This window comes from Pedobacter humicola, assembly GCF_056490705.1.
On sequence record NZ_JBWJIG010000011.1, the window covers coordinates 1 to 57438 of the forward strand.

Annotated in this window: 56 protein-coding genes, 4 tRNA genes and 1 riboswitch (1 of these 61 only partly in view); of the genes, 31 read left to right on the top strand and 29 right to left on the bottom strand. The window is 40.9% G+C overall.

Translation table 11 applies throughout. From position 1 onward, the window contains the following. Positions 1-26: 26 nt before the first annotated feature. The 8 genes from AC04Q1_RS16875 to murQ form a co-directional block, all read right to left on the bottom strand. Positions 27-440 carry a tail fiber domain-containing protein gene (locus AC04Q1_RS16875; RefSeq protein ID WP_478365751.1) on the bottom strand — a complete coding sequence of 138 codons (414 nt, stop codon included), beginning with the start codon at positions 438-440 and terminating at the stop codon, positions 27-29. Between the two features lie 77 nt (positions 441-517). Beyond that, a complete protein-coding gene (locus AC04Q1_RS16880) occupies positions 518-820 on the bottom strand; it encodes a hypothetical protein (protein WP_478365752.1) in 303 nt (100 codons plus the stop codon). A 45-nt stretch (positions 821-865) separates the two neighbouring features. Continuing rightward, positions 866-2257 carry a pyridoxal phosphate-dependent decarboxylase family protein gene (locus AC04Q1_RS16885; protein WP_478365753.1) on the bottom strand — a complete coding sequence of 464 codons (1392 nt, stop codon included), beginning with the start codon at positions 2255-2257 and terminating at the stop codon, positions 866-868. A gap of 150 nt (positions 2258-2407) precedes the next feature. Next, positions 2408-3361, bottom strand: a complete 954-nt coding sequence (gene metF, locus AC04Q1_RS16890) for a methylenetetrahydrofolate reductase [NAD(P)H] (RefSeq protein ID WP_478365754.1) — start codon at positions 3359-3361, stop codon at positions 2408-2410. Positions 3362-3434: 73 nt separating this feature from the next. Further along, positions 3435-7139, bottom strand: coding sequence for a methionine synthase (metH, locus tag AC04Q1_RS16895; RefSeq protein WP_478365755.1), 3705 nt, complete (start codon positions 7137-7139; stop codon positions 3435-3437). A 138-nt stretch (positions 7140-7277) separates the two neighbouring features. Beyond that, a riboswitch (SAM riboswitch) is annotated at positions 7278-7383 on the bottom strand. 113 nt (positions 7384-7496) lie between these two features. Beyond that, positions 7497-8252, bottom strand: coding sequence for a Bax inhibitor-1/YccA family protein (locus AC04Q1_RS16900; protein WP_478365756.1), 756 nt, complete (start codon positions 8250-8252; stop codon positions 7497-7499). A 38-nt stretch (positions 8253-8290) separates the two neighbouring features. Then, positions 8291-8857, bottom strand: a complete 567-nt coding sequence (locus tag AC04Q1_RS16905) for a hypothetical protein (protein WP_316843194.1) — start codon at positions 8855-8857, stop codon at positions 8291-8293. A gap of 86 nt (positions 8858-8943) precedes the next feature. After that, the gene (gene murQ, locus AC04Q1_RS16910; protein WP_478365757.1) at positions 8944-9747 is read right to left on the bottom strand and encodes an N-acetylmuramic acid 6-phosphate etherase; all 804 of its coding nucleotides are present in this window, start codon (positions 9745-9747) and stop codon (positions 8944-8946) included. A gap of 190 nt (positions 9748-9937) precedes the next feature. Here murQ and AC04Q1_RS16915 point away from each other — a divergent pair, with 190 nt between their 5' ends. The 4 genes from AC04Q1_RS16915 (at position 9938) to AC04Q1_RS16930 (ending at position 14273) form a co-directional block, all read left to right on the top strand. Continuing rightward, entirely contained in the window at positions 9938-11545 is a 1608-nt protein-coding gene (locus AC04Q1_RS16915; protein WP_478365758.1) for a S41 family peptidase, read from the top strand. Between the two features lie 150 nt (positions 11546-11695). Next, positions 11696-12829 (top strand): histidine decarboxylase, encoded by a 1134-nt coding sequence (locus AC04Q1_RS16920; RefSeq protein ID WP_478365759.1) that lies wholly within the window; start codon positions 11696-11698, stop codon positions 12827-12829. A gap of 70 nt (positions 12830-12899) precedes the next feature. After that, entirely contained in the window at positions 12900-13496 is a 597-nt protein-coding gene (locus tag AC04Q1_RS16925; protein ID WP_478365760.1) for a short chain dehydrogenase, read from the top strand. A gap of 270 nt (positions 13497-13766) precedes the next feature. Further along, positions 13767-14273, top strand: coding sequence for a GNAT family N-acetyltransferase (locus tag AC04Q1_RS16930; RefSeq protein WP_478365761.1), 507 nt, complete (start codon positions 13767-13769; stop codon positions 14271-14273). Positions 14274-14378: 105 nt separating this feature from the next. Here AC04Q1_RS16930 and AC04Q1_RS16935 read toward each other — a convergent pair whose 3' ends face one another. The 4 genes from AC04Q1_RS16935 to era all read right to left on the bottom strand — a co-directional run bounded on the left by AC04Q1_RS16935 (position 14379) and on the right by era (position 18014). Further along, complete coding sequence (locus tag AC04Q1_RS16935; protein ID WP_478365762.1) at positions 14379-14888, bottom strand: GNAT family N-acetyltransferase; 510 nt, start codon at positions 14886-14888, stop codon at positions 14379-14381. Positions 14889-15137: 249 nt separating this feature from the next. Next, positions 15138-16439: a ribosome biogenesis GTPase Der gene (gene der, locus AC04Q1_RS16940; RefSeq protein ID WP_478365763.1), complete on the bottom strand. Its 1302-nt coding sequence runs from the start codon at positions 16437-16439 to the stop codon at positions 15138-15140. Positions 16440-16594: 155 nt separating this feature from the next. Beyond that, a complete protein-coding gene (locus AC04Q1_RS16945; RefSeq protein ID WP_478365764.1) occupies positions 16595-17101 on the bottom strand; it encodes a TlpA family protein disulfide reductase in 507 nt (168 codons plus the stop codon). 16 nt (positions 17102-17117) lie between these two features. Next, positions 17118-18014 (bottom strand): GTPase Era, encoded by an 897-nt coding sequence (era, locus tag AC04Q1_RS16950; RefSeq protein WP_478365765.1) that lies wholly within the window; start codon positions 18012-18014, stop codon positions 17118-17120. 190 nt (positions 18015-18204) lie between these two features. On the opposite strand from era, the gene AC04Q1_RS16955 reads away from it, so the two are divergent. The 6 genes from AC04Q1_RS16955 to AC04Q1_RS16980 all read left to right on the top strand — a co-directional run bounded on the left by AC04Q1_RS16955 (position 18205) and on the right by AC04Q1_RS16980 (position 21529). Continuing rightward, positions 18205-18280, top strand: a tRNA-Met gene (locus AC04Q1_RS16955). Between the two features lie 69 nt (positions 18281-18349). Then, positions 18350-18421, top strand: a tRNA-Glu gene (locus AC04Q1_RS16960). A gap of 291 nt (positions 18422-18712) precedes the next feature. Continuing rightward, positions 18713-19273, top strand: a complete 561-nt coding sequence (locus AC04Q1_RS16965; RefSeq protein ID WP_478365766.1) for a hypothetical protein — start codon at positions 18713-18715, stop codon at positions 19271-19273. Between the two features lie 1039 nt (positions 19274-20312). Continuing rightward, positions 20313-20388 (top strand) — tRNA-Met (locus tag AC04Q1_RS16970). 30 nt (positions 20389-20418) lie between these two features. Beyond that, positions 20419-20490, top strand: a tRNA-Glu gene (locus tag AC04Q1_RS16975). A gap of 196 nt (positions 20491-20686) precedes the next feature. After that, positions 20687-21529 carry a hypothetical protein gene (locus tag AC04Q1_RS16980; RefSeq protein ID WP_478365767.1) on the top strand — a complete coding sequence of 281 codons (843 nt, stop codon included), beginning with the start codon at positions 20687-20689 and terminating at the stop codon, positions 21527-21529. 56 nt (positions 21530-21585) lie between these two features. Here the strand turns inward: AC04Q1_RS16980 and AC04Q1_RS16985 are convergent, their stop codons facing one another. Next, a complete protein-coding gene (locus AC04Q1_RS16985; RefSeq protein ID WP_478365768.1) occupies positions 21586-21966 on the bottom strand; it encodes a winged helix-turn-helix transcriptional regulator in 381 nt (126 codons plus the stop codon). Positions 21967-22078: 112 nt separating this feature from the next. Between AC04Q1_RS16985 and AC04Q1_RS16990 the strand changes: the two genes are divergently transcribed. Continuing rightward, the gene (locus AC04Q1_RS16990) at positions 22079-22681 is read left to right on the top strand and encodes an FMN-dependent NADH-azoreductase (protein WP_478365769.1); all 603 of its coding nucleotides are present in this window, start codon (positions 22079-22081) and stop codon (positions 22679-22681) included. A gap of 102 nt (positions 22682-22783) precedes the next feature. Here AC04Q1_RS16990 and AC04Q1_RS16995 read toward each other — a convergent pair whose 3' ends face one another. After that, entirely contained in the window at positions 22784-23521 is a 738-nt protein-coding gene (locus AC04Q1_RS16995) for a hypothetical protein (RefSeq protein WP_478365770.1), read from the bottom strand. Between the two features lie 220 nt (positions 23522-23741). Between AC04Q1_RS16995 and AC04Q1_RS17000 the strand changes: the two genes are divergently transcribed. The 4 genes from AC04Q1_RS17000 to AC04Q1_RS17015 all read left to right on the top strand — a co-directional run bounded on the left by AC04Q1_RS17000 (position 23742) and on the right by AC04Q1_RS17015 (position 27338). After that, positions 23742-24500, top strand: coding sequence for an alpha/beta fold hydrolase (locus AC04Q1_RS17000; protein ID WP_478365771.1), 759 nt, complete (start codon positions 23742-23744; stop codon positions 24498-24500). Between the two features lie 77 nt (positions 24501-24577). Further along, the gene (locus AC04Q1_RS17005; RefSeq protein WP_478365772.1) at positions 24578-25495 is read left to right on the top strand and encodes a helix-turn-helix domain-containing protein; all 918 of its coding nucleotides are present in this window, start codon (positions 24578-24580) and stop codon (positions 25493-25495) included. A gap of 148 nt (positions 25496-25643) precedes the next feature. After that, on the top strand, positions 25644-26534 hold the full coding sequence (locus tag AC04Q1_RS17010) for a helix-turn-helix domain-containing protein (RefSeq protein WP_478365773.1): 891 nt from the start codon (positions 25644-25646) through the stop codon (positions 26532-26534). A gap of 51 nt (positions 26535-26585) precedes the next feature. Then, complete coding sequence (locus AC04Q1_RS17015) at positions 26586-27338, top strand: SDR family oxidoreductase (RefSeq protein ID WP_478365774.1); 753 nt, start codon at positions 26586-26588, stop codon at positions 27336-27338. Positions 27339-27420: 82 nt separating this feature from the next. Here the strand turns inward: AC04Q1_RS17015 and AC04Q1_RS17020 are convergent, their stop codons facing one another. From AC04Q1_RS17020 to AC04Q1_RS17050, 7 genes are all read right to left on the bottom strand, one after another. Beyond that, on the bottom strand, positions 27421-28002 hold the full coding sequence (locus AC04Q1_RS17020; RefSeq protein ID WP_478365775.1) for a YdeI/OmpD-associated family protein: 582 nt from the start codon (positions 28000-28002) through the stop codon (positions 27421-27423). 7 nt (positions 28003-28009) lie between these two features. Beyond that, a complete protein-coding gene (locus AC04Q1_RS17025) occupies positions 28010-28462 on the bottom strand; it encodes a DUF1569 domain-containing protein (protein WP_478365776.1) in 453 nt (150 codons plus the stop codon). 76 nt (positions 28463-28538) lie between these two features. Then, positions 28539-29231 carry a helix-turn-helix transcriptional regulator gene (locus AC04Q1_RS17030; RefSeq protein WP_478365777.1) on the bottom strand — a complete coding sequence of 231 codons (693 nt, stop codon included), beginning with the start codon at positions 29229-29231 and terminating at the stop codon, positions 28539-28541. Between the two features lie 159 nt (positions 29232-29390). Next, a complete protein-coding gene (locus AC04Q1_RS17035; RefSeq protein WP_478365778.1) occupies positions 29391-30476 on the bottom strand; it encodes a Gfo/Idh/MocA family protein in 1086 nt (361 codons plus the stop codon). Between the two features lie 8 nt (positions 30477-30484). Beyond that, a complete protein-coding gene (locus tag AC04Q1_RS17040; RefSeq protein WP_478365779.1) occupies positions 30485-31939 on the bottom strand; it encodes a Gfo/Idh/MocA family protein in 1455 nt (484 codons plus the stop codon). Positions 31940-31968: 29 nt separating this feature from the next. Further along, positions 31969-35427 carry a 3-keto-alpha-glucoside-1,2-lyase-like domain-containing protein gene (locus AC04Q1_RS17045; RefSeq protein ID WP_478365780.1) on the bottom strand — a complete coding sequence of 1153 codons (3459 nt, stop codon included), beginning with the start codon at positions 35425-35427 and terminating at the stop codon, positions 31969-31971. Between the two features lie 25 nt (positions 35428-35452). Next, on the bottom strand, positions 35453-36739 hold the full coding sequence (locus AC04Q1_RS17050) for a Gfo/Idh/MocA family oxidoreductase (protein WP_478365781.1): 1287 nt from the start codon (positions 36737-36739) through the stop codon (positions 35453-35455). Positions 36740-36984: 245 nt separating this feature from the next. On the opposite strand from AC04Q1_RS17050, the gene AC04Q1_RS17055 reads away from it, so the two are divergent. From AC04Q1_RS17055 to AC04Q1_RS17075, 5 genes are all read left to right on the top strand, one after another. Further along, the gene (locus tag AC04Q1_RS17055) at positions 36985-38238 is read left to right on the top strand and encodes an ROK family protein (RefSeq protein WP_478365782.1); all 1254 of its coding nucleotides are present in this window, start codon (positions 36985-36987) and stop codon (positions 38236-38238) included. A gap of 95 nt (positions 38239-38333) precedes the next feature. Beyond that, complete coding sequence (locus AC04Q1_RS17060) at positions 38334-39116, top strand: alpha/beta fold hydrolase (RefSeq protein ID WP_478365783.1); 783 nt, start codon at positions 38334-38336, stop codon at positions 39114-39116. Positions 39117-39181: 65 nt separating this feature from the next. Further along, positions 39182-39868 (top strand): GNAT family N-acetyltransferase, encoded by a 687-nt coding sequence (locus AC04Q1_RS17065; protein WP_478365784.1) that lies wholly within the window; start codon positions 39182-39184, stop codon positions 39866-39868. A gap of 84 nt (positions 39869-39952) precedes the next feature. Continuing rightward, positions 39953-40177, top strand: a complete 225-nt coding sequence (locus AC04Q1_RS17070) for a CDGSH iron-sulfur domain-containing protein (protein WP_010600649.1) — start codon at positions 39953-39955, stop codon at positions 40175-40177. Positions 40178-40327: 150 nt separating this feature from the next. After that, complete coding sequence (locus AC04Q1_RS17075) at positions 40328-40624, top strand: hypothetical protein (protein WP_478365785.1); 297 nt, start codon at positions 40328-40330, stop codon at positions 40622-40624. Here AC04Q1_RS17075 and AC04Q1_RS17080 read toward each other — a convergent pair. Together AC04Q1_RS17080 and AC04Q1_RS17085 are read right to left on the bottom strand one after the other, a co-directional pair. Further along, complete coding sequence (locus AC04Q1_RS17080) at positions 40621-41424, bottom strand: helix-turn-helix domain-containing protein (protein ID WP_478365786.1); 804 nt, start codon at positions 41422-41424, stop codon at positions 40621-40623. The genes AC04Q1_RS17075 and AC04Q1_RS17080 overlap by 4 nt on opposite strands. Before the next feature lie 111 nt (positions 41425-41535). Then, the gene (locus AC04Q1_RS17085) at positions 41536-42414 is read right to left on the bottom strand and encodes an oxidoreductase (RefSeq protein WP_478365787.1); all 879 of its coding nucleotides are present in this window, start codon (positions 42412-42414) and stop codon (positions 41536-41538) included. A gap of 149 nt (positions 42415-42563) precedes the next feature. On the opposite strand from AC04Q1_RS17085, the gene AC04Q1_RS17090 reads away from it, so the two are divergent. From AC04Q1_RS17090 to AC04Q1_RS17105, 4 genes are all read left to right on the top strand, one after another. After that, complete coding sequence (locus tag AC04Q1_RS17090) at positions 42564-42755, top strand: hypothetical protein (protein WP_478365788.1); 192 nt, start codon at positions 42564-42566, stop codon at positions 42753-42755. Between the two features lie 109 nt (positions 42756-42864). Further along, complete coding sequence (locus tag AC04Q1_RS17095) at positions 42865-43296, top strand: MarR family winged helix-turn-helix transcriptional regulator (RefSeq protein WP_478365789.1); 432 nt, start codon at positions 42865-42867, stop codon at positions 43294-43296. A gap of 6 nt (positions 43297-43302) precedes the next feature. After that, the gene (locus AC04Q1_RS17100) at positions 43303-44559 is read left to right on the top strand and encodes an MFS transporter (protein ID WP_478365790.1); all 1257 of its coding nucleotides are present in this window, start codon (positions 43303-43305) and stop codon (positions 44557-44559) included. An 18-nt stretch (positions 44560-44577) separates the two neighbouring features. After that, entirely contained in the window at positions 44578-45144 is a 567-nt protein-coding gene (locus AC04Q1_RS17105; protein ID WP_478365791.1) for an isochorismatase family protein, read from the top strand. A 95-nt stretch (positions 45145-45239) separates the two neighbouring features. On the opposite strand, the gene AC04Q1_RS17110 is transcribed toward AC04Q1_RS17105, so the two are convergent. Further along, a complete protein-coding gene (locus AC04Q1_RS17110) occupies positions 45240-46928 on the bottom strand; it encodes an arylsulfatase (RefSeq protein WP_478365792.1) in 1689 nt (562 codons plus the stop codon). Between the two features lie 109 nt (positions 46929-47037). Then, positions 47038-47412: a DoxX family protein gene (locus AC04Q1_RS17115; protein WP_478365793.1), complete on the bottom strand. Its 375-nt coding sequence runs from the start codon at positions 47410-47412 to the stop codon at positions 47038-47040. A 99-nt stretch (positions 47413-47511) separates the two neighbouring features. Here AC04Q1_RS17115 and AC04Q1_RS17120 point away from each other — a divergent pair, with 99 nt between their 5' ends. The 5 genes from AC04Q1_RS17120 (at position 47512) to AC04Q1_RS17140 (ending at position 52119) form a co-directional block, all read left to right on the top strand. Next, positions 47512-47904 (top strand): winged helix-turn-helix transcriptional regulator, encoded by a 393-nt coding sequence (locus tag AC04Q1_RS17120; RefSeq protein ID WP_478365794.1) that lies wholly within the window; start codon positions 47512-47514, stop codon positions 47902-47904. Positions 47905-48004: 100 nt separating this feature from the next. After that, positions 48005-48604 carry a hypothetical protein gene (locus AC04Q1_RS17125; protein WP_478365795.1) on the top strand — a complete coding sequence of 200 codons (600 nt, stop codon included), beginning with the start codon at positions 48005-48007 and terminating at the stop codon, positions 48602-48604. A gap of 532 nt (positions 48605-49136) precedes the next feature. Next, positions 49137-49439 (top strand): ArsR/SmtB family transcription factor, encoded by a 303-nt coding sequence (locus AC04Q1_RS17130; protein WP_478365796.1) that lies wholly within the window; start codon positions 49137-49139, stop codon positions 49437-49439. Positions 49440-49451: 12 nt separating this feature from the next. Beyond that, positions 49452-50552 (top strand): NADH:flavin oxidoreductase, encoded by a 1101-nt coding sequence (locus tag AC04Q1_RS17135; protein ID WP_478365797.1) that lies wholly within the window; start codon positions 49452-49454, stop codon positions 50550-50552. 676 nt (positions 50553-51228) lie between these two features. Then, positions 51229-52119: a pirin family protein gene (locus tag AC04Q1_RS17140; protein ID WP_478365798.1), complete on the top strand. Its 891-nt coding sequence runs from the start codon at positions 51229-51231 to the stop codon at positions 52117-52119. Here the strand turns inward: AC04Q1_RS17140 and AC04Q1_RS17145 are convergent. After that, on the bottom strand, positions 52116-53300 hold the full coding sequence (locus AC04Q1_RS17145; RefSeq protein ID WP_478365799.1) for a hypothetical protein: 1185 nt from the start codon (positions 53298-53300) through the stop codon (positions 52116-52118). The genes AC04Q1_RS17140 and AC04Q1_RS17145 overlap by 4 nt on opposite strands. Next, on the bottom strand, positions 53297-53935 hold the full coding sequence (locus AC04Q1_RS17150; RefSeq protein WP_478365800.1) for an RNA polymerase sigma factor: 639 nt from the start codon (positions 53933-53935) through the stop codon (positions 53297-53299). The genes AC04Q1_RS17145 and AC04Q1_RS17150 overlap by 4 nt, the downstream gene beginning before the upstream one ends. Before the next feature lie 173 nt (positions 53936-54108). On the opposite strand from AC04Q1_RS17150, the gene AC04Q1_RS17155 reads away from it, so the two are divergent. Beyond that, on the top strand, positions 54109-54984 hold the full coding sequence (locus AC04Q1_RS17155) for a hypothetical protein (RefSeq protein ID WP_478365801.1): 876 nt from the start codon (positions 54109-54111) through the stop codon (positions 54982-54984). 57 nt (positions 54985-55041) lie between these two features. On the opposite strand, the gene AC04Q1_RS17160 is transcribed toward AC04Q1_RS17155, so the two are convergent. Next, positions 55042-55440 (bottom strand): HIT family protein, encoded by a 399-nt coding sequence (locus AC04Q1_RS17160; protein WP_478365802.1) that lies wholly within the window; start codon positions 55438-55440, stop codon positions 55042-55044. A gap of 90 nt (positions 55441-55530) precedes the next feature. Next, positions 55531-56004, bottom strand: a complete 474-nt coding sequence (greA, locus tag AC04Q1_RS17165) for a transcription elongation factor GreA (RefSeq protein WP_029276724.1) — start codon at positions 56002-56004, stop codon at positions 55531-55533. Positions 56005-56344: 340 nt separating this feature from the next. Between greA and AC04Q1_RS17170 the strand changes: the two genes are divergently transcribed. Then, positions 56345-57438: the 5' portion of a M1 family metallopeptidase gene (locus AC04Q1_RS17170; RefSeq protein WP_478365803.1), read on the top strand. The gene runs 787 nt beyond the window's last position; only the first 1094 of its 1881 coding nucleotides appear in the window; it begins with the start codon at positions 56345-56347; its stop codon lies beyond the right edge, outside the window.

Here is a 57438-nt window from a genome sequence, read left to right on the forward strand (position 1 = left end):
GTCCCGATTTTCATCGGGACTCGTCATTATTTAGCATTCTGTGATTTTAACGTGTTCAACTCGCGCTGAAGTGCCTCAATCTGTTGTTGCTGTTCTTTTATACTGGCCACCAAAAGCGGAACTAAACTTTCGTAATCCACCTTGGTAATGGTCGCGTTTTTAAACGCATTTTTACCTGCCGGGTAAGCTTTTGACTGGACCGAAACGATCTCCGGAACCACAGCTTTGACATCAGCACCAACAAAGCCATATTGTTGCCTGGCTGGTAACTTCAGCTTTTCTGCCCAGGTTTTATCGTAATTAAAACTGACTGGCTGAAGTTTTCTAACCTGGATAAGGGCATTTTCTACTGGTTTAACATTGTCCTGCACAACTTCTTGCGCACTGATTTTTAACGATGCAGCGATGAACAACACTGCAAATGAAATTGCTCGTTTCATATATATATGATATTATAATTTTTAAAATTGAAATGGGTTCCGCGGTTTCGCACGGGAAATAAACATACAGAATTGGTTTATGCTGAAGGCGGCGGTGTTAAGACCTCAGGAAAGTAAGCCAATTGAAAAGAATGATCGGGAATAATGACTTTATTTGAAGTTTGAAGGGGAATATACATTTCGCCATGAAACATGATCTGCTGAACGGCATATTCAGTTTCTACTTTCTTTTCTTCCTTTTCTGTGGCGTCATCATTGGTTGATAAAACTTCAACATTATCGGCAGAATAGCTTAAATACGAAACCACATTGCTTACTTTTAACAGAAAAGTTAGTGCAATGCAGCTCATGAGCATGTATTTAAAGACAAAAAACTTCATTATTGCAAATATAAGTCCTATGCCTTAAAAACAATAAAATTAAGGTTAAAGTTCTGTAAGAATTTCGAGCATTGCGGCAGTGGCCAGCTCGATATCTGCCGCTGATGTCCGCCAATTTACAAAGGCAGCCCGGATTCCCTTTTTTCCATTATAAAATGTTGGTGTCATAAATACCTTTCCACCCGCATTTAACTTATTTAGAAATGTTGCGACTAGATTTTCATCGGTCAGTGAAAAACAAACGGTATTCAAACGCACAGGTGCCAGCAGTTCGAAGTTTGGATTTTCACTGATGAAATCGGCAAACTGTAAAGCCATCCCCACGTTGCCTTCAACAATTTCCTGATAACCTTGCTTCCCATAACTGGTTAAGGTAAACCAGGCTGGTAAAGCTTTCAGGCGGCGGGAGTTTTCCGGCAGGAAGTTTAAATAACTGAAATTCTCCATCGGATTGCCTAAATAAGCCGCATTAGCATTCTGAAAAGTTTCTACCTGTAACAACTGATGTTTTTCTTTTACAAAGAACACAGCGCTTTCGTAAGGTACATTTAACCACTTATGGCAATCGACCGTAATGCTATCCGCATGCTCCCAACCTTTAACTAAATGTTTGTATTTGGACGAACAAGCGGCAAAGCCTCCAAAAGCTGCATCAATATGCCACCAGAAATTATATTTCTGCTTTAATCTATTGATCGCCTCAAAATCATCAAAGTCGACGGTATTCACCGTTCCTGCACTTGATATTAAAATAAAAGGCTCGCCGTTTAAAGCTTGGATTTTCAGTTCCAGATCGGCACCATCCAGCGCCTCCCGATTACCTTCCATTACCTTTACCTGTATCACATTACCGCTACCTAAACCCAACATCGATAATGATTTAATCGCCGATGAATGTGGTGTAGCCGAGAATACTTTTATATTGCCCGACAATCCTTCCCGTGCAAAGTCTTTTCCCTGCTGTTTGCCAATCCACTGTCTGGCTACGGCCAAACAGGTAAAATTAGATAAGGTAGCTCCAGTTACAAAACCACCAAAAAAATCTTTAGGCAGGTTAAATAATGAAAGCAATAACTGAATGGTTTCCAGTTCGATTGTGGCAGAAATATCACCCCCACCTTTTGCGCTTTGTGTATTCTGATCGTAGATGGTCGACAACCAATCGCCTGCAATAGCAGCAGGTGTGGTGCCTCCCGTTACAAAACCCCAATACCTTGGTCCTGATGAGGCCACCATAATAGGCTCGAAACGCTGGTTAAATTGTTTTAAGGCTTCAACAGTGCCTAAGCCCTGTTCGTTTAAATCGACAACAAGCTCTACTTCACCCGAACTGGCTGTTGAGCGTTCATGAATGTGATTTAAATAATCTATTCCCTGCTGTTTAACCTGGGTAAGTATGGCATCAAGGTTTTGTTGGTCGATATTTAAATTATTCATAATAAACTTCAATTTGTCACCATACTGAATTCATTTCAGCATCTCTTTTGTTCGTCGAGATTTGTAATCTCGTCGCACTGTACCGTGGATTTAAAATCCACTAAAAATTAAATCAGCAGACGGGATTACAAATACCGACTAAACATTAATTTAAAATATAGCCTTTGCAATCTTCTTAGTCTGCTCGGGGCGGCCCATGGTATAAAAGTGTAGTACCGGAGCACCAAAATCGATCAGTTCTTTACATTGCTTGATCATGGCTTCTGTACCGATTTCTTTTGCCTCGTTATTGTTTTTGGCATGCGATAGGGCATCGGTCAACTCATCCGGTAAATCGATATGGAAAATCTTAGGCAGTACATTCAACTGCGACAAGGTACTGATCGGTTTCAAACCTGGTATAATCGGCACATTGATATCATTTTCCCGGCATTTCTTTACAAAATCGAAATACTTCTGGTTATCGAAAAACATCTGCGTAACAATAAATTCTGCACCTGCATCTACCTTCTTTTTCAAATATTTGAAGTCGGTACTCATGTTAGGTGCTTCGAAGTGTTTTTCAGGATAACCTGCCACACCGATACAGAAATCACTTTTAAAGGTTTCTACATCTTCATGCAGAAATTTACCTTCATTATGGTTTTTAATGTGTTCGATCAGATCTGTAGCATAACAGTGGCCGCCCGGGGTAGGAACAAAATTCCCATCTGCCTTACGGGCATCACCGCGCAAAGCGAGAACATTGTCTATACCTAAAAACTGTAAATCGATCAGGGCATTCTCGGTTTCCTCTTTGGTAAATCCACCACAAATCAGGTGCGGCACCGCATCTACTTTATATTTATGGATAATCGCTGCACAAATGGCAATGGTACCCGGGCGCTTGCGGTAAGACACCTTTTGCAGCAAACCATTCGCCTGTTCTTTATAAATATAATCTTCGCGTAGCGATGTTACATCGATAAACGGAGGATTAAACTCCAATAAGGGTTCTATCGCATCGTAAATCCATTGGATGCTCTGCCCTTTTACAGGTGGTAATAATTCAAAAGAGAATAAGGTTTTACCCTTTGCGTTTTTTATATGGTCTGTAATCTTCATAACCCTGATCCCGATTAATCGGGACGTTAAATTTTAATTTGTATATAATTCCCTCCCCTTTAGGGACCGGGGGTTAATAAGCTAAATTCGGACTTAACCACCGCTCCACTTCTTCAACCGGCATATTTTTTCTGATGGCGTAATCTTCAATCTGGTCTTTGGTAATTTTTCCTAAACCGAAATATTTCGAATCAGGGTGTGCGAAATAAAATCCACTAACCGCTGCCGTTGGGTACATGGCATAACTTTCGGTTAAATGCAATCCGATTTTATTCTCGGCATCCAGCAATTGGAATAAAGTACCTTTTTCGGTATGCTCCGGACAGGCAGGATAACCTGGTGCCGGACGGATCCCAGCATATTCTTCCTTAATCAGTTCCTGATTGCTCAGGTTTTCATCCTGCGCATAACCCCAGTATTCTTTACGCACGCGTTCGTGTAACCGTTCTGCAAAAGCTTCAGCCAAACGATCGGCCAAAGCTTTGGCCATAATACTGTTGTAATCGTCGTAATTAGACTCGAACTCATGCACCAGTTCATCAATCCCAATACCTGCAGTTACAGCAAAACCACCAAAATAATCCTGAATACCGCTTTCTTTTGGCGCAATAAAATCAGATAAGGCGTAATAAGGCTGTCCATCTACTTTTTCTGCCTGTTGGCGGAGGGTGTGTATAACAACGGAAGATGGTTGATGTAAGATGGATGATGGATCAGTTCCATTTTCCATTTTACCTTTTACATCCAAAACAATATCGTCTCCTACCGCATTTGCTGGCCAGAAACCGATTACAGCTCTCGCTGTTAACAGTTTTTCATCCAGGATACGTTTTAATAAGGTCTGTGCATCATCAAAAAGTTTCTTCGCTTCATCACCTACATTCTTATCATCGAAAATCTTCGGATAGCTACCGCGAAGTTCCCAGGTATGGAAAAATGGCGTCCAGTCGATATAAGGCACCAGTTCTTCTAAAGGATAATTATCGAAAACCTTTGTACCAGTAAATTCGGGAACAGGCAGATCGGGTTGAAAATCAATTTTAAACTTATTTTCACGTGCCTCTTCAAGCGTTTTAAAACGTTTATCTGATCGCTTATTTAAATGCGCTTCGCGAGCCTTATCATATTCAGCCCTGATGCCTGCCACATAATCGTCTTTTGTTTCAGGGTTCATCAAGGTACTGCAAACGGTCACACTTCGCGATGCATCCAACACGTGGATGGCAGGGCCAGAATAATTTGGTGCTACTTTTACTGCAGCATGGATCCTTGAGGTGGTTGCTCCACCGATAATTAATGGAATCGTAAAGCCTTCGCGTTCCATTTCTTTGGCAAAGTGGACCATTTCATCCAATGAAGGCGTAATCAACCCGCTTAAACCAATAATATCGGCATTTATTTCTTTGGCTTTTTTGATGATCTCCTGTGCCGGAACCATCACGCCCATATCTACAATTTCGAAGTTATTACAGGCCAATACCACACCCACTATATTTTTCCCAATATCATGCACATCACCTTTAACGGTGGCCATTAATACCCTTCCGGCAGATGAATTCTGATCCTGGTCAGGGTTGTCCAGTTTCTCCTGCTCAATAAACGGCAATAAATAGGCTACAGCTTTTTTCATTACCCTTGCCGATTTTACCACCTGGGGCAAGAACATTTTCCCGGCACCAAACAGATCCCCAACAATGTTCATTCCGTCCATCAGTGGACCTTCAATTACCTGGATCGGGCGGGCATATTTTTGCCGGGCTTCTTCCACATCATCATCCAGATATTCTACAATTCCCTTTACCAGCGAATGCGATAACCGCTCTTCAACAGTACCTTTCCGCCATTCTTCATCCTTAACAATCTCCTTACCTTTCGATTTTACGGTATCGGCATATTCGACCAGGCGCTCGGTTGCATCATCCCTGCGGTTTAACAATACATCTTCTACCCTTTCTAACAATTCGGGTGGAATTTCCTGATACACTTCCAACATCCCTGCATTTACGATCCCCATATCTAAACCCGCCTGAATAGCATGGTAAAGAAACGCGGAGTGCATTGCCTCACGAACGGTATTATTCCCCCTGAAAGAGAAAGAAATGTTAGAAACCCCTCCGCTCACTTTAGCATGAGGCAGGTTTTCTTTGATCCAACGGGTGGCATTTATAAAATCGACAGCATAATTGTTGTGCTCTTCCAATCCGGTTGCAACGGTTAAGATATTTGGATCGAAAATGATGTCCTCAGGTGGGAAACCGATTTCGTGAACCAGTATATCATAACTTCTTTTACAGATTTCCTTTCTACGTTCATAATTATCGGCCTGCCCCTGCTCATCAAAAGCCATCACCACTACGGCCGCGCCATATTGCATAATTTTACGGGCACTCTCGCGGAATTTATCTTCTCCTTCTTTTAAAGAGATGGAGTTTACGATTCCTTTTCCCTGCAAACATTTTAAGCCATTTTCAATAACCGACCATTTGGATGAATCGACCATGATAGGCAGCTTCGCAATATCAGGTTCAGAGGCAATGAGGTTCAAAAACTTGGTCATCGCGGCTTCCGAATCCAACATCCCTTCATCCATGTTCACATCGATTACCTGTGCACCGCCTTCAACCTGTTGTAAGGCAACGGCCAGTGCAGCTTCGTAATCGCCGCCTAAAATCAGTTTGGAGAATTTTGGAGATCCTGTAATATTGGTTCTTTCGCCAATGTTTACAAAAATACTCTCCGGGGTAATGGTAACAGGCTCTAATCCGCTTAAACGCATAAAAGGTTCAAGAACCGGTATTTTGCGCGGTTCCGCTTTTCGGGCATTTTTAGCTATACAACCAATGTGCTCAGGCGTAGTACCACAACATCCACCCACAATATTCACAAAGCCTGATGCAATAAAATCATCAACCAAATGTGCTGTTTCGTGCGGCTGTTCATCATAAGCACCGAACTCATTTGGTAAACCTGCATTTGGATAAGCTGATACATAACATCCTGCTTTTGCCGCCAGCTCTTCGATGTGCGGACGCATTTCTTTTGCTCCCAAGGCACAGTTAAAACCGATACTTAGCGGTTTTGCATGCATCACAGAATTCAAAAAAGCTTCGGCCGTTTGACCAGAAAGCGTTCTACCAGAAGCATCGGTAATCGTACCGGAAATCATGATCTCCAGTTTACGGCCAATTACCTCTTCATATTTTTTAATGGCCACAATAGCCACTTTTGCATTTAAGGTATCGAAAATGGTTTCGATCAATAACACATCCGAACCACCATCTACCAAACCACGTACCTGCTCATAGTAAGCGGCTTCGAGCTCATCGAAATACACCGCCCTGAAACCAGGGTCGTTTACATTTGGCGACATGGAAAGGGTACGGTTGGTTGGACCGATAGCACCAGCAACAAAACACTTGCGATCAGGGTTTGCAGCCATAAACTCGTTAACCGCCTCTTTTGCCACACGTGCCCCTTCGAAGCTCATTTCATATGAAAGGTCTTCCATCTGGTAATCGGCCATCGAAATGCGCTGGGTACTGAAAGTATTGGTTTCGATAATATCGGCACCAGACGCCAGGTACTCCAGGTGTATAGTTTTAATAATATCCGGACGTGTGATATTGAGCAAATCGTTATTGCCTTTTACATCACAGGGATGGTTTTTAAATCGCTCTCCCCTAAAATCGTCTTCGCTTAAAGTATATCGCTGAATCATGGTACCCATTGCACCATCAATCACCAAAATACGTTTTTCTAATTCTTCTCTTATGCTCATTCTTGTCGTTAGATATGAGAATTGAGATAGGCGATATGAGAATGATTAAGCATAACTTATGTCTTAAATCTCATGTCTATCCTCTCAAATCTCAAAAAAAGGCTTATCTAAAAAGTTGGTACGTGAATCGTAATCCTAAACTTATCTGGTCCCGAATGTATCCGGGATAGAATTTAGCACCTTGTACGGTTACAGGTTGCTAAGACTTCGTTGGGTCTAATCCCTCCGTCTTTCTTAATAAGCACACAAAAATGCAACAAAGCTACATCAATTCCAAAATTTATCGCTTTGCGCCCAAATAAAATTACAAAGGCCACGCAAAACTGCGCAGCCTTAAGAATATTGTTCTGTCCCTGACTACTTCCTGCTTCCGAAAATACGCAATAAGAAAAGGAAGATATTTAAGAAATCCAGGTATAAAGATAAAGCGGCAACAATAGCCATTTTCTTTGATTCGATCTGAAGAACCTGCTCTCCACTCGCTTCAATACCTTCACCGATTCGTTTAATTTTTTGCACATCATAAGCAGTTAACGCTGTAAATATTGCAATACCAATAAAAGCCATAAACAAACTGAACTGTTCGCTTTGAATAAACATATTAATAACCATGGCAATCACTAAACCAATTACCCCAACCATTAAAATTGGCCCAAACTTGCTGAGATCGATATTGGTGGTATAACCCATAAATGCCATTATACCGAATATGCCTGCAGCACCTGCAAAACAGCTTACTACCGATCCTGAAGTATAGGTTAATAATATAAAACTTAAGCTTACACCAGTCAATACCGAGTAAAGTACAAAAACCCCAATTAATGCAGGTAACGATAACCTGCTTAATCCAAAGCCCATTAACATCACCAGACCAAGCGGTGCAAACATGGCCACATAGCCAAAAACTGACATACTTACTTTGCCTGTTGTAGGATTAATATTTAAAAGATATTGCATTAACTCCGCGTTGGTTCCGAAAAGATATGCAGCTACTGTAGATAAACTCAATGCAACAAACATCCATAAGAAAACGTTTGCAAAGAATTTTTTAGAAACAGATTTTTCCTGTACAAAAACACTGTTGTCCTGATATTGATAATTTTGTTGTTCCATTTTAAATTTTGTGTATTTAACTATATAAAAATAACTATTTAGTTTAATCTTTTTGTCAGCAGTTCTTCAACTTTTTTATAGAACTGCAGGGGTTTTAATGTGCGCCATGGCAGGTTGTCAAAAGCACCGCCAAAGTTAATGTAATAGTCGATGTTATTATCCCTGAATTCGGCAATTACATGTTCCTGAAAGTTTACACCAACAATCCAGCCATCTTCTACTTCCTGAAACCACTCTTCATAATAACTGTCGTCAGAAGCATGGAAATTTAATACATTTTCACCAATCAGGATAAATTTATTGATGCCTTCATCCATCATCAGCTCTAAAATATCACGCTTCATTAACATAATGTCGTTGTTAATGGCATCGTTCCATTCGCCTATAAATTCGATAATGGCATAACTGCGGTCGTAATCGGCGTACAACACCTTCATGTAAAGGGTATTCGAACCAAATTCATCCCATTGCGGATGCAATAAAAAGTTATATATCTGCTTATCAAAATAAAGTTCCGAATATTCGGTATTGTAAAATGGCGAACGCTCATCTTCTGCCGAGATATAATCATCTCTCCACTGGTAATACGGCTCAATCTCGTGCATAGTTTTTAATTATTGAATAACTGAATTGTGAGTGGCTGAATGTTAAGGTTATTCTACATTCCCTGTTTCTCTCATTCTATCATTTCTCAGTGTCCTGCTTCTACGGCCTTCCGTACGCTTCCGTAGCGGGTTAGCAATTCGGCGGCTTTATCGTAACCGATATTCAGTTCATCGGCAACCATTTGTGTACCACGGTCTACCAGTTTATGGTTCGTTAACTGCATATCCACCATCTTGTTGCCCACTACACGCCCTAACTGTACCATTACGGTCGTACTCAACATGTTTAACACCAGTTTCTGCGCCGTGCCCGATTTCATCCGGGTAGAACCGGTCACAAATTCTGGCCCAACCACCACCTCAACCGGGAAATCCGATTCTGCAGCAATAGGCCCGCCGATATTGCATACAATACAGCCGGTTAAAATACCATGTTTACGGGCAGTGTTCAATCCACCGATTACATATGGGGTAGTGCCTGAAGCTGCGAGCCCCACTAAACAATCTTTTTCATTGATATTGAATTCCTGCAGATCTTTCCAGGCCTGCTCGGCATCATCTTCGGCAAACTCTACCGCTTTTCTGATGGCAGTATCGCCACCTGCGATAATACCCACAACCCAATCAAAAGGCACGCCATAAGTTGGCGGACATTCGGATGCATCTACTACCCCTAAACGGCCGCTGGTACCAGCACCTATATAAAAAAGACGGCCACCTTTTTTCATCCGCTCGGCAACCGCCGAAGTTAATTTTTCAATCTGAGGCAAAGATTTTTCCACTGCAAAAGCAACAGTTTTATCCTCATTATTAATGTCCTGCAGAACTTCTAAAACCGACATCTGCTCGATATGGTTGTAATTAGATTCTTGCTCGGTAACTCTGTTCATAAATTTAATTTTGATAAAATTCGGTAAATTCTTTCTAAAAACTACCCTAAAAATCCAAAAATATATGTCATAAATTTCAATCCTCCTCTTCTATGCGTTAATTAATGTTAAATATTATAAACAAAAGACACGAAAATGCAGTTAAAAAATATATCAACCCGCTTATTTTCATAAATTTGTACTAACGCTGATGAAAAAAAATACCCGCAATAACGTACTGATCGCTGTAAGCTATTCTGTAATTTTAATAGTGGGTATGTTTTTGGGCATAAAATTCATTAAAGATCAAGGCTTTGGTGTTAAAAAAAGTCCTCAGCTGGCCAGCAACAGCGATGAGAAACTAAATGAAATCCTCCATATCATCAACGGTAACTATGTTGATGACATCAATACCGATTCGCTTCAAAACTTACCCATCGATAGCGTTTTGCATCAGCTTGATCCACATAGCGTTTACCTGCCACCAACCGATGTGCAGGACATGACCGATAACCTGGAAGGAAACTTTGAAGGGGTAGGGATCGAATATTACATGCTTAACGATACCATGATGGTTACCGGCGTGGTTAAAGACGGGCCTGCTTATCAGGCGGGGATAAAACTGGGGGATAAGATCCTGAGTATCGACACTACGGTAGTGAGTGGAAGAAACTTACCAAAAGACCAGCTTGTTGGCCGCTTTAAAGGCCGGTCCGGAACAGGCGTGAGTGTAACCCTTTTACACCCGGGCATCACGCAGAGCAACCGCATTATGGTAACCCGCGGCAAAGTAAACATCAGCAGTATTGATGCGGCTTATATGATCAACAATGAAACGGGTTACGTGCGCATCAGTAAATTTGGGGCCAATACCGATAACGATTTCTCTGTGGCTGCAAATAACCTTAAAGCCAGGGGCATGAAAAAACTGATCCTCGATCTGCGCGATAACGGTGGTGGTTATTTTACCGCAGCTACAGGTCTGGCCGATCAGTTCCTGGCCGAAAATAAACTTATTGTATATACGCAAGGTAAACACGAACCGCGTACCGATTATTTTTCGACCGGAACAGGGGCCTTCCAAAATGGCAAACTGGCGATACTAATTAACGAAAATACAGCTTCTGCCAGTGAGATTGTAGCCGGGGCCATTCAGGATTTAGGTCGGGGCATTATCGTAGGCCGCCGCTCTTTCGGTAAAGGCCTGGTACAAGAGCAATTTGCCTTTGGCGATGGCTCGGCACTAAACTTGACCATTGCCAGGTATTACACCCCTTCGGGGCGCAGCATCCAAAAATCCTATAAAAAAGGCTATGATGCTTACAAACATGAGCTGGATGAACGCATGACCGATGGAGAGTTAACCGGCGACCGTACCTCTTTTCAGGATTCAATTGAAAAAACAGAAGGCGTAAATGTTCAGCCCATCAGAAAGATCAAACCTCTTGGTGGTATACAACCCGATGTTTTTGTAAAGTTAGACACCAATGGCTACAATAAATTTTACAGCAATCTGGTGAGCAAAAAAGTACTTTCTGATTATGTATTTAACGTTTTGACCAATAAATACAGTGCAAGTTTTGTAGAGCAGAATATTAACATCTTTACCATAAACGATAACGACTTTAAAGATTTTATCGGATTTCTTCAGCGCAAAAATGTGCCTATAGACCGTTTTCAGTTGTACAACTCGAAAACCATTATCCTAAACGATTTAAAAGCGCTGCTTTGCCGCTATTATTTGGGCGATGTGGGCTATTATAAAGCGGCGAATCAAAACGATAATGCGGTAAGGCAGGCGCTTCTTAATCTGCAGTAACCATATTTTATATTTCTTTAAGCATACAAATCGAATCTAAAAAGAATTATAATTCCAAAAAATACTTCAAATACAATATAATATTCTTAATTTAATATTAAATTTAATACTATATTTCGTTTAACTAATTTTGCCTGCAAATCATATATCATGGAAGCGAGCAAATTACAGGCAAAAGATCAACAGGTATTAAACGATCTATTGACAAAAGTTAAGAAACAGACCGATTTATTTTTAGGTTATCCGGTTTCTAAAGATTTCGACTATCAAGCCTTATCCGATTTCTTAAAATACCCGATGAATAATCTTGGGGATCCTTTTGTTGCTTCAACCTATGGTGTGGGATCGCGTGAGCTGGAAAAAGAGGTAGTTCAGTTTTTTGCCGAACTGTTTCGCGCACCTGCCGATAACTGGTGGGGTTATGTCACCAATGGTGGCTCTGAGGGAAATTTATATGGTTTATACCTGGCGCGCGAATTGCACCCAAAGGGAATGGTTTACTATTCTGAAGCTACCCATTACAGCGTGCAGAAGAACCTCCATTTACTCAACATGCCAAACATTGTGATCCGTACACAAGAAAATGGGGAGATCGATTATGAAGACCTGGAACATACCATCAGGATGAACCGCCACATGCCCGTAATCATTATGGCCAATATCGGCACCACCATGACGGAGGCCCGCGATGATGTAGCGAAAATTAAAACCATTTTAAAAAGTTTAGCCATACAACATTATTATATCCATGCCGATGCGGCACTTTCCGGCACTTATAGTGCATTGATCGAACCAAGACCTGCCTTCGATTTTGAAGACGGTGCTGATAGCATTGCCATTAGCGGGCATAAGTTTTTTGGCTCACCGATGCCATGCGGAGTGGTGGTTGCCAAAAAATCGAACCGCGACCGGATTGCCCGTTCTGTAGCCTATATCGGCAGTATGGATACCACCATTACCGGATCGCGGAATGGACACAGTCCACTGTTTTTATGGCACACCATTAAACGTTTGGGCATTGCAGGTTTAAAAAGCAGGGCATTGCACAGCTTGGCCACGGCAGCATACACGGAAGAAAAATTTAAAGAGATGGGTATCGCGGCATGGCGAAACCCCAATGCCATCACCGTAAACTTCCCTACCCCATCGATAGCAATTTGCAAAAAGTGGCAATTGGCAGCTGAACAGGGCAATTCGCATATCATTTGCATGCCAAATGTAAGCAGGGCACATATCGATCTTTTTATGGCTGAAATAAATACCGAAATGGTGTTGCAAGATTAACGAGAAACAAACTTTTGAACGACCTAAATGTTTAACACCTACACTAAATTTAGCTATAAAATCAATAGCCATGAAAATAATAATTGTAGGCGCAACAGGAACTTTGGGCAAAAAAGTAGCCGAGGCTTTTGCGCAAAAACATGAAGTCATCAGAGTAGGAAATACCAAAGGTGATGTTCGGGTGGATATTACCAACGAAGATTCCATCAAAGCGATGTTCGAACAGATTGGCCCCTTTGATGCCCTGATCAGTACCAGCGGAAAAGGTCCTTTTGCCCCGGTAAGTCAAATGACGGGCGAAGTATTTAAAAGCGGATTGCTGGATAAGTTACTGGGCCAGGTTAATCTCGTACTGATCGGTCAGCGTTATATTAACAAAGGCGGTTCATTTAGCTTAATCTCAGGCATACTGGCCGATCATCCGGTTGCTGCCGGCTCTGCACTGAGTGCCATAAACGGTGGATTAAACTCCTTTGTGATCGCAGCCGCGCCCGAGCTCGAAAATGGTGTCCGCTTAAATGTAGTGAGCCCAAACGTAGTAGAAGATTCGCCAGCATATTTCAATTCTTTCCCAGGCGAAATTCCGGTAACGATGGATAAAGTGGTTAAAGCTTTTGAGAAAAGTGTTTTAGGTATAGTTACCGGTCAGGTGATCAAGGTGTATTAGTATACATTACGATCTTCCCGCAAAAAGATGAACATTCAATTTTGTTCCTAATCACCCGCCATTCCATGCCGGCATGGCGGGGAAAACTTAGGGTTGGTTCGGATCCTCTTCGGACCTTCTTCGGATCCCAGACGGAGCTGTGACAATTGTACCCGAATAATGTCCGTTTCAAATCCGACTATTATTTAATGAAACCGTTAAGAAAAATTAAAGCTGTAACCTGCATGCCCTCCATAAAAACCATTAAATTAGCTTCCACAATTTGCCAGTATGATAGAAACCGAACGCCTCATTTTAAAGCCCCTCACACACGATCAACTTTTAAAATATATTAAGGATGATCATTCACTGGAGAAAGAATTCGGCCTTTTACCAACCAAGAAAAACATCTCGCCTTCTTTGCACGATGCTTTAGAGGAAACCATTTTACCCAACGTTTTTGATAAGGATAAAGATTACCTGTACCATACTTTATGGACGATCATCTCCAAACCCGACCAAAGAATGGTTGGCGATATCTGTTTTGTTGGCGAACCTGATCCAAGCGGCGAAATTGAAATTGGTTATGGCACCTACGAAGAATTTAGAGGCAAGGGTTTTATGACCGAGGCCGTTGGCAGATTAATCGAGTGGGCAAAGGAACAACCAAAAGTGAAATCGGTTTTCGCGGCGACCACAAAAGACAACGTGGCTTCTTATTCTATCCTAGAAAAAAACAACTTTATCCATATTGGGGAAGTGGATGATATGTTGAGCTGGAAGATTGAGCTGAAATAAGTTTACAAATGTGGATTAATTTTGCCACGGAGACACGGATGATCACGGAAAAATTTCTTAATAGACATTTTTTAACTAGGGTGCCAGAATATAAGCTTCAATATGCTACACCACGATCTCAAACAAACTTAAACTGATACCTTCATAATGTTTGGGTAAACCATCTGTTTTTTCCATGGTAACTACACCTACATAATCGAAGCCGCAGCCGGTATAATATTCGAGCAGTTTTTCATTGTCTGCCCAGGTATCCATTCTGATAAATCTGAGGTTATGCTTTGCGGCATGAACTTTGGCCCACTTAATAATTTCCTTAACAAAAGCATAGCCCCTAAATTCGGGATGGGTTACGATCCTATGGATGTAAATGGCATCATGATCACGGTCGCCCCAAATTAACTGATCATCATAGGTAACCGCAAATACACAGGCTACAACACCATCAACCAAAATTTTATACTGGCGGTTCTCGTCGATTTCGGTCTGCACCAACGCTCTGCTGAAGCCCTGCCAATGTTTATTAAATACCTTTTTCTGGTGGACAATAGCCATATTATAAAATTCGAAAATGGTACCGATATCGTTTGAAAGGCTATTTTGTACTTGAAGTTGCATACTGCAAAGGTAAGCGTAAATTTTTATCCTGTTAGGTTAGCTGGGATTTGTAACGTTAAGTCGGGATTTGCAATCCCTCTTTGGAGTTCAAACTTTTGTGGATTTCGAAGCCACAGCAAAATACGACGAGATTGCAAATCTCGACGAACACAATAAACAAAAAAAGGGCTGCCCTCGCTATGAATGCAGCCCTTTTTTAATTATTTTCAGTGTTGTAAGCCTTCCGCCTTTTAACCCTCAACTTTAAAACTATTTCTGTCTAAAATAAATCTGGATCGGTGCGCCAGAAAAATCGAAGTTTTCCCTCAGTTTATTCTCAATGAAACGTTTATACGGATCTTTAATGTACTGCGGCAAGTTGCAGAAAAAGGCAAACATTGGCGAAGTAGCATTAATCTGCGTGATATATTTTATCTTAATGTGTTTACCTTTTAATGCCGGTGGTGGGAATTTCTCGATCAACGGCAACATCACATCATTTAATTTAGATGTAGGAATTTTCTTACTACGGTTTTTATAAACCTCTAAGGCAGCTTCAATGGCTTTGAAGATACGTTGCTTGTTTAATACTGAAGTAAAAATGATTGGCACATCTGTAAAAGGGCGGATACGCTCGTGGATCTGCTCTTCGAAAGCTTTCATGGTTTGGGTATTCTTTTCGATCAGATCCCATTTATTCACCAAAATTACGATACCTTTTTTGTTCTTTTCGGCCAGGTGGAAGATATTGATATCCTGACTTTCGATCCCTTCAACAGCATCGATCATCAATACCACAACATCAGCCTCTTCTAAAGCTTTGATGGTACGCATTACCGAATAAAACTCTAAGTTTTCTTTAACCTTGGTTTTTTTACGTAATCCGGCGGTATCGATCAACATGAACTCATGACCGAACTGGTTATAATGGATTTTGATCGAATCGCGGGTGGTACCTGCATTTGCGGTAACAATATTACGTTCTTTACCGATCAATGCATTAACCAAAGAAGATTTACCCACATTCGGGCGACCTGCGATGGTAATTTTAGGCAATTGGTTTTCTTCTTCAGGAATGTCTTCGAAGTTTTTAACAACCTCATCCAACAACTCACCTGTTCCGGAACCCGTCATTGATGATAATGCATATACATCTCCTAATCCGAAGCCATAAAAAGTATGGATTTCGTTATATAGAGCGGTATTATCTACTTTATTTGCGCAAACATAAACGGGTTTGTTACTTCTGCGTAATACCTGGGCAATGTCATCATCCAGATCGGTGATGCCTGTAGTTACATCAACCATGAAGATCAATACACTGGCTTCTTCGATGGCGATCATTACCTGCTCGCGGATGGCTGCTTCGTAAACATCTTCCGAGTTGGCTACATAACCACCGGTATCAATTACGGTAAACTGTCTGTCGGTCCACTCACCCACGCCGTAATGCCTGTCGCGGGTTACGCCGCTTATATCATCAACAATGGCCTTACGGCTTTCTGTTAGTCTATTAAAAAGGGTGCTCTTGCCTACGTTTGGCCTGCCTACGATGGCTATAATGTTACTCATGGGTGTTCTATTGATAGTTAATGGCTTATAGTTAACGGTCGTGGTGTTTGGGCAAGCTGCTCAAACTATTTGGCTATCAGCCATTGACTATCAACTACTAACCGATTTATTTCGGGCTGCAAAGGTACGGTAATTTTTTGTAACCTTTATTAATATTAATTTTTATACTTATCTAAAAGTCCTTTTATCACCTCTTCGGTTAATTCGTTTCCTTGTAATAACGGGAAGCCTTCCCATCGCACGATTCCTTTCGGATCGATCAAAATCGCATGCGGAATGCCTTTAACCTGAAGCGAATCTTTTACGGTACCTTTGGTGTCTATCGCTTCGAAATAATTGATTTTTGGATTGTTAAAAGCTTCAACTTTTTCTGCGGTCTCGTCAGAAACGCCAATAATCACGATCTTATCAGCATATTTTTTCTGAATATCGTTCAATGTAGGAATATATGCCCTGCATGGCCCACACCAGGTTGCCCAAAAATCGATCAATACAAACTTCCCCTTGATATCGGGTTGTTTTGAAATCCATTTTTCGACCACCAGTTCTGGTGCTTTTTCATTCAGGATGGATTTTGCCCACAATTTTTTACCATTGTTTGATTCCTGGGCAAATGCTACAGTACCCATTAGCAGCAAGAGAAACGTTAAACTTCTTTTCATCTATTAAAAATCGAAATTAATTATCGTAACCAAAGCTTTTCAGGTAATTCTTTTTGCTTCTCCAATCAGGGATTACTTTTACGAACATTTCCAGGAAAACCTTACTGTCCAAAAATTTCTCGATTTCTAAACGGGCTTCGGTACCCACCTTCTTCAGCATACTACCCGCAGTACCAATTAAAATGTTCTTTTGCGAATCGCGTTCTACCACAATTTCTGCAGTAATCCGGATCATGGCACCTTTGCCATTTTTCATCTCTTCTTCCTTAAAACTCTTTACAATCACTTCGGTGCTGTAAGGGATTTCTTTCTGATAATTCAGGAAGATTTTTTCGCGGATGATCTCCGAAACAAAGAAACGCTCCGAGCGGTCTGTTAAATCTTCTTTGTCGTAATACGGTGGATGTTCAGGCAACATTTCGAGCATGCGCTCCAATAATCCGTCGACATTGTGTTTATGTAAAGCCGAAATTGCATAAATCGCAACCGGGTTCAACTTATCCTGCCAGTAAGCAATCTTCTCTTCAACCTTTTCCTGCTTTGCCTGGTCAATTTTATTAATGAGTACAATTGTTGGGATATTGCGGTTCAGTATTTTTTCCAGAACGTCTTCCTCATCATGCTCTTCATTGATGTCGGTTACGAACAAAAGTAGGTCGGCATCTGTCAAAGATCCGTTAACAAAGCTCATCATACTCTCTTGTAAACTGTATTTTGGCTTAATTATACCCGGTGTATCAGAGAAAACAATCTGATATTCTTCTTCATTTACGATTCCTAAAATGCGGTGTCTTGTGGTTTGTGCCTTAGGGGTGATAATGCTAAGTCGCTCGCCTACAAGCACATTCATGAGGGTGGATTTACCTACATTTGGTTTACCTATTATACTAACAAAACCTGCTTTATGCGCCATTAAAATATTTTTTAAAAAAAATTTGCAGCACAAAGAAACGAATTATATCTTTGCATTCCAATTCGGAAACAGAGTTAAGGATTTAATTCAAACAAAAAAACGAGTTGTATAGAGTGCGGGGTGGAGTCCCGAAACTTCGGGAGTACGCTCGTTGAGCTCATAACCCGAAGATTAAAATGACAACATAGAGTGCGGGGTGGAGCAGTTGGTAGCTCGTCGGGCTCATAACCCGAAGGTCGCACGTTCGAGTCGTGTCCCCGCTACCAATTCAGTTGGTAGTTCTCAGTTAGCAATTTAATTGCCTACTGAAGATTGAAAATTTGAAACTGAAAAATGGCCCGTTCGTCTAGGGGTGAGGACGCCAGATTTTCATTCTGGAAACAGGGGTTCGATTCCCCTACGGGCTACGAAAAGCCGCTTCTATCCGAAGCGGCTTTTTTTATGTTTGCTATTCGGCAAATCATCCTCCCACACCGGATTAATCCTTTCGATAAATGCATTAAAGCTTACGATTGCAATAAGCTACAGCAAGTAAAGACAGCGGCTAAGAGACGCCTGACTTTCATTCCGGATCACTCCAGAACTACGATTCCACTACAGTTTATAATTTATTTACAAAATTTACATTTTTATTTACAATCCAAACCACTCGACCTCAAAAACATCCAAGTAGATTCGCTGAATCAATTTGAAAGGATATGAAAAATAAAAAAGTTGTGATCTATGCCCTGATCTTACCGCTGGTTGTGGTGAGCGGACTTGTATTTGCTAATCGTGAAATTAAAAATGAAACTGAGCCATTCCCAAAGCCGTTATCTGCTGCTGAAAAAAAAGCCCGCATGGTGAGTGACAAGAAAAAATGGGAGGCTTCACCTGACGGCATAAGGTATAAAGAATGGGAGATTTCTCCTGAAGGCAAAAAAGTACGTGCCAGCCTTGGTAAAATAAGAAAATACATAGAGGCTTTTGCCAATATGGAGGCCGTGGTAACCTCTGTTACTTTTCGGCGCCCAAATGCAAAATCATCAGGACCAAAATGGCTTATAGTCAGGATTAATGGCGAAGAATATATGATGCAATTTATTCCTGTGGATTTTAAACAGTTGAGTAGCCTGAAAGTTAACGACAAAATCATCATAAGAAGCCGCAGTGCAGGGTATTCGCCTAATCATCCATATTTAATTCTATCGGGCGATTATATTGAACTAAATAACAAGATACTTTTTAAACGTGATTTTAGCAAAAGCAACCATTGCTGAGGATTAGCTTCAATAGGCCAGAATTTAATGTGCCAATTAACAGATCGTCTTGCATGTTACCCAAAGACATCCAATTGCCATGAAAGGTCTTAAACAAATGCAAGCCCTGGGTTAGAGCCCCGCTTTACTACAAACTAAAGCGGGATTTTTGTTCTTAAAACTTGTACTATCATCAAGGATAGTCAGGCCTTAATTTTAAATCACTGATAAATTCCCTACCTATTACGTTTTTGTAAAACAAAAAGCTGAAACGTGAGCTACCTAGTATAATTAACATCGGTATAAAAAAGCCAAACCATCCTACGTTGTAAGCAAAAAAGATTGATATAATAGCCGGTATTAAAAGACCGGGCCATGAATATTTATCAGGATAGATAAACTCGAAATCACCAGAAGTGTGGTTGTACAAAATCGAACCCGCTCTTATCTTATTTCTATATCTTTCCGAATATTCTGATCGCGGCAAAATGAAGCAAATTTCTAAAGGATCGTTCTTTATGATGTTATACTTCCGCTTTTTTAAAATGGAAATTATTTCTTCATGACCTCTTAATTCAGCTATTTTGCCGGTTAAGCGGTGCCTCGTTATCGATTCTTCATTAATATCCATAAAACCAATCATCTGTAGCTAACATTAAATATCGATAAATCTTTAGACAATTGAAATGGCTTAACAGAATAAGCAACGGGATTTATATACCGTTGAGAGAGCTACAAAGAGAAACCCGGCGCAAGCACTAACCTGTATATTGAAATTGAAACCAGCAAGCACCAAAAATAATTTTCATCCGCCGATCATAAGAAAAAAAGAAAATTTAATTAGCCAAACCCGCTGTACAAATATAGTACTAGAACACTACTTAAATTATATAACATACTCATTATCAAATCGAAATTTACCGACACAAGTTACCCATGGTTTTAGCGCTAAATGGATCATTAAAAATATTATTAAAAATTTCCTAAATGGTTTTGCAAACATCAAAATAAATGATACCTTTGCACTCCTTCAAACGAAGAATCTTTTGAAGATATAGAGTGCGGGGTGGAGCAGTTGGTAGCTCGTCGGGCTCATAACCCGAAGGTCGCACGTTCGAGTCGTGTCCCCGCTACCAAAAGAGTTGAAAGACACTCTAATATTTAATGGCCCGTTCGTCTAGGGGTGAGGACGCCAGATTTTCATTCTGGAAACAGGGGTTCGATTCCCCTACGGGCTACGAAAAGCCGCTTCTATCTGAAGCGGCTTTTTTTATGCATTTCATTCCGGAAATGGATGTCCGCACCAGTAGCTACCAGACCCGCCTAAAGTTTACAAAACCCCTATTTTATGAGAAGAGAATTAAAGAAATTTTTTTATTAAATTTATATATTAATCGCTCCGCCGTGACCTCATTAAACCGAACACCCGTTATTTTGTCAATCTTATTTTTTTGTGCAGGGAATAATATCGCCCATGCTCAGCTTTGGCGATATTTAAACGATAGTCCTGAAAAGCAGAAAGCGGCAGACAAAGCACTGAAAAAAGAAGCATCCGAGGTAATTACTAAAAAAATGGTAGCTTATGGCGAAACATTGTCATACGATATCATGACCCACACAATAAAAAGCTTTGATGGTGTAGCGGCTAAAATTGACCTGTGGGAAAAGCCATTTAACGGACACGTATTTCATATCGATCTCCCAAATGATCAATTAATTATCCGGGATTTTAGTGGTCTTGTAAGCGTGCATCACCTTAGCCATAATCTGTTGGAAATTATTTATAGTCCCCGTGGCGGCTCTGATGAGGGATATGATAATGTATTACTATTGGGCGTAGATAAAGGTAAATTCTGTATTGTTGCGGAAATGCAATCTGTTTATGAATTTGAAAGGTCGAAAGTATATGGGCTTTATCAGCTCCACCTAAAATTACAAGGCACTAATATTGGCAATTACCAAATGTTTGTAAAAGTACTCGACTTGCTGAGGTCAGAAAATAAAGGTGAAAAAAGCTATGATAAAAGCACCAATTTTGTTTTGAAGTTTGATAAAGCCCGGCGAATCTTTTACACCGATAAGCAAAAACTGGATGCTTATATTGAACTGGAGGGCGTTACACCCAAGAAACTACATGTAAGGGGTTATTATCCGATGATCAACCTTGGCGAGTATCAATATTGCTTCTTCAACAAGATATGGTATTCAGTTTGGAAAGATGTTACAACTGGTAAAGTTTGGATGTCTTCCTACTGCAAGAGGCCTATTTCAGCCTAAAATAGAAGCCCGTGGTACGATGAGTTAAAAGGAATTTTTGAATTTATTTCCGTTTCTCATTGGTACTGCTTCCGCATACTTTCTTTTACTTTTTCCCGATGCTGTTTACCCCAGGCACTAAGCTCGGCGAGTACATCTTTCAATGTTTCACTGTAATCAGTTGCTTCGTAAATAATGCTTACCGGAGTGGTGTGATATACCTGCCGTTTGATAAAATCATTTAACTCCAAATCTTTCAATTCTTTCGCTAATACTTTAGACGATATTCCAGCCACTTCATGTTGAAGTTCATTAAACCGTTTAGACGATTGTACAAGCGAAAGGATCAAAGCCAGCTTCCATTTTCCGTTCAGCACATACAGTGCATCAATTACGTTTCTAAGCGATCCTTCGCAGGCGAGTTTATCTGGTAATGACTGATTTTTAATGACTTTCATAACTACAAAGATAATCACTTACCCCAATGTAAGCGCTTACCTTTAGGTAACGCGTCACTTTTTATCAGCAGCTAACCCTAGTTTTGCCCTTAATCATTAATCAATAAATTTTATGAAACATATCCTTCATTTAAAATCAAGCATACAGGGTGCTATATCATACAGCATTAAATTGGGTGATGCTATTGTTGAAGAAATCCAGCACAAATATCCTTACAGTACGGTCGAAGAACTCAACCTGGTAGATGTTGACATCCCACACCTTAAACCTGAAGTATTGCGGACATTCTTTATTCCAAGCGATCAACTCACTGAAGCAGAAAAAGCGTCTATCAGCCTTTCAGATGCACTGGTTAAACAATTATTATCTGCAGATATCATTGTAATCGGTGCACCGCTGATTAATTTCACCATCCATTCATCATTAAAGGCATGGATTGATCACATTACCAGAGCAGGGATCACATTTGGCTATGGTGAAAATGGTCCTATTGGAATGGTTACCGGTAAAAAAGTTTATGTTGCCATGTCATCGGGCGGTATTTATTCTGAAGGACCAGGGAAAGCCAACGATTTTGTTGCCCCCTATTTAAAGGCATTTCTTGGATTTTTAGGGATGACCGACCTTACCGTATTCCGCGCCGAAGGGTTAAAAGTACCTGGCGTTAAAGATCAGGCTTTCGAAAGGGCTGTTGAAAGTATTACGATTGATTAAATATTTAGTTGAACAGGATAGTTTTATTCCTAAAGCAAAATTCCCTCAGATCGAATGCGCTGAGGGAATTTTATTAAAGCCAGCAGTGCAAACTGAATACGATTACTCTCCGCCTTTGGTAATCACAACACTGGCCACATTTTGCCAGTTCTGGATCACCTGATCGTAAAACGGTTCATCTGCAGAACCACCTTTCCAAATGGAATAAAGCTTTTTATTATCCTTTCCGATATAACTATGGGCGGCAAGCTCCAGAGACTTAGTTTTAATTCCTGTTAATACATTATTAAGGTTGAAGCTGAAAGTGGCTTTGTAATTATCTGCAACACCAATTACCAGATTGGTAACGGCAAGATTTGCTTCAAATGGATAAGAACTACCGACCTGTAAACTATCAACACCACCTGAAGTATTTGTAAACGTGCCTTTAAAATGGAAAGCAAACTCTGAGCGTGGAGACTTCCTGCAGAATAGTTTTACTTTCACATCCTGATATGAACCTGCGGGCAATTGAATCACTCCAGCTAAAGCATCAGAGCTAAAAATGTTCAGGTTTTTACCTACCATGATAGTGGTATCGAGCAGCCCCTGGCGTTGAGCAGCAAGCGAAATCTTTTCTACCCAAACCGTGGCATATGACCAATTGACAGCAACTGAGCTATCTGGTATTACACCTCTCTTCGTGGCAACACTATTACCGCTAGCTTTAGCAAAATAAGAGATCTTGCCGGAACCAGTTAGAGTTTCTTCAGTGGTGCTACTTTTTTTACAGGATATAATTGCTGATGCGATGAGCAATGCACCTAAACCATGTTTGGTACATAAAGAGATACGTTTCATTAAATATTATTGAGGGTTAAATGATTTGATTTAAAGATATAAAGAATTTTTAAATTCAAAATTGATCTTTCCATTTTGATGGGAAGGTTGAGCTAAAGGCCAATATTTCTTAATATGATCTTTCCACTTTTTGTTACAACAAAAGCAGATTTGGTTATGCCGGTCATTTTGTTCTTTCTCAAATTTGCCTCATCAAACAATTGATTTAAAAACAAATATCATGAGAAAGCTATTATTTATTTTAAGCCTTGCAATTTCTGCCCTTAGTTATGGCCAAACACATCAGCCACGAACTTTTCTGTTTGTTCCCGGTGCCTGGGATGGTGGCTGGGACTACGCAAAGGTAGATTCTATTTTAAACGCAAATGGCGATATCGTTTATCGCCCAACACTTACAGGCTTAGGCGAGAGGGTACATTTATCCAATGCAAACATCAACCTGAGCACCTACATCAACGACATTGCAAACGTGATCAGATTTGAAAACCTGCACAATATTATCCTCGTAGGGCACAGTTACGGTGGCATGGTTATTTCGGGTGTAGCAGAACAACTGCCCGATCGTATAAAACAGCTCGTGTATCTCGACGCGATGGTTCCCAACAATGGCGAAAGTGCCAAAGATCTTTGTGGCGAAATATGGGCTCCTATGACAAAAGACAAGATAAAAGACGGCTTGGTACTGTATCCATTTGGCGCAACAAAACTTTCCGCACCTACCGATGTGCCCCAATCTTTAAAAACATTTACTGAACCCTTAAAAATAAGTAACCCAGCAGTAAAAAAGATCCCTACAGTTTTTATTTCGATGACAAAGGATGGCAAAAGCAACCCTGGTACCGATAAAATGGGATTGCTTAGGGCAAAAGAAAGAAACTGGAAAGTTTATACCTTTGAAGGTGGGCATTATTCGATGCGCGAACAGCCTGCTAATCTGGTTAAAAAATTAGAAGAAATCTTACAGGATCAGCATAAATAGCAGAATAATAATATTAAAACAGATTACTGGTACAGCATTTATCGAAATCTGTTCCCGAATAATGATTAACTTAAGTTATGGAAAGCAAAATACTTCATAAGATAAAGACGATTAGCGAATATCATAAAGCGATGGGACTTCCAAAACCAGAACATCCATTGATCAGCGTAATCAATTATGATTCTATAAACTTGCCTTGCAAAGCTCAAATGAGTTTAATGTTCGATTTTTATTCTATCTCACTCGACCGGAATTTTAAAGGCAGGATGAAATATGGGCAACAGCAGGGAGACTTTGATGAAGGTGTTTTGTTTTTTATAGCCCCGGGACAGGTATTTGAAATTGATGTAGATAAAGGAAAAATGATCGATCGCTCAGGCTGGTTATTGCTTGTACATCCCGATTTCTTATGGGCTACATCCCTGGCAAAAACGATCAAACAATATGAGTACTTTAGCTATTCGGCTAATGAAGCTTTGTTTCTATCCGAGAAAGAGGAAACGGCCATTTTGAGCATAATGCAAAATATAGTGCAAGAGTATCAGGCAAATATTGATAAATTCAGTCAACCGGTAATTCTTGCCCAGCTTGAATTGTTATTTACTTATGCCGACAGGTTTTACCAGCGGCAATTCATCAGCCGAAAGATTGCCAATCATAGCATTTTGAACCGACTGGAAGATTTACTGAATACCTATTTCAAAAGCGAGGCTTTGGCAACAGATGGAATCCCCACGGTTCAGCAAATTGCTACATCATTAAATGTATCTCCGGGTTACTTAAGTGGAATGCTCAAAATATTAACAGGACAAAGTACACAACATTATATACACGACAAAGTGATTGAAAATGCCAAAGAAAAATTATCTACAACAAGTTTATCCATAAGCGAAATTGCATACGAATTAGGTTTCGATCATCCCCAATCATTTAGCAGGTTGTTTAAAACGAAAACTAATTTTTCTCCCTTAGCATTCAGGGCAAGTTTTAATTAAAAAGTCAAAACATCACTATCATCACAAAAGGCATCAATTTCAATCTGTTGATGCCTTTTGCATGCATTTCGACAGCTTATACCTATAATTGTACATAAAGTATAGGAATTTGAACATTAAGAAATTCCTTTCTTATTTTGTTTAAGCGATGCAAACACCCCACTCCAATCAACAGCTGCCCATTTATACCATAGAACCTGATGAAATAGCGGGCAATAAAAATTTTCGGGTCTATCATTTCGAGGGTACCTTACCGAGTCAATCTGAACTGCTCATTCCGCATCGGAAAGACCATTACCTGATTGTTTTGATCCGGCAGGCCGACAGCCGTCAGTGGATTGATATGACGCCATATATCTTAAAGAATAATACCATTTACTTTTCTGGTCCAAATCACATCATTGTAAAGGAAGGTTTTACGCAATTGTGGAGCACGGGTATTGCTTTTACTAAAGAATTTCTTTCTCTGCAGGAAAACGCTTCTTTAAGTAAACTACCTATCATTGAGAATCTGTACGATGGGCACGAATTGCTCCTAAACAAAGCTGATCTTAATTTTGCGGAAGACATACTTGTCAAAATCAATACCGAATATCAGCAGCCTGGCGAGTGGCAACAGCGTATGCTTACTGCCTATCTTACTGTGCTGCTTACCTATTTAAGCAGGCTATATACCGAGCAGTTTAAAGAAGCTGAGCATTCAATAGACAGGCTTTTGCTGAAAAATTTTCAGGCTAAAATTAACGAATGTTACCGCGAACTGCGCGAGGTAGGGGATTATGCTTCAATATTAAATATTTCTGCCGGACATTTAAGCGAAGTGGTAAAAATACAGAGCGGTAAACCAGCAATCAAACATATTCATGAACGGCTGGTATTGGAGGCGCAGCGTTTGCTTTTTCACACTCCTCAATATCTAAAGGAAATTGCTTTCGAACTTGGTTTTTCCGATACTTCTTATTTTAACCGGTTTTTTAAGCGCGAAACTGGTTTAACGCCCGCAGCGTATAGAGCCAGTATCCGCAAAATGTACCATTAATACCGTTGGATGTGTTCCGTCCAGATGATACAACCGCTATACTTTTGTACTATGAAAAATATAAATATGAAAACAGCACTGATTACCGGAGCAAATAAAAGCATTGGCTTTGAAACAGCCAGGCAATTATTACAGCAAGGGTATTATGTATTTCTGGGCTGCAGAGATATCACAAAAGGCGAGCAAGCTGTAAATCAATTAAAATCGGAAGGATTGAATGCGGTAGAACCAATAGAAATTGATGTAGACAACTCCAAATCAATTAAAGCCGCGGGAGCATGGCTCTCACAAAAAACAAAAGTGCTTGATGTATTGATCAATAATGCAGGCATCAGTGGCAACATGCCGCAAACAGCATTAGAAACAGACATTAACATATTCAGACAGGTATATGAAACCAACTTTTTTGGCGTAATTGAAGTCACACAAACCTTTATAGATTTATTGAGGCAATCGCCTGAGCCAAGAATTGTGAACGTAACTTCAGGTTTGGGCTCACTTGCCTTACATAACGATCCTACATGGAAATACTTTGGCGTAAAACCGGCGGCTTATGTTTCTTCGAAAGCCGCACTAAATGCCTACACCATTGTATTGGCCAATAACTTACAAGATACTTCGTTTAAGGTAAATGCGGTTGATCCAGGTTATACGGCAACAGATTTTAACCACCATTCGGGCCCCGGAACCATACCAGAAGCCGCAGCAAGAGTGGTAAAAGCCGCTACATTAGGGGCAGACGGGCCAACCGGACAATTCTTTAGTGACGATAATAATCCAGAGACAGGAATTAGTTTGTGGTAATTATTGTATGGGTTTAAGTGACCGTGATTTTAACAGTCGCTTAAACCTGTTTCTTTAAAATTGTCTACCTTGATGCAATTGATCAAAACTGTTTTGGCTTACGCTTTTGCCCAGCCAATAATGCGATTTCATCGATTCTTTTTTGTCTGGTTTCCGTTTTTTTGGCAAGAATGAGCCATTGCAATATGCTTTTTTGAACAGACTTGCTCAAGCTTAAGAAAAACGGCTTCGATCCGCGTTGTGCTTTAAATGCCGTCATTAAATCTTTGGGGATTTTAAATGCTTCCACCTCATCTAAAATGATCCAGGAGCCATTATCTTTTGCCTTTTCTATGCTGTCAAAACCGGCCTGGGTCATTAACCCTTCACTGATTAAACGCTCCACTTTTGCCTTGTTTATTTTCGACCATACACTTTTCGGTTTTCGTTTGCAGAAAAACTGCATAAATGTTTGATCATCTATCGGTCTTGCTGTACTATCAATCCAGCCAAAACAAAGGGCTTCATCAACCGCCTGACTCCATGAAATTGATGGCACATTGGATTTTATTTTATGGTAAACAAGCCAAACGGATTGTTTTGAGGCATGGTTTTCCATTAACCATTCCCTCCAATCCTTTTGGCTTGCCGGACAAAAAATTTCGATCTCTTTTTGTGTATTCATCTGAGGATCAGTTTCCGAACTGTCTTAAGTGATGATCAAAATGTTTCCATTGCATCAGCGCCCATTCTTCTGGCGTTAAGGGACCAAAAAATGCCTGTGGGTGCCTGGTACATTTGGCAGGGCCACCTGCCGAAAATGCTTTGATCTGCTGAATCACCTTTGCCTTTTCAATTTCAAAATCGGGGTTGCCTTTTATGATATAACTTTTATCGGTGGCGCTGTTTTTAGGAAAGGGCACTTCACTAAAAAATTTTGGCTTCAATAATTTACCAAACAGGCGGCCAACAAAACCCAATCTTTCGGGGTTGTGTAATCCCATGGCAGTTTCGAGCGAAGCATTGCAATGTGCAAGCATCTGGTTTACATTCATTTTGCCCCATTGTTTCTCTGCGTCAGGTGTAAGTTTTTCGATCCGGGCTATAATGGCAGTGGTAGCGGAAGGGTTGAATAGATTGTTCATGTTCATTAGTTTTTTCTTTTACCATGCAAAACTAATGCGGCCGAACGACAGCCCTATGTCAGGGGTATAAATGCCCTTAGTGGTTTTTATCAAAATATTCCTGAAGGGTCATTTTATGCGGACTGAATTTCTCTGTAAGCATTTCCAGTTTTTTAATCCGATCTAAACGGAAGAACCTAAATTCGTTCCGCAAACGGCACCAGGCCACGAGTAACCAGTTCTCCTGCGTACTCAAAAGTGCGAAAGGCTCAATTAAACGGTTGCTGGTTTGGTTGGCTTCGTTGATATAATCAATCTTTACTATATAGAAATTGGTGAGGGCAAACTGTAAATCCGAAAGGTTATTGCTGTTCCTTTCGTTGTTGAAATTTTGGGTAAAGCGGGTGCGTTCGGCCAAAAGATTCACATTATCTTTTACCTGATGTCCCAAAACAGCTTTGATTTTATCGATGGCTTCCAGATAATCTTTAATGAAGGAAGCATCCTTATTTTTCAGCACCAGCTGCTCGGCCAGGATCAAAGCATTAGCCTGGCTTTCGGTAAACATTACAGGAGGTATTTTATAACCTTCCATTAAGCGATAGCCTTTTCCCTCCTCTGTAAAAACAGGAACGCCTGCCTGTTCTAAGGCTTTAATGTCCCGATAAATAGTTCTTACGCTAACTGAAAATCTTTTGGCCAGCTCCGGTGCGGTCAAAAGCCGTTTCGTTTGCAATTGGGTTAAAATTGCGGTAAGCCGCGAAAGCCTTTTGGTGTCGTTATCGTTCATTTTTCTTTAAGCCTAACGAAGTTTTCCCTAGTGCAATACCATCGCTGACTTCGTGAGTCAATAATACACAAAATCGGACTTTTTTAACTCAAGCATCATGTAATAGATACTGAAACAAGTTCAGCAGGACGGTCAAGGAAATGGAAATGAGCAGAAAGACTACGATAACCTGATCATTTCGCCAGTTTTAACGGATTCGTCACAGGCAAAAGCAATCCTTAAACTGTTTACCGCATCATCAGTAGCATGGGTTAGATCGATATCTTCGGTTATGGCTTTTAAAAAATAACGCTGCTCGCGGTTACACAGTTCCTGGTGATCGGGTTCGTCAGTAAGGTCTATCCATTCATCAGCTTTGCTAAATTCATCATGAGCATCTAAATCGGCGTAATGTAGCTTGATCGATTCGGTTTTGGTATGGGCATCAATGTTATCGGAGTTTCCGGCCGCCCCTGCTTTTTTGGCCGTGATAGATACCGATCCTTTCGGACCGAAAACATCTTTAATAAAAAAAGCATTATCGCTTACCATCGGACCCCAACCCGCTTCGTACCAACCCACAGAGCCGTCTTCGAAACGGATCTGCAGCTGCCCGTAATTGTAATTCCATTCAGGGATATCATCCGTCAGTCTGGCACCAATTGCACTTACCTGAACAGGTTTTGAGCGCGTCATCTGGCACATGATATCGATATAATGTACGGCACAATCCACAATCGGACTTAAACTTTTCATCAGGTTGCGGTGCACTGTCCATTTAGGGCCATGGCTCTGTTGGTTCAGGTTCATGCGCATCACCAAAGGTTTCCCCATTTCCTGGGCGAGTTCGGTAAATTTTTCCCATGAGGGGTGATAGCGAAGGATATATCCCACCAATAACTTTTTATTGGCTTTTTTAGCAGCTTCTGCAACTTTTATTGCCCCCTCAACACTATCGGCCAGGGGTTTTTCGATAAACACATGGCATCCGCATTCGAAAGATTTAATTGCATAAGCTTCGTGTGTATCGGGATAGGTGGATATGCAAACCGCATCGGGTTTGGTAAGCGCCAGTGCTTCGTAAAAATCGGTGTACCGATCATATTGTCCGCCTAATTTTTCATTAAGTATTTCTTTGCTTTTTCCTGTAGAAACCAATCCACATATTTCAAAACCCGGCAAAGTATGATAAGCTGTGGCATGGGATGCGCCCATATTGCCACAGCCTACCACTAATACCTTTAAACTCTTTTTTTCTTTTAACATATTAAATCCTAAACGCCCAAAGTCCAGCCTTTGCGGTATTCGCGTTTCACAAACTGGTTTACTTCATCAAAATTAGTCACCTTCATGTTTACCTTATCCCACAGCATTTTGATGTCTCTGCCCGGGTAACTGATTTTTCCTGCAGTATCTCTGCGCTGTACGTCTGTTCCCCTGATGGCCAGATTAGCAATGAGTAAGGTTTCGGTAAGCGGGCCGGCAATTTCAAATGGTGAACTGAGCTGCATTTTGCCATACCCGGCAATTGCAGCTTCGGCAAACTGGGTATAATGACCTTCTTCCTGGTTCACAATACGTGGAATGGTGATTTTGGTCTTATCTGATTCGTTGCGCGATAATGGCAGTAACCTTGGGTTTTTACCATAAGTTTCACAGATCATTTTCCCTTTTGTACCGATAAAAAGTACGCCGTTATCGCCAAAACTTTCGTTTGCGCCCAATTCTTCAGGGCGTTCGGGTTTGATTCCTCCATCCATCCAGTGTACCTGTACTTCGTGTTTGGTTTTTGGTGTTTTGGCGAAAGTCATGATCACGTGGCTCGACGGCGGGCAGCTTTCTGGCAGGTAGGCCCGTTTAAATTCGTCTACGTAAACGCTGCCCACACTGCACTCTACACTGATCGGCGTATCCAATCCCAGTACCCTGAAAGGTGGTTCTACCAGGTGACAGCCCATATCGCCAATGGCTCCGGTGCCATAATCCCACCATCCCCTCCAGTTGAAGGGAACCAGTTTATTGATGTAATCTTTATATGGTGCACTGCCCAACCACAGATCCCAATCCAATTCTTTTGGCACTTCTTCTTTCGCTGTTGGCCAGGAGATCCCCTGCGGCCATACCGGCCGATTGGTCCAGCAGTAAACCGTATGCACTTTCCCGATCCGGCCTGCATCGTACCATTCCTGAAGTCTCCTCACCCCATCGCCCGATGCACCCTGATTTCCCATTTGGGTAACCACTTTATAACGGTTTGCCGCTTCGGTTAACATTCTGGCTTCATAAATATCGTGCGTTAGCGGTTTTTGCACATATACATGTTTGCCCAGTTGCATGGCAGCCATGGCAATCTGTGCATGGGTATGATCAGGCGTAGATACGGTTACGGCATCAATGTTTTTGCCTTCTTTATCCAGTAACTCACGGTAATCTTTATAATATTTGGCTTTAGGGAAGTTTTTTAGGGAATTCGCAGCTCTTCTATCATCTACATCGCATAAAAAAGCAACATCGGTTTTACCGCCCCTTACAATACTGGCGATATCGCCCTCACCTTTTCCACCTGCACCGATACCGGCCAATTGCAAACGATCGCTTGGTGCCAGAAAACCTGGCCCGCCCAATACATGTCGGGGTACGATCATAAATCCGGCCGCAGCAAGTGCCGTTGTTTTAATAAAGTTTCTTCTCGAATTTTCGGTTTTCGAACTTGCCTTATCTTCTGTCATTATTTGGGATCTTATAATGCTAAATTTAATTATTTCTTTTTAGTTGTAGCTTTTGTGGCTATTTCTTTTTTACTCAGGTCTTTAATCCTGATGTTGCGGAACTGAACCGGCGAACCATGGCCTAAGAAACCAATATGCCCGCTTTCGCGCAACAACCCCGGATGTTCCTGATGATCGGGTGTACCGTTTTTCCTGAAAGGTTCGATATCTCCGTCTAAAATTACGGTACCATTTAAGATCACCTTAATTTTAGAGCCCTTGGCAATCACTTCTTCGTAGTTCCATTCTCCGGTAGGTTTTAAAAACCCTCTTTTGGCAGGGATGGTCCCATATACCGAGCCATGGTACTGGTAAACTTTAAGGTCTTTATAAATCGGGGCATCGTTATCCAAAATCTGTAATTCCATGCCTGCGTAAGCTGCATCACCTTCTAATGGTGCCCTTATACCCAATCCATTATTTGCGCCTGGTGTTAGCTGAAACTCGAAACGGTATACAAAATCACTGAATTCTTCTTTAGTGAACAAATTACCGCCTGATCCCTTGCCCGGTTTTGGACGGATGGCAATGTTTCCATCTTCGATCACATAATCCGTTGTATTGCCTGTCCAACTATGCATATTGGTCCCATCGAACAATACTTTATATCCTTCTTTTTTCTCTTGTGCACTTAGTTCAAAAGGTTTTGGGCGGGGAATTTCTTTGATATAGATATCACGGTAGGCCACTGGCGATCCATGTGCCTGTAGTTCGATCTGTTCTTCTGCAAAAATCGGCAGGCTTCTGTCCCAATAATTTTCTAAGATTACGTTATCGGTAACCAATACCCCGTTCAGGTATACGGTAACGCGGTCGCCTTTCATTAAAATTCTGAAGGTATTCCACTCGTCTAATTTGTTATCGGCTACTTTAAGCGGTTTACTTTCGTTGGTTTGATTGTTATATAAACCTCCCGAACCTACCTGGGCGCCCACCTTGGTACGGGCAAGATCCCAGATCTGTACCTGTGGCGTTCCACGTAAGTAAATACCGGCATCACCCTCCCCTTTTTTATCGTCGATGATTTTCCAGTCTACCAGCATTTCAAAATCACCGTATTTTTTTACGGTTGCAAGGTTATTGCCATGGCTCTGAAACTGCAGTTCGCCATTTACCACTTTCCAGCTTTCCAGTGCTTCGGCATCGGCTTTGGTCTGTGCTTCGGCCAGGGTTTTGGCATCCATTTTTGATCTTTTGATCGGATCGGCTACAAGTCCTTTCCACCCTGATAAATCTTTACCATTAAAAACCTGAACAAAACCTTCGCCAGCTTTCATTTCTGAAATATACTTCCGCATCCCTTCTTTCTGGTAACCCGCATCACCACCGGTGATTACGGAAATCGTTTTGTTCAATAAACCTTTTACAATGTCGCCATTATACGTTCCGGCCATGGTAATGTTCATCACCGCATTTGCTGCAGCTTGTTGCAAAGCTGTGTTATCCAAATACTGACCTGCAAATACAATCGCATTAAAACATTTGGCCTGTTCGCTATCTTTAAGGATCTGTTGTTGCTGAGCAGAAGTTTTGGCTACCGCCATCGCGTTGCGCAACAGTAACAAACGCTGTTCTGCAGGGTAGTTTGCTTTCCTGATTAAATTTAGATAACCAACAACTGCCTGATTTAAAAAATCGGCATTGGTAGTGCTGCGTGCGATATTGATCAGCGCATCGGCTGAACCTGCATCCGACCAGGAGGAAAGTGCTTCGATGGCCGCTCTTTTGGTGGCATCGTCGCCACTTGCATAAGCTTCAGAAACAGCTTTAAGCGATTTCTGTCCGCCCAGGCTTCCTAAAACTTTGTAAAACAACAGTTTTTTATCCGCGGCAGTATTGCCCATCTGTTGGAGGATGGCATCAGTCTGTGCGTCTTTATCCGTACTTCCTTTAACTGAAGCAATGATAGCATCCTGCACAGCAGTAAGTTCAGTTGCATCAGTAGTTTTATTTAAAAGATCAAAGAGCTGTGCTTTACTGTCAGCTGTGGCCACATGTTGCAACGAAAGAAACGCCGCTTTTCGCACTTCAGCATTTTTACTGTTTAATGAAGCATATATAACCGCAGTTTGGCTTGTAGCCGCGCGTGAAGCTAAAATATTGATCAAAGCAACCTGCACTTCTGGTTTGGCTTTAGGGATAAAGGCAGCAACCTTAGTGGCTACGCCTTCGCCTTTTATTCTTAAAATGCCGTTCGAAATCCCTGCAATATCGGCCGCATCACCTCTGCTCATCAACTTCAAAAGGTCCTCTAAAACATCTTCCTGACCGAGTTTTACTGCCGCATTAATGGCCGCTAGCTTTACCTGTTGATCATCACTTTTGATTAATTTCAGCACCGCTGGCAATACAGACTTTGCCCTACTGTTGGCCAACATATCCAAAATGGAAATCTGGGTGGCTGCATCAACTTTTTTTAGCTGTGCTACCCAAGCCGCACTATTCGTATCATTTACACTAGCCGCAGCAAATTTAACTGCTGCTGCACGAAACTCGAACTGTTTATCGGCCATCGCTGCCAACAGTACCTGTTGATCTGCTTGTGTACCTGCAAGTAATTTTAAGGCCGCAATGCGTTCGTTTACCTGATCATCAGCACTTGCTTTTTCTAAAATGGTTTTAGCTATGCTTTCTACGCCAGCTTTATCCGTTTCAATGTTTTTCTGTGCATACACCAATAAAGCCGCAACAGCATTGGTTTGATCGTATTTGTAACCCGCCTGCTCTGCTGCTTTTACCAAAATTTCTTTGGAGGATGCATCGCCAATATTGGCAAGGGCGTATAAGCTTACTTTGCTTAATGCTTTATCGGTACCTGTAGCCAATGGTGCGATGGCAGTTGCCGCCGCTTTGGCATTGGTATGGCCCAAAGCTTCTACAATGGCAATTTTGGCATTACCATTTGCTTTCCCCAATCCGTTAATCAAGGCCGTTGTGGCCGAAGCAGTGCCAATTTTGGCCAGTGCCCGCGACGCCTCATCGGCCAATTGCTCATCTGCAAGATAACCTTCCAAACAAGTTACCGCAGCATCGTTTCCAACCAGGTCGAACTGACTGATGATAAATGCTTTATTCTGTTTATCGGTTAATTTGGCCAACGATTTACAATAGGCACTAACCGCCATATTTCTTGTAGCCTGCTGACCGGTCTTTGTGGCATAAGCGGTAAAACCGCCTACAGCATATTCAATCAGCGCGTTGTTTCCTTTTTCTGAAGTTGTTAAACCACTAATTAAGGTGATGTACCCATCTTCACCAAGATCTGCAACTTCTTTCATGTTGCGTTCTAGCTGTGTTGCGTTTCTGGCAGGTAATTGCGCCAATAAATCGGCAATACGTGTGGTAGTGGTTCTTTCGTCTTTTTTATCCTGAGCAAGTACTGTTAAGGTAAATAATGCATTTGAAAGCATTACAAGGGCCAACAGCATCAATAATATCTTTTTATTCATGATGGTTTGTATTTTTTGGAATGTTTTAAATGGAAAATGGTGCACGCATTACAGGATTAATCAATCTGTTTGCAGCCTCATCATCGATGAACTCTTGCTTAACAGGATCGAATTTCAACGATCTTCCCAATCGCAGGGCAGCCAGACCAATATTTACAATGTTACATGAACGGTGTCCGTTCTCTTCATTCAGCGCGAATTTCTTTCTTGTTCTAACCGATTCAGAGAATTCTACAATCTCCGGATCCGGATCGGGAAATTGTGCAAGTTTACGTTCCAGGTCGGGGATATCCGATTTAAAACCTGGATACAACTTACCTTTGGGCCCTTCTATATAAGGTACATTGGTATCTTTACCTTCGCCATCCAAAATAATCTGACAACCATCGGCATAGGTATAGGTAATCCTGCGCCAAATGCCTACGGCATCGGTATGTTGCTGTGGTGCATCCACTTCTACAGAAACCGGATTGGTATCATCTTTCCCTAAAAAGTACTGTATTGGATCGATATAGTGTTGCCCCATATCACTCAAGCCACCCCCATCATAATCCCAATAACCCCTAAAAGTTTGGTGTACGCGGTGTGCGTTATAAGGTTTGTATGGCGCAGGACCTAACCATGCATTATAATCCAATTCCGGTGGTACAGGCTGAGGCTCCAAATGATCTTTTCCTACCCAATAAAATTTCCAGTCGTAACCGGTATGTTTACTTACCGTTACCTTTAAAGGCCAGCCCAGCATACCACTGTCAACCAGTTTTTTGATCGGCTTAACGGTGGTACCCATGCCGTAAAAAGTATCCTTAAATCTAAACCAGGTATTTAACCTGAACATCCGGCCGTTCTGTTTTACAGCCTCTACAACCCTCTTGCCTTCACCTATAGTGTGGGTCATCGGTTTTTCGCACCAGATATCCTTGCCAGCATTTGCAGCGTCGACAGCCATTATACCGTGCCAGTGTGGCGGGGTAGCAATGTGTACAATGTCTACTTCCGGTAATTGTATCAATTCTCTATAGTCACTAAATGTTTTCACCCCTTTATCCAACATACCCGCAGCCTGTTTGAGGTGGTTTTTATCCACATCACAGATGGCCACTACCTGGGTACCCTCATATTCGAAATGGCCCCGCCCCATTCCACCAACACCGATTACGGCTTTGGTTAATTTGTCGCTTGGGGGCAGGTAGCCCTGTCCGCCCATTACATAACGCGGAACAATGGTGAAAGTAGCCAGGGCGATTGCTGATTTTTTAATAAAATCCCGTCTGGAGTTTTGTTGTTTTTGTGGTTCTTCTTTAGTTTTCATTTTGTTATTGGTGTTGTAGAAAATAAACTTACACGGTGAATGGTTCGTGCAGATTAATGCTGATCTGTTGTGTTGAAACTAATCTCATAAGTGGTTAGGGAACATTATATCACAATTAGTAGCCTAATGTTAGCAAGAAATTATTGTAAAGACAAAACATCACTCATTTCTTTACGCATTAAAAAAACTTTAATAAAATTTTAATATAAGTTGTCTATATTTATCAAAATTGTATAATTAACCTCATGAATCTTAATCTATTAAATCACTTAATATCCGACAGCAACGATAGGCAGTTGGTTTATAAACATAAGCTCATCAAACATCTTTTTAATCTGGGAGCGTCTTCAGTTTCGGTATTATGTGAAATCATGGATATGAGTACCCCGAGTTTGTTAAAACTCTTAATTGCATTGATGGATGAGGGCTGGGTAGAAAAGAGAGGTTATGGACAGTCGATCGGGGGGCGAAAGCCCGATCTTTATCGCCTGAAGGATAAAAAGATCCTGATCCTTTGTATTGATATTGAGTTGTTTCATACCAAAATCACGGTCATTGACAACAACTATAATTTCATTCTTGATGTTAAAACCATTCCACTACCCATTTCGAAAAGCCGGACAGATTTTTTCAGCCTTTTAAATGTACAGCTTCAGGAGATCCTAAAATCTGCAAAGATAGATCACAAACAATTGATTGGATGCAGTGTGGGCATGCCTGGTTTAATTGATGCCGAAAAGGGAGAAAACTATAGTTATTTCTTAAGTGATAGCGAGAATATTTCTTTAACAGCGGCATTTGAAAAAATGTTGAACATACCTGTTGTGATACAAAACGATGTAAATGGTTCTTCGATGGCTGAATTTACACACGGGATGGCCAAAGGCAGAAAAAATGTACTTGTACTGTTAATGGACTGGGGCGTAGGCCTCGGCATTATTATGGATGGCAAGCTAAGGCAGGGTACCTGCGGCTTTTCGGGAGAACTGGGGCACATGCCATTTGTAGAAAACGGGGCTTTGTGTTACTGCGGAAAACATGGCTGCCTGGAAACCGTTGCTTCAGGAAATGCCTTATCCGAAATGGCCAGGGAGGGCATTTTATCCGGAAAAAACTCCATGCTCAGCAATCTCCCGAATGAAGAACTGGAAAGAATTGAACCTGCCCTGATTATCAAGGCGGCAAATAAAGGTGATCAATATGCGATCCAGCTACTCTCCAATGTTGGCACCCATATGGGCAAGGGAATTGCAGTATTGATCCAGTTATTTAACCCCGAACTGATTATTTTAAGTGGTAAAATCGCCGGCGCGAAACAATACATTACACTCCCTATGCAACAGGCGATTAATACCTACTGTATGACCCAGATCAGGGAGAAAACAACTATTGTCTCCTCTGAACTTGGCGAAGACTCTAGATTATTGGGCTACGCGGCAAGTGGCATCGATCAATTTTTGGAAGCTTTTATCAAAAAAGCTAAAAAATTGAAGAAGTAAGGTATAAAGTGGCTCAAAAAACCCTAAACTTGTCTGTTATCGATACCTGATTTTCCGATAGCTTATTTAGATTTGTATAGCAAATACTTAAAACTATGGAAACATATAAAAAAGCAGGCCACGAAAAGGTTAATGGCATTAACATGTATTATGAAATTTATGGTGAAGGTGAAATCCCACTCGTATTAATACATGGCGGTGGTTCTACCATTCAATCTACTTTTGGCCGGCTTATTCCTTTTTTGGCAAAATCGGGAAAGGTAATTGCTGTTGAGCTTCAGGCACACGGGCGCACCAGCGATCGGGATCAGGCCGAATCTTTTGAACAGGATGCAAAGGATGTAAGCACATTATTAAATCAGCTCAAAATAACCAAAGCCAATTTCTTAGGTTTCAGCAACGGCGGAACAACAACCTTGCACATTGCAGCGCACCATGCTGCATTGGTAAATAAAATCATTGTGGTTTCTGCCAATTATCAGAGAGAGGGCTTGATTGAAGGCTTTTACAATGGCTTTGGCGACGCCACCATCGATCATATGCCTGAGCCCCTCAAAACAGCCTTTTTAGCGGTAAACCCTGATCAAAAAGCATTACAAACCATGTTCGAAAAGGACAAACAGCGCATGCTTGATTTTGTTGACCTTAGCGACGATGACCTCACTGGAATTAAAGGTGATGTTTTATTAATGGTGGCTGATCGCGATGTGATCAGGTCTGAACATGTGGTCAAAATGTCGGGATTGATTACAAATGCACAACTGGTTATTTTACCTGGCGTACATGGCACAATGATCGGCGAAAACCTTAATCCGGATGTAAGCGATAAAACCATCGGAATTACCGCGCATCTGGTGGAAACTTTTTTGAATCAATAATGCTTTATTAGGCTGATTGGAATAAAGTTACGTCCCGCTGATTTAGCATTTAATATCTTTGCCAGATGGAACACATATTGGATAATCCAATTTATCATGCCTTAACCTCTGGTCATAGCCACCTTTCAAAAGGTGTAAATGAGGTCAAATATTATACTGAAGACATTACGGCATTTGCGGGCTTAAAAGATAATTCGCAGGAGAACTTAAATGCACTCTATCAGATCAGTCCTGCAGAAAGCCTTTTTGTATTTTTCGCCAGAACACCAGTTGAAATACCAGCACAATGGAAATTACTGACCCACATTGATATGCTCCAGTTTATTTTTCGTGGGAAAGAAGTTCCAAAGACTGATGCGACTGATATCACAGATTTAAATTTTGCGCATGTTGCGGAAATGACCGATCTGGTTGAATTAACCAAACCAGGCCCATTCCTGGCCAAAACCATCGAACTGAGCAATTACACCGGAATATTTAATGAAGGAAAACTGGCCGCTATGGCCGGGCACCGGTTTTTCCCCAGGCCGTATCGTGAAGTGAGCGCTGTTTGTACCCACCCCGATCATGTAGGTAAGGGTTATGCCTTTAAAATTATTCAGGAACAGATTAAACGGATCCTGCTCCGTTCGGAAATACCTTTTCTTCACGTTAGGAATGATAATGAAGGTGCCGTTAAACTCTATCAGAAACTGGGTTTTGAGATCAGGACAGATATGATTGCTTATGTGATCAAAAAGGAGACGTTGTAGATCAACAAGAGAATGTTTCTAAATAGAAATCAGCCAAAAAATTGCGGTTTCTATGTTTTAGTTTTGCGCTAAACTAACACATACATGTCTAAAACAAAACTTACCATTAACAATAACGGCTCTGTTAAAATTGAGGGCGATTTCGAAATTGTAGATAGAAACGGAAACGTTTATGGCCTACAGGGCAGAGAAGTACTTTCGATCTGCCGTTGCGGTTTATCTAAAAATAAACCTTTTTGCGATGGCGCACATAACGGCCATTTCGAACATGAGGCGATCGCATTCGATCTCCCTCCGAAAAAGGTTTAATTAATACACCATTTCAGTTCAGTCTCGTTGTCCAAAAAGCAAATATAATTTAACCACAGATGGACGGAGATACACACGGATTTTGATATCCCCGCCTGAACGGATTGGCAGGTGTGTATCCTTTTTATCTGTGGTTAATACCCTTACTTAATGGACATCGGAGTATGGGCAGTGCTTCTGCTTTACAAAACATCATCTTATCTTTTTGAAAGTGAAAGCTTCCGTTTCATGGCGGCCTACAGCCCCGCTTTCCCTCCTGCCGTTTTTATAACCTGGGAAAAGAAAATAATTGATAAAAACGGCATCCGTACAATCGGGCTTAGGGTTGAAAGGCCCGATTTTCATTGCCTGCCGTTAAATAAATCTAAAGGATGTAAGCTGAAATATAGAATTTCCTTTAAAACATCAATCCCCACTTTTGCCTTATGGCAGGGCCGATTAAATTAAGAACCGATTCTGGATGGCGCCATACCATAAGCTTTTTTGAATGCAAATGAAAAATGCGACAGGTCTTTAAAGCCCACTTCAAGATAAACATCGGATGATTTCCAGCCTTTTTCGGTAAGGAGATAATAGGCGTCGTTCAAGCGCTTTTTCTGTAGCCAGCGGTTAGGCGAAAGATTAAATATTTTTTCAAAATCTCTTTTAAAGGTGGCTAAACTTCTTCCCGTTAAATAGGCAAAACGGTTAATGTCTACATTGAATTTGTAATTGGCATTCATATAAGCTTCCAGATCAATTTTCCCTGGTTCCGAAAAATCAAAAAGTACATCTTTTAATACCGGATTCGTCTGCAATAAGATCATTACCGCCTCTTTAACCTTTAAATCAATTAAAGCCTGGTTCGATCCGTTATTGCCATCCAGGTATGGCCAAATCGAATCGATATAGTTTTTTAAAAGGCCATTGGCTTCAAGCGCCAAACCTTTCAGATCATGATTGGGCTTTTCCATATGCAGGTCATATTCATTGCTGATGCTATGGAGGATTTCCTGATCAATATTGATGCTGATTGATTTAAACTCCCCTCCGGCGGGCGGATATTTCGTATACCGGGCCAATTGGTTCCGCCTGAAAAAACGAAAGTCACCATCCGTAAACACGAATTTTTCTTCGCCGATAAAAATCTCAGAAGTACCGGAGATAACCAGTCCTACCGAATGATTGGGAATAAACTGTTCGCCCTCGCTACTTTTTTGCGCATAACAGGAATACAGGATATTGGGGCGTTTATCTTGATTTGGCATCTTAATCAAATTTATGAAATTAACTACAGATCGTCATGGATATACACTGATTTTAGTATTGCTATATCTATCAGTGTGCATCCATTTATCCGGGGCTTAATATTTGTGACATTATCCTTTGGTAAAAGATTTACCAAGAGCTGTGGCCAAAAAGTCCTCCGCCTCATCATGATCGGTAGATAAACTTAATCCCATCCATTTTTCCATTTCAGCAGTCCTTGCGGCATCAGCCTGTTTCAATAATCCATAAGCTTCGCTTCCCAATACCAAATGTACAGGCGGTTCAGGATTTTCTACTAAATCGACCATCACCCTGGCGGCTTTTTTAGGATCGCCCATTGGCACAAAATTGCCGCTTTTGAAAAAATCGGTACGCTTTCCAACCGTATTTTCATAACCTTCAACATGCGGTGCATACGACATCGATTCACCAGCCCAATCGGTACGGAAACCTCCCGGCTCCACACTGGTTACATATATACCTAAGTCCACGACTTCTTTTGCCAGGGCTTCGGAAAAACCACCAAGGCCAAATTTTGCAGCCTGATACATACTTAATCCGGCATTACCCACGCGTCCGCCAACCGAACTGATCTGAAGAATCCTGCCCGAACGTTGTTTGCGCATAAATGGCAATACTGCTCTGGTAATTTCAATCGGTGCATATAAATTAGTTTCCAACTGACTTCTTACTTGTTCATCGGTAAAGGCTTCGGCAGCACCAATAATTCCAAAACCGGCATTATTCACCAGGACATCTATTTTGCCAAAATGTTCTACCGCAGCCTCAACTGCTAAATGCACCTGATTATAATCTGTCACATCCAAAGTAAGAGGGAAAATCTGATTAGGATATTTTTCTACAAAATCTTTTAAGGCTTCGGTATTTCTTGCAGTTGCAGCAACTAAATCGCCTTTTGATAATACCATTGCTGTGAGGTCGCGGCCCAATCCGCGGGAGCTACCTGTTATAAACCAAACTTTTTTCATTTTTTCTATCTTTTTGTTAAATCAAAGGTAGACTGATTCTCAAGGCGAAGTTTTGCTTAAAAGCTCAATTTACTTTGTTAAAAAGCTCAGCATAATTTACCAGAACTTTTCCTTCCAATTGATGTTCATAAATAGATAATCTTGATGTTATGGCAAAAGAGAAGAAAAAAAGCAAAAAGAAAAAGGATCAAAAGAAAGGCAAGAAAAACAAGTTGGGTGTTAAAAACTCACTCGTAAATAACATCAATGCCCGCAAGAAAAAAGGAAAATCGAGATCAAAGAAGAAATCCAAAATCAGTAAAAAGGCTTATAAGAAAATGCAAAAAGGCTGGAAAAAATAACCGTTTGTAAATCCAGTGTCTGTTTTTCAGAATCAGGCCATAAACTTCATGTGTTCATTCAATTTAGCATTATATTTGTAAGGTAAACTTATAAGTTTTACTTACAATAATGAATATTAAAAACAGTCATGATATCGCTGCGCAGCTTCGCCCCGTTTTAACCAGATTGGTTCGAAAAATGCGGAAGCTTTCGCCAATAGATACTCCCTTATCACAAACTGAGCGTGCGGTATTGGTTTCGTTAGAAAACCAAAAACTGCTTGCTGCCGAACTTGCCCTGATCGAAAAAATAACGCCGCAATCCATGGGGCAGGTGATTACCCATTTAAGTTCGCTTGGCCTGATCGAAAAAACGCCATCAGAAACTGATAAGCGCAAGATTTACATCTCCATTTCGGCTACCGGAAAGGAAATGATCCAGCAGGTGAGGAACGAGCGCGACGAATGGCTGAGTAAGGCCATTGCTGAAGTTTGCAATGCACAGGAACAGGAAATTTTAAAGGCAGCAATCGGTCCTTTGGCCAAATTGGTAGAATTTTAAGAAAAGATGAAAATCAGCACCTTTAATGCCTTTAAAAGCCGGAACTATAGGTTGTATTTCGGTGGCCAGTCTATCTCATTGATTGGAACCTGGATGCAGAAAACTGCGGTAAGCTGGGTTATTTATTCCGAAACGCATTCGAAATTTATGCTCGGTTTAACCCTTTTCGCCAGCCTGTTCCCTTCATTTGTGTTTTCTTTTCTTGGAGGCGTTGCTTCCGATCGGTATAACCGCTACAAACTATTGTTGATCACCCAGATAGCCTCGATGGTACAAGCGGTGTTGCTAACACTGCTGATCTTTTTCAGGCATTACTCGGTTTGGGAAATTATCGCCTTAAGTGCGTTACTCGGCCTGATCAATGCCTTTGATGTTCCGGCAAGGCAATCGCTGGTATATGAAATGGTTGATGATAAGGCTGATCTGCCCAATGCTTTGGCATTAAATTCTTCGATGGTCAACTTATCAAGGCTGATCGGACCGGGCTTAGCGGGTCTGGCCTTGGAAAAATTTGGCGATGACATTTGCTTCGGACTAAATGCGGTAAGTTTTATCGCTGTTATTTGTTCTTTACTGATGATGAAACTCCCGAAATACATAACCAAACCCAATACCAAAAATGTGATCGAAGAATTAAAAGAAGGTTTCGCCTATATCAGAAAAACCCCATCAATCAGTATCATTCTCTTGATGTTGGCCCTCATCAGTTTAACGGTTTTGCCTTTTAGCACCTTAATTCCGGTTTACGCCAAAGATATATTTAAGGGCACTGCGTCTACTTTCGGGGTTATTGATAGCGTAATTGGCCTGGGTGCCTTTTCCGGTGCTATCTTTCTCGCTTCGCTTAAACCCGGAAGAAACCTCCGAAAAATATTGGCAATAAACACGCTGATATTTGGATTGGGTCTGATTTTATTTTCACACAGCACGTATTATCCAATCGCTTTGGTTTTTGCTGCCATTTCTGGCTTTGGCATGATGTCGCAGATTACCATTAGCAATACGTTGATCCAAACTACTGTTGATCCGGCAATGCGTGGCCGCGTAATCAGTTTTTATGCCATGGCATTTTTTGGGATGCAGCCTTTGGGTGGATTATTGGTGGGTGGTATTTCGCAATGGATCGGAACGCCTGATACGGTGTTGCTCGAAGGTGCAATTGCTTTAATCATCGGCACATTTCTTTACCGAAAACTGCGTAAGGATGAAATAAAAAACATCGCTATTAAGCCAGAAATTAACCTGATCGTAGAAAAAATATAATTTAAATCAAATATAAAAATGGTTACTTCTTTAGATAAAAAAACAGCCTTGGTTTTAATCGATCTTCAAAAAGGAATTGTCCAGTTTCCTGTTGTAAAACCAGCTAACGAAATTTTAACAAAAGCTGCAGCACTGGTTTCAGCTTTCCGCAAAGCAAACTTGCCAGTCGTTATTGTGAATGTAGATCCCACAAAATCACTGCTCAATGATATGCGAACCGATGCAAATGCGAAATTCATCAGCTTTCCTGCTGAATGGTTTGAAATTGCCCCTGAAATTGAAACTACAGAACATGATATCTTCATCACCAAAAATGCCTGGAATGCATTTACCAATCCTGATTTAGACCGTGAATTGAAAAAGAAGGGCATTACTGGTATTGTACTGGCAGGCATTTCGACCAGTGTAGGTGTTGAAGGAACAGCAAGAGCAGCAAGCGAATTGGGTTATAACATCACTTTTGCTCAGGATGCCACAACAGATACTAATGCTGAGGCCTATGAACATAGCATAAAACGTATCTTTCCACGATTGGGAGAGGTTGATGATACGGATAGGATTATTGAAGTATTGGCAGCCCTATAACTTCAATATAAATATTAACCTATCGGTCGGTGTTTCACCGACCGATATTGTAGATTTCTCCCCATTACACTATAATCCAAGTAGAAAGGGACGAACTATTTCTTCGGCAACACATGGTTTTCCTTTGCCCAGTTATGCCATTTTGCATCCAGTTCTTTCACCTTATCCGGATGTTGCGCGGCCACATCATGCAGTTCCGTCTGATCATTTTTAATGTTATACAAATGCCAGGTAGAATCGCCCGAGAGGTTGACCATTTTCCAATCTCCTTCACGGACAAAACTCGCGTTAAAATGTTCATTAAAGAGGATTTCATGCCCGTTTGAAATCTTTCCTTTTAAGGCAGGCACCAAACTCATGCCTTGCATGGGTTTAATCGAATTGCCACGATAGCTGACCGGATATTTTGCCTTGGCCAGTTCCACAAAAGTAGTCATGAAATCCATTACGTGCCCTACCTGATTCGTATAACTTCCTTTTTTTGCGGTTAATCCTTTCGGCCAGAAAGCAATCATCGGTGTATGTACACCACCTTCATAGGATTGCGCTTTTGCCAGTTGATAGGGTGTATTGGCTACATTTGCCCAGATGGGCCCTATGGATGTATAACTGGTTTGCGGACCCGGCATTACCTTTTTGTAAATGGGGTAGGCAATTTTTTCACCAGCCCTGGTTTCGCTAGGTCTATCGAAGCCGGGTCCATAACGCATGGCATCCTCAGGGCTCGCGCCGTTGTCGCTCAAAAAGATAATCAAAGTATTATCCAATTGGTTGGTTTCTTTTAAGGTTTTAATAATTCGGCCAATGCCCTGGTCCATCCGATCGATCATTGCAGCATGTACGGCCATAGCCATTTCATCGAATGCCTTTGTGGGGTTATCTTCCCATTTCATGGCCGATTTTCGCGGAGACATAGGAGCGGTTTTAGGATCGATCAAACCCATGGCAACCATCCGTTTGTACCTCGCTTCGCGAATGGCATCCCAGCCCACTTTATAAGTATCTTTATACTTTGCAATGTCCTCAGGCTTTGCCTGCAGGGGCCAGTGTGGTGCATTTTCGGCAACATATAAGAAAAAAGGTTTATCCCCTTTGCTAAATTCACGGATATAAGTTGCGGCAGTATCATTAATGGCATCGGTATGGTAATAATCTTTAGGTACTTCTTTAATTGGCTTGGTGCCACTCACGAGGCTAAAAGGATCAAAAAAATCGACTACTCCCCAAAGTGTACCAAAGAACTTTTCGAAACCTCTGCTTGTTGGATATTGGTCAATCGGCGAAAACAATGGAAAAGATGTTTTATGGTTCAACCAATCCAACTGTGCCTGTGGGGTGGGCTGTTCGATAGTATTAGAAACATGCCACTTTCCAGACATTGCCGTTCTATAACCAGCATCTTTTAAAACCTCGGCAAGTGTTACCGTATTTTTGGTAATCGCACCACGATAACCCTCTACATCCCGGTTTGTAGTCATTTCACCGATTCCTGCATTATGGTTATAAAGTCCGGTTAATAAAGCCGCCCTCGTAGGGCAGCAGCGTGAAGTATTGTAAAAATTTTTGAAACGCACACCCTGGCTGGCCAGATAATCGATATTGGGCGTTTTAATTTCTCCGCCATAACAGCCTATATCAGAAAAACCCAGATCGTCGGCCAGGATAACAATAATATTGGGCCGTTTATCTACAGCTTTTTGGGGCTTGGGTTTATAGGTAAAAGCAGTTAAAATAGTTAAGGAAACAAGTATAAACAGTGCTGAATATTTGGTCGATGTACGCATAATAATCCAAATTAAAACAAAAAAACGACTTTCCCATTTTATCAATTAATTTGTTGCAAACACAACTAAATCGTTTTATAACTGCCAAGGTTTATCCTGGCCCTTATCGTTAAAGCGATACCCTTTTCGACTTGTGGTAAGTGAAGTACGATAGCAGTAACACGATCAGAAATACAACCGGACCGATGCGGTTATTGATTGGATCGCCGGAAGCACTATGCGCGATAAATGCCGAAACAAACGTAATTGCAAAACCGGCGTAGGCCCATTCTTTCCATTGGCCTTTTAGCGGAACCAATAAAACAATGGCTCCTAAAATTTTAGCAAGGGCAAGTTCAATCCTAAAGTAATCCGGAAAGCCGAGGTGATGAAAACCTTGTTTAATGGTTTCGTTTGTGAGGTACGAATAGGCGGAGAAAGTCATCATCAAAGCCACTAAAGCAGTTGATACCCAATAGATAATTTTGTTCGTTTTAGTTTTCATATTCTTTTTTTGGTGCAAAATATGCACTTTTGCTATCTAAAAGATACTAGTATCCCAAAGGATAGTACTATCCTTTAAGAAAGCTTATACCTTTGCACCATGGGACCAAGAAAAGAACACCGTAATAAAGAAACCTGTACTGCAAGCTTAAACGCAGTAAAAGATGCGCTGTATGTATTAAATGGTAAGTGGAAACTTCCTCTCATAATTTCATTACAGGAAGGGCCGATGCGGTTTAATGAAATCCAGAAATCTATTGGAGAAATTACACCTAAAATTTTATCGAAGGAATTAAAAGACCTCGAATTAAACGAATTTGTGGTACGCAGGGTATTTCCGACCACGCCAGTAACGGTAACTTACGAATTGACGCCTTATAGCGAATCGTTGGACAAAGTGATTAACGAGTTAAGAGAATGGGGATTAAAACACCGCGAAAGATTGGTTAAAAACAGAAGATCTGAACCTGTTGCGGAGGCAATGAGCGCCTAATCAATCCTCTTAAATTGAGCCAGAACGGCATGATATTGCGTTAAAAAAGCAAAAACCTGATAATGATAAAATTCGGCTATCTTTGTACAAAATAAAATCGATGGCGGTATTACATAAAAAAGAAGAAAAAATTCAGGCAGTGCTGGGTAGGTTGCCTAAAAAATATACAGACGAACAATTTGTAGAGATGTTTATCAAACTTTACTCTAAAGATTGGGGCAAAATAAAATCAGCTTATATTAAACAATCGCAGGATAAAGAGCCTGGAACAATCATTAATATGCCGAAACCAGAGGTATATTTAAGACAGATCTTAGCAAATTACCTGCAACAAGAGCACGCTCCAAAAGCAGTTGAAGTTAAAGAAGAGGTAGTTGTAACAGCACCTGTTGCCGAAGCTAAAACAGCTAAGGCACCGGCTAAGAAAAAAGAAGTTGTGGCTGAAGAGGCTCCTGCTGTTGAGAAAAAGGCAAAAGCACCTGCAAAAAAGAAAACTGAAATAGCTGAAGAAGCAGTTGCCGAAGTGAAAAAAGCAAAAGCACCGGCCAAGAAAAAAGTTGAAGCTGCTGAAGAAGCACCAGTTGCTGAAGTGAAAAAAGCAAAAGTGCCTGCAAAGAAAAAAGCAGAGGCCGTAGAAGAAGTTCCAGCCCTTGAAAAGAAAGCAAAAGCCGCAGTAAAAAAGCCTGCAACAAAAAAATAAAAAATATTTTACATCGAATATAATAAATCGCCTCTTTGGTTGTTTATATATATGAGAGCGTTAATTTAGATGACGGGGATAGGTCGGTATGATTTATCCCCGTTCTTTTTTGACAAATTTTACCCAATAATTGAATACGCCCACAGCATCTTTTCTTCCATTTAATAAATCCATTTTGGATTAATTCAAAAAAATTTACATCGAATATAATAAATCGGCTTTTTTGCTGTTTATATATACGAGAGCGTTAATTTAGATGACGGGGATAGGTCGGTATGATTTATCCCCGTTCTTTTTTGGATCTTTTCGTCTTTATCTATTTCCCTTATCATTTGCCAGGGAAGCACGGAGAACACTGATCCTCAATTCTTATTCCAGGCGATCTGTTTTCTATAAATCAATAACAGATCGTACGAGTAAAGAATCTTTCAGCTTCTATCTCATCGCATTTTCATCTCTTCAGGTTTTACACACAATTGTAAACTTTAGTATTTAATTGGTATATCGGGAAAAGTCGATATACATTTGTGGCATGGATCACGTAGAAATATTCAAAGCCCTTTCGAACAAAACACGTTTACAGATTTTAGGCTGGTTAAAAGAACCAGAGCTGAATTTTCCTGAACAGCCAAATGCTGATTTTGATACCGTGGGAGTTTGTGTGGGGCAGATCCAGATCAAAAGTGGTTTATCTCAAAGCACCATTTCCGAATACCTTTCTATTCTGCAACGTGCCGATTTAATCAGTTCTACCCGTGTTGGGCAATGGACTTACTATAAACGGAATAAAGAAGGTTTAGAGAAATTAAGTAAAATCATCAATACAGCATTATAATTTTCAAAAAATATGAACACAGATAGTTTATTCAGGCCCTTTAGCCTTAAAACATTAAATACTAAAAATAGAATCGTGATGGCCCCGATGACGCGGTCGTTTTCTCCTGGTGGCGTACCAACGCCTGAAGTTGCAGCATATTACACAAAAAGAGCAGCTGGTGAAGTGGGTTTAATCCTTTCAGAGGGAACGGTAATTAACCGCCCATCTTCATCCGCAGATCCTAACATCCCTCATTTTTATGGTACTGAAGCATTAGCAGGCTGGGAAAATGTAATTAAAGGTGTTCACCAGGCTGGCGGTAAAATGGGCCCTCAGATCTGGCACCAGGGCGTAATGGATAATCATGCTTCAGGATGGTTGCCAAGCACCCCATTCGAAGGCCCATCTGGCTTAAACAAACCGGGTTTCGAAAACGGGATACCGATGACAGACGCTGCCATTGCTGATACCATCGCGGCTTTTGGCCAGGCTGCTGCAGATGCCAAAGCTTTAGGTTTTGATACCGTAGAAATACATGGTGCACATCAATACCTGATCGATCAATTTTTCTGGGATGGAACAAACAACCGTACCGATATTTATGGTGGCAAAACTTTGGCCGAACGCACCCGTTTCGGTGTTGAAGTGATTAAAGAAGTACGCAAAAGAGTTGGCGAAGATTTCGCTGTAATTATCCGCTTATCGCAATTTAAACCTGCCGCTTACGATTTTAAACTCGCTAAAAACGAACAGGAACTAGAACAATGGTTAACGCCTTTGGCTGAAGCCGGAATTGATATTTTCCACTGTTCGCAACGCCGTTTCTGGGAACCGGAGTTTGAAGGTTCGGATTTGAATTTTGCAGGCTGGGCTAAAAAAGTAACTGGTAAAGCCACTATCTCAGTAGGTTCTGTTGGCCTGGATGGGGATTTCTTTGGTGCATTTGCAGGTCAAAGTTCCCAACCAAGCTCTTTAGATGAATTGGTACGCAGAATGGACCGAGGTGATTTTGACTTGGTAGCCGTTGGCCGTCCACTTTTAGCAGACCCGAACTGGGTAGAAAAAATTAAATATAACCGTACTGAAGAATTAAAAGGCTTTAGTAAAGAAGCTTTAATGGAATTGGTATAAAAACCATATTTTTTCTTTTTAAGTTAGAAAGCATCCTGAAAGGGATGCTTTTTTTGTTGGTTGTGAGGTCAGATGTTACCATCTGACTGCACAAGGACAGGCGAAATGGAAAAACTGAGTGAGTTTAAAAGATTTCTAGCCTTATTTTAAGGAAAGCAATTCCTGTGATACTTCGGTTGCGCCAGTCCCGTCCTTTGCTTAATCCGACTGAAAAGTCGGGATAACGCTGTCGGCCGGGTTTATTTAACCTCTAACAGCAGCACTGTCGTTGCCACCTAAACCCCTGCCTGCAGCAGGCAGGCGATCAAAGCGAAATGCTAATTTCCTTCAAATTGGCAGAAGCGGGAGCGGGACTACCATAACCCAAAAGCTTCAGCACCTGCTTTCCAAAAAAATCTTAATTCATTTTCCCGTAGTGTCGGATATTGCTAGCTGACTGCACAAGGCCTAATCCTCAATCCATTTAACCTACATTTTTGATTTAAATATTTAAAAAACTCTCTTTATTTACGATTTTAAACCTAATAAATCAGTCAGATGGTAACATCTGACTGCACATCTACGGAATGAAGAGATCTTTGTCAATTGGCTATTAGTGATATTTATAAGATTGCTTCATACCTCGCATTGACGATATTTTTCCTTAAATTCACGTCATTAAAAAATTGATCATCCCATGTCGAATATTAAACTTATTATCGAAGAAAGACCTGCGAATATTGGTAATTTTATGGTTGGCAGGCTGCTGCCTTTTAGAGAGAAACGTATGGTTGGGCCTTTTTCTTTTATCGATCATATGGGGCCTGCCGCGATGAGTGACCATGAAAATCTTGATGTTCCACCGCATCCACACATCGGTTTATCTACGCTTACTTTTTTATTTGAGGGAGAAATTACACATAAAGACAGTTTAGGTTCAGATATCGTAATTAAACCTGGCCAGGTAAACTGGATGACTTCTGGTAGTGGCATTGTACACTCAGAGAGAACACCGGAATATCTTCGCCACACTGATAAGATGTTGCATGGTTTGCAGATCTGGGTGGCACTGCCTAAAGACTTAGAACAGATGGATCCTGAATTTTGCCACGTTGAAGGTGCGGATATTCCAACCTGGACGCAAGATGGTGTTGAGATCAAATTGATCGCGGGCGACGCTTTTGGCCGTAAATCGCCCGTTCCGGTTTATAGTCCCTTATACTTTTTAGAATTGAAAAGCACCAAACTACAAAAAGTAAGCATTGGCGATTATCTTTTTGGTGAAAGTGCACTATACATTTTAGAAGGTGCCATTGAAAGTGATGGCCATATTTTCGAACCGCGCCTGATTTTAATCGCAAACGATGCCAAACTGTGTGAGTTTACCATGCACGAAAATACCACAGTCTACATATTTGGAGGCGAAGCTTTTCCCGAAGAACGTTTTATTTACTGGAATTTTGTAGCATCAGATAAGGAATTAATTGAGAAAGCCAAAAAAAAATGGCTGGATCAAAGCTTTAAACCAGTTCCCGGTGAGACAGATTTTGTGCCCCTACCCGATCCCATCAGGAACATTAAACATTAATTCCTTTTAAATAAATTCATATTTACCGAAACCGCCACACCTGTTGAGGACAATTTAGAATTTCCGTAACCGATATCTGTTAAGGGGATTTTCATAAAAGGTTTGGCACTGATGCTTAAGTTATTGTTTATTTTGTGCTGAAACTCCACGCCCACGTTAGCGATGCCTAAATAATGTTGGTTTTGGCCTTTTACCTCGAAATCCTGAGGGCCTTTATAATCTCCGGCATAGGAATAACTGTATTTTTCCTTCAGCATTAAATAACTCGAAAGTCCTGTACTCACCGAAACCGAATTTCTATTATTTCCAAAAACCTTGTAATTTACATTTATAGGAATATCGATTACATCACAATTGGCGTGAATATTTGATGGTGCTACTTTAAAAACATAACTGCTGTTTGGATTATATAAACTAAAATCCGAATCATAAATTTTCTTTGCATAAGATGCCCCTGTGGTGATACTCAGTTTTTTGGTGATGAGATAGGTAGCTTCCACACCAAAACCACCGCTTAAACTACTTTGCCCCGATTTTTGTACACTGGTTAAATCTGGTGCCGCTAAAATACTCAGTACAAACCGCGATTTTTGTTTCACAACCGGTGCCTTAATCCGCTCAGGCTTACCTGCCGCCACACTCGTAGTCAAGTTCTGATCTTTATTAAATGCAACAGGATCGATTGCTGAGCTTAAGCTTGGTTGATATACCATATCGGCCAATAAATTGGCTTTACCGGTTTCAGTTCCGATTGCATTTTGACCAATTTCTATATTAGCAAGGCCTTTTTGCTCCCCTTTATCAATTGCTTCATTACCGCCCCGCCTTACAGCTACAGAAGTTGAATCTATAATTCCTGTCTGATCAGTTCCGCTTCCTGGCGCTTCGGTTAAACTTCCAGCATTATTTTTCGGTTGATTGTTATTTTGATCACCCTTATCGGTTTTCACCACAGCTTTAACATCAGTTTTATCAACGGTTGGCTTAACCAGTAAAAACACTACCAATAACATTGCGGCTATCCCAGCCAAAGCAGTAAGCCATATTAGAGGCACAATACGCCTTTTTGGTGTTGGATGCAATCTTTCCTCCAGATCATCCCAATCTAAATCATTAAAAGGAAGATCGGGATTTTCCAACCCATCCTTAAATAATTTATCTATATCTTTTCCCTCTTTCATTGCATGTTTGTATTTAACCTCACCTGTAAAAGGTTTCTGTCTACCCCCGAACTCCTTACCTGGTAAGTTTTCGCATCGGTAGCTTTTAGCATTTCCTGTAATTTTTGCCTCGCCTTAAACAGGTTCGACTTTGATGTTCCTACCGATATCCCCAACATGTCGGCAATTTCTTCGTGTGCATATCCATCTATCGCAAAAAGGTTAAAAACCGTTCGATATGCCGGACTTAAATTTTGCACCAATGCCAACAGATCATGATAGGCCAGTTTATCGTACACCGAATTTGTCTGGGAAATATTTTCGTAATCCTGAATATCTAAGTGATCGGCAAATTTTAAATTGGCGCGGTAATAATCTATAGCTGTATTGGTAATGATCCGCCCAAGCCAGGGTAAAAAGGCCTTCGAAGTTTCATATTTGGTTATATTTTTAAAGGCTTTAAAAAAACCATCGTTCAGTATCCCTGCAGCATCCAACCGATCATTTGCATAGCGCAAACAGATACCCATGGCAAAGCTATAGAAATGTTTGTATAGTGCTTTCTGACTATCTCTTTCATTCCTAATGCATCCCTGAATATACTTTTGTACTAAATCTTCACTATCGCGGTTAGTGGTCACAAGTTCTCCTTTCAAAACACTTTACGGTAAGAAATAACAAAAGGTTGCTTCAAAAAATATTTTTTTGATAATTATTTTATTTTGTTCGTTTTGGCTGAAAATCTTCTTTCTGCAAGCAACCATTTACAACCTGACGGCGTAATAGCGGCATATCAATTTATTAATTTAAAATTAAATACAAAAATCCTATGCTAATCTACTTAAAAAAAAATCTATTGGCTGTATTGTGTGTAGCCATGGTATTTACTGCCTGCAAGAAAAACAGTTCCGAAGAGCCTACAACTCCACCTGTTACCAATAACAATAAGGGAATCCAATTGGCCACTGACGCAAAATTTGGATCGGTGCTAACGGATAAAGACGGTAAAACCTTATATTTCTTTTCATCTGATGCCGCCGGTGCGCCAACTTGTACAGGAGGTTGCGAAACAACCTGGCCACTTTATTATTCTGCTGATGCGAGTACAGATTTAAACCTGAACAAAGCTGAGGTTGGTGAAGTGACCAGAGCCGATGGACGTAAACAAAGTACCTATCGCGGTTACCCGCTGTACTACTTTGCAGGCGACGCGGCAAAAGGTGAAATTAAAGGCGATGGTGTGGGTGGAATCTGGTTTGTAGCTAAGCCCGATTATTCATTAATGCTGGCTAATGCGCAATTAACAGGAAAGGTAGCTGGAGTAAGCACCAATTTCACGAATACTTATACCGTAGGAGATGGTAAAACCGTTTACCTAACCGATAACAAAGGACGCACCTTGTATGCTTTTGCACCAGATAAAAACGGCCTAAATACTTACACAAAAGGTGCCACACAAGAAGGTATCTGGCCGGTTTACGAATCTGAAGTACTCAATTTGCCTTCGGCCATAACAAAAACCGATATCAGTGTAATTACTGTAGCCACAATTAGTAAAAAACAGTTAACCTATAAAGGGTGGCCTTTATATTATTATGTACCTGATGTGAATAGAGGAGATAATCAAGGCTTTTTAGTGGGGAAAACGCCTGGCTCGGTATGGCCGGTATTACAGTTAAACGCAACGGTTGCTCCGGCACCATAAAACACTTGGGTTAGGCGGGTAGAATGGTCGGCTGTTTCTTTTACAGCCGGCCTTTTTTTATACTTCTAATAAAGCCTGCTTAATTTTCTCGGCCGCCCCGGCCAATTCCTCGTCGCTTGGCTTTAGTTTTTCTTTACTAAAGTTCATGTCGCTTACATTGTTCATCGGTATCAAATGAATATGTGCATGCGGTACTTCCAATCCAATTACCGAAACGCCCACTTTTTTACATGGGAAAGCTATCTTTACACCTTTAGCTACAATTTTGGCAAACATCCAAAGGCCAACATATAAATCTTCATCCATATCGAAGATATAGTCGATCTCCACTTTCGGGATCACCAGAACATGGCCCGCAGTTAAGGGCTGAACATCTAAAAAAGCTAAATATTCTACGGTTTCGGCTACAATATGTGCAGGGATTTCGCCTGCAACGATTTTTGAAAAGATAGTCATGAGATAGAAGGTTAAATTTATAGGGCTGGGTGGTAAGGGTTAAGCGTTTGGCGAAAGGCAATTAGCCGCTTGTCGCCAAACGCGATCCGCTTATCTCGAAATCTCTAAAACTTCGAACTGCATTTTACCTGCAGGAACTTCAATTTCGGCGAATTCGCCCACCGATTTACCCAGTAAACCTTGTGCAATAGGCGATTTAACAGATATTTTTCCTGTTTTTAAATCCGCTTCTGTTTCGGCTACCAATTGGTAAGTCATGGTTGCACCGTTTTTAACATTTTTTATCTTTACGATAGATAATGCCAGCACTTTCGATAAATCCAGTTTGGACTCATCAATTAAACGTGCATTCGCCAACGTATTCTTTAATTTTGAAATTTTTGCTTCATGCAATCCCTGCGCCTCTTTGGCTGCATCGTATTCTGCATTCTCCGATAAATCACCTTTATCCCTTGCTTCTGCAATTGCTTTAGATATCAGCTGACGACCGGTGGTAGTTAAATAATGAACTTCCTCTTTTAATTTATCTAACCCCTCTTGGGTGTAGTACGTTACCTCTGTCATTGCTCTATTAATTTTTATTCAAACGCTATAAAAAACAAACAAGACTATATAGTTGGTTTGCTACATAGTCTTGCTTCAATTATAACGAAGATAAATTGTGGAAATTACAAAAGCAAATAAATACTAATGATTTTTATGATTTAAGGATGAATAGGATTCAATAACCCCCTAAAATAGGGTGAATGAGAACAGATGCCATCCCTGCCTACCTTATAAATATATTCAGACTTAAGCACTAAAAACGTAATATTAAATCATCACGCATTCAAAAATCTATCATCCAATCATTTTCTAATTCAATCATTAATTCTATTTTTATCTAAAATTATTCGTAAAAAAAATGAAAAAGATATTCTCTATTGCCCTACTCTTCTGTTTGGGTGGATATATGGCATCTGCCCAGGAGCTTTATATGCCCCGCAACATTAAAGCGGCATATACTAAAGGCACCCGTTCAATGAGTGGAAAACCAGGACCAAATTATTGGCAAAACCATGGCAAGTACAATATGGACATTAAGGTAGATGCCGAAACCAAAGTAGTGAGTGGTAAAGAAGAAATTTTATACAGCAACAACAGTACAGATACCTTAAAAACCCTGGCCATCCGTTTTGTAAACAACCTGCATAAACCTACCTCTCCAAGAGGCGGCGCGGTTAGTGAAGATTTTTTGAGCACAGGTTTAAACATCACCGCTTTCTCGGTAGATGGCGAAACCTATAAGGTAGATAGCAAAAGCTGGGGAACAGTTGGCAATGTAAAACTGAAGAAACCTTTAGCTCCAAAATCGAAAATTACCGTTAAAATAGAATGGGATTACCCATTATCAAAAGAAAGCGGTCGTGAAGGGCAGATTGATCCAAATTCGTTCTTTGTGGCCTATAGTTATCCACGAATTTCGGTATTTGACGATTATAATGGCTGGGATCGCATCCCACATACCGATAGAGCAGAGTTTTACAACGACTTTAACGATTATGAATTCTCGATCAAAGCGCCTAAAAATTATGTGGTTTATGCCACAGGCGATTTTTTAAATCCAGATGAAGTGCTACAACCTGAAATTGCTACGCGTTTAAAAAAATCATACAATAGTGATGAAGTAATCCACATTGCTACCGAGCAGGAAATGAAAGATGGCAAGGTAACACAGCAAAAAGATTGGAACACCTGGAAATTCGCAGTTAAGCACATTACCGATGTTACCTTTGCTTTAAGCAACCATTATGTATGGGATGGAGCAAGTGTAATCGTTGATAAAAAGACCAACCGCAGGGCCAGTGCTCAGGCCGCTTATAATCCAACTACAGGAAAAGATTTTGTAAACTCGGTTAAATATAACCTAAATGCTCTAGACTGGTTTTCGAACAATTGGCCGGGCATTCCCTATCCTTATGTAAAAACCATTGCTTTCCAGGGTTTTGCAGATATGGA

Excerpts from the sequence above, each read along its gene's own strand:
- AC04Q1_RS16875 (WP_478365751.1), bottom strand. The coding sequence starts at position 440 with ATGAAACGAGCAATTTCATTTGCAGTGTTGTTCATCGCTGCATCGTTA.
- AC04Q1_RS16880 (WP_478365752.1), bottom strand. The coding sequence starts at position 820 with ATGAAGTTTTTTGTCTTTAAATACATGCTCATGAGCTGCATTGCACTA.
- AC04Q1_RS16885 (WP_478365753.1), bottom strand. The coding sequence starts at position 2,257 with ATGAATAATTTAAATATCGACCAACAAAACCTTGATGCCATACTTACC.
- metF (WP_478365754.1), bottom strand. The coding sequence starts at position 3,361 with ATGAAGATTACAGACCATATAAAAAACGCAAAGGGTAAAACCTTATTC.
- metH (WP_478365755.1), bottom strand. The coding sequence starts at position 7,139 with ATGAGCATAAGAGAAGAATTAGAAAAACGTATTTTGGTGATTGATGGT.
- AC04Q1_RS16900 (WP_478365756.1), bottom strand. The coding sequence starts at position 8,252 with ATGGAACAACAAAATTATCAATATCAGGACAACAGTGTTTTTGTACAG.
- AC04Q1_RS16905 (WP_316843194.1), bottom strand. The coding sequence starts at position 8,857 with ATGCACGAGATTGAGCCGTATTACCAGTGGAGAGATGATTATATCTCG.
- murQ (WP_478365757.1), bottom strand. The coding sequence starts at position 9,747 with ATGAACAGAGTTACCGAGCAAGAATCTAATTACAACCATATCGAGCAG.
- AC04Q1_RS16915 (WP_478365758.1), top strand. The coding sequence starts at position 9,938 with ATGAAAAAAAATACCCGCAATAACGTACTGATCGCTGTAAGCTATTCT.
- AC04Q1_RS16920 (WP_478365759.1), top strand. The coding sequence starts at position 11,696 with ATGGAAGCGAGCAAATTACAGGCAAAAGATCAACAGGTATTAAACGAT.
- AC04Q1_RS16925 (WP_478365760.1), top strand. The coding sequence starts at position 12,900 with ATGAAAATAATAATTGTAGGCGCAACAGGAACTTTGGGCAAAAAAGTA.
- AC04Q1_RS16930 (WP_478365761.1), top strand. The coding sequence starts at position 13,767 with ATGATAGAAACCGAACGCCTCATTTTAAAGCCCCTCACACACGATCAA.
- AC04Q1_RS16935 (WP_478365762.1), bottom strand. The coding sequence starts at position 14,888 with ATGCAACTTCAAGTACAAAATAGCCTTTCAAACGATATCGGTACCATT.
- der (WP_478365763.1), bottom strand. The coding sequence starts at position 16,439 with ATGAGTAACATTATAGCCATCGTAGGCAGGCCAAACGTAGGCAAGAGC.
- AC04Q1_RS16945 (WP_478365764.1), bottom strand. The coding sequence starts at position 17,101 with ATGAAAAGAAGTTTAACGTTTCTCTTGCTGCTAATGGGTACTGTAGCA.
- era (WP_478365765.1), bottom strand. The coding sequence starts at position 18,014 with ATGGCGCATAAAGCAGGTTTTGTTAGTATAATAGGTAAACCAAATGTA.
- AC04Q1_RS16965 (WP_478365766.1), top strand. The coding sequence starts at position 18,713 with ATGAAAAATAAAAAAGTTGTGATCTATGCCCTGATCTTACCGCTGGTT.
- AC04Q1_RS16985 (WP_478365768.1), bottom strand. The coding sequence starts at position 21,966 with ATGAAAGTCATTAAAAATCAGTCATTACCAGATAAACTCGCCTGCGAA.
- AC04Q1_RS16990 (WP_478365769.1), top strand. The coding sequence starts at position 22,079 with ATGAAACATATCCTTCATTTAAAATCAAGCATACAGGGTGCTATATCA.
- AC04Q1_RS16995 (WP_478365770.1), bottom strand. The coding sequence starts at position 23,521 with ATGAAACGTATCTCTTTATGTACCAAACATGGTTTAGGTGCATTGCTC.
- AC04Q1_RS17000 (WP_478365771.1), top strand. The coding sequence starts at position 23,742 with ATGAGAAAGCTATTATTTATTTTAAGCCTTGCAATTTCTGCCCTTAGT.
- AC04Q1_RS17005 (WP_478365772.1), top strand. The coding sequence starts at position 24,578 with ATGGAAAGCAAAATACTTCATAAGATAAAGACGATTAGCGAATATCAT.
- AC04Q1_RS17010 (WP_478365773.1), top strand. The coding sequence starts at position 25,644 with ATGCAAACACCCCACTCCAATCAACAGCTGCCCATTTATACCATAGAA.
- AC04Q1_RS17015 (WP_478365774.1), top strand. The coding sequence starts at position 26,586 with ATGAAAAATATAAATATGAAAACAGCACTGATTACCGGAGCAAATAAA.
- AC04Q1_RS17020 (WP_478365775.1), bottom strand. The coding sequence starts at position 28,002 with ATGAATACACAAAAAGAGATCGAAATTTTTTGTCCGGCAAGCCAAAAG.
- AC04Q1_RS17025 (WP_478365776.1), bottom strand. The coding sequence starts at position 28,462 with ATGAACAATCTATTCAACCCTTCCGCTACCACTGCCATTATAGCCCGG.
- AC04Q1_RS17030 (WP_478365777.1), bottom strand. The coding sequence starts at position 29,231 with ATGAACGATAACGACACCAAAAGGCTTTCGCGGCTTACCGCAATTTTA.
- AC04Q1_RS17035 (WP_478365778.1), bottom strand. The coding sequence starts at position 30,476 with ATGTTAAAAGAAAAAAAGAGTTTAAAGGTATTAGTGGTAGGCTGTGGC.
- AC04Q1_RS17040 (WP_478365779.1), bottom strand. The coding sequence starts at position 31,939 with ATGACAGAAGATAAGGCAAGTTCGAAAACCGAAAATTCGAGAAGAAAC.
- AC04Q1_RS17045 (WP_478365780.1), bottom strand. The coding sequence starts at position 35,427 with ATGAATAAAAAGATATTATTGATGCTGTTGGCCCTTGTAATGCTTTCA.
- AC04Q1_RS17050 (WP_478365781.1), bottom strand. The coding sequence starts at position 36,739 with ATGAAAACTAAAGAAGAACCACAAAAACAACAAAACTCCAGACGGGAT.
- AC04Q1_RS17055 (WP_478365782.1), top strand. The coding sequence starts at position 36,985 with ATGAATCTTAATCTATTAAATCACTTAATATCCGACAGCAACGATAGG.
- AC04Q1_RS17060 (WP_478365783.1), top strand. The coding sequence starts at position 38,334 with ATGGAAACATATAAAAAAGCAGGCCACGAAAAGGTTAATGGCATTAAC.
- AC04Q1_RS17065 (WP_478365784.1), top strand. The coding sequence starts at position 39,182 with ATGGAACACATATTGGATAATCCAATTTATCATGCCTTAACCTCTGGT.
- AC04Q1_RS17070 (WP_010600649.1), top strand. The coding sequence starts at position 39,953 with ATGTCTAAAACAAAACTTACCATTAACAATAACGGCTCTGTTAAAATT.
- AC04Q1_RS17075 (WP_478365785.1), top strand. The coding sequence starts at position 40,328 with ATGGACATCGGAGTATGGGCAGTGCTTCTGCTTTACAAAACATCATCT.
- AC04Q1_RS17080 (WP_478365786.1), bottom strand. The coding sequence starts at position 41,424 with ATGCCAAATCAAGATAAACGCCCCAATATCCTGTATTCCTGTTATGCG.
- AC04Q1_RS17085 (WP_478365787.1), bottom strand. The coding sequence starts at position 42,414 with ATGAAAAAAGTTTGGTTTATAACAGGTAGCTCCCGCGGATTGGGCCGC.
- AC04Q1_RS17090 (WP_478365788.1), top strand. The coding sequence starts at position 42,564 with ATGGCAAAAGAGAAGAAAAAAAGCAAAAAGAAAAAGGATCAAAAGAAA.
- AC04Q1_RS17095 (WP_478365789.1), top strand. The coding sequence starts at position 42,865 with ATGAATATTAAAAACAGTCATGATATCGCTGCGCAGCTTCGCCCCGTT.
- AC04Q1_RS17100 (WP_478365790.1), top strand. The coding sequence starts at position 43,303 with ATGAAAATCAGCACCTTTAATGCCTTTAAAAGCCGGAACTATAGGTTG.
- AC04Q1_RS17105 (WP_478365791.1), top strand. The coding sequence starts at position 44,578 with ATGGTTACTTCTTTAGATAAAAAAACAGCCTTGGTTTTAATCGATCTT.
- AC04Q1_RS17110 (WP_478365792.1), bottom strand. The coding sequence starts at position 46,928 with ATGCGTACATCGACCAAATATTCAGCACTGTTTATACTTGTTTCCTTA.
- AC04Q1_RS17115 (WP_478365793.1), bottom strand. The coding sequence starts at position 47,412 with ATGAAAACTAAAACGAACAAAATTATCTATTGGGTATCAACTGCTTTA.
- AC04Q1_RS17120 (WP_478365794.1), top strand. The coding sequence starts at position 47,512 with ATGGGACCAAGAAAAGAACACCGTAATAAAGAAACCTGTACTGCAAGC.
- AC04Q1_RS17125 (WP_478365795.1), top strand. The coding sequence starts at position 48,005 with ATGGCGGTATTACATAAAAAAGAAGAAAAAATTCAGGCAGTGCTGGGT.
- AC04Q1_RS17130 (WP_478365796.1), top strand. The coding sequence starts at position 49,137 with ATGGATCACGTAGAAATATTCAAAGCCCTTTCGAACAAAACACGTTTA.
- AC04Q1_RS17135 (WP_478365797.1), top strand. The coding sequence starts at position 49,452 with ATGAACACAGATAGTTTATTCAGGCCCTTTAGCCTTAAAACATTAAAT.
- AC04Q1_RS17140 (WP_478365798.1), top strand. The coding sequence starts at position 51,229 with ATGTCGAATATTAAACTTATTATCGAAGAAAGACCTGCGAATATTGGT.
- AC04Q1_RS17145 (WP_478365799.1), bottom strand. The coding sequence starts at position 53,300 with ATGAAAGAGGGAAAAGATATAGATAAATTATTTAAGGATGGGTTGGAA.
- AC04Q1_RS17155 (WP_478365801.1), top strand. The coding sequence starts at position 54,109 with ATGCTAATCTACTTAAAAAAAAATCTATTGGCTGTATTGTGTGTAGCC.
- AC04Q1_RS17160 (WP_478365802.1), bottom strand. The coding sequence starts at position 55,440 with ATGACTATCTTTTCAAAAATCGTTGCAGGCGAAATCCCTGCACATATT.
- greA (WP_029276724.1), bottom strand. The coding sequence starts at position 56,004 with ATGACAGAGGTAACGTACTACACCCAAGAGGGGTTAGATAAATTAAAA.